Origin of the sequence: Curtobacterium poinsettiae (assembly GCF_025677645.1) — a bacterium.
GTDB classification, from domain to species: Bacteria; Actinomycetota; Actinomycetes; order Actinomycetales; family Microbacteriaceae; genus Curtobacterium; species Curtobacterium poinsettiae_A.
In genome coordinates, this window is sequence record NZ_CP106879.1 from 288,358 (window position 1) to 344,622 (window position 56,265).

The following is a 56,265-nucleotide window of genomic DNA, read 5'->3' on the forward strand; positions in this document are numbered from 1 at the left end:
CGACCTCGGCGACCAGGTGCTCGCAGTTGTCGAGCACGAGCACGGTGGGACCGTCGGCCAGGGCGTGGACGACCCGCGATCCGAGGTCCGCGGCGACGGCGTCCCGGAGCGACCGGGTCGATCGGAACTCCCCGATTCCGAGCAGCGCGGCGAGCGCTGGGACGATGTCCTCCGCCGCGGTGAGCGGCGCGAGCTCGAAGACCACGACCCCGGTCGTCGGCGGCAGGGCGGCTGCGACCGCCTGCGCCAGGCGGGTCTTGCCGAGTCCGCCGGCACCGAGGATCGTGACCAGCCGGCTCTTCGAGAGCTGGTCGCCCACGGCGGCCAGGTCGTCCTGTCGCCCGACCAACGCGTTCGGCGCCGCCCGCAGTCCGATGCGCCGCGCAGTGCCGGCGGCCACGTCGGACCGACGGAGCAGGTCGGCGTTCAGACGGACCAGGTCTGCCGACGGGTCGGCGCCGAGTTCGTCGGCGAGACGGTCCCGGTGCGCCGCGAACACGGTGAGCGCCTCAGTGGTTCGGCCCGCTGCGGCGAGGGAGCGCATCGCCCCGGCTGCTGCGACCTCGTCGAAGGGGTTCGCGAGCGACTCGGCTGCCCACACCTCGGCTGCCTCGTCCGCGTGTCCGTCGTCGGAAAGAGCGGCGCCGAGCGCCCGTCGGAGCCCGCGGCGGACGGCGTTCGCCCGGTCGGCCAGCGCCGTGCCCGGCTCCCCGTCGACGTCCGCCCCGGGGTCACCGCGCCAGAGGCCCAGTGCGGCGGAGACGGCCGCGCGGTCACCGTTGCCGAGTGCCTGTTCGGCTCGGAACAGGTCGATGTCGTCCGGACCGCCACCGAGCGCGTACCCGGTGCTCGTGGACACGACGATGCCGTCCGCGACTCCCCGGCGCAGTCGCGAGACGAGCGCCTGCAGTGCAGCTCGCGCACCGCGCGGCCGTTCGTTCGGCCACAGGTCCTCGATCAGGGACTCGCTCGTCAGCGCGTTGCCGCGTGCGAGCACGAGCGCTGTCAGGAACACCCTGGCGAGCGCCCCCGGCACCGCGGTCGGGGCGCCGTCGGCGTCGTCCACGGTGATCGGACCGAGGACGGCGATGCGGGGGCGGTCGGTCACGAGGGCGAGTCTACGGACGACCGCGCACGTGCCGGTCACTCAGCCGCGCGGACGACCGAACGCCGACGGACCGGTCCGGGTGTCGAGGTCGTCGGTGGCCCGTCGTTCCGACTCGACGATCCCGCGCAGTGCGACGAGCGCAGCCGAGGTGACCGCGACGTGCGAGGGGTTCTCACGTGATGCGTCGAGCGCGCGCTCGAGTCGTGCGATGGCCTCTTCGGCCTGGTCCTCCGGGGAGTCGCCACGGATCGTGTTGGCGATCTGCCGCAGTGCCTCGGCGATGGGGGTGGCGAACGCCGGATCCGGACGACCGACGCCCTCGGACACCGGGCCGGAGCGTGCCACGAGTTCGGTGAGGTCGGTCGTGTACCAGGCGACCCGCTCCAGTGCACGGAAGCGTCCACCGTCCTTCTGCAGCCGCGCTCGGGACCCGCGCAGCGCACCACGGGGGTTGAGCCGACGACTCTCGTGCGCGATCGCCACCCGCGACCGCACGTCCGCGATCGCACGGTCCAGACGGTCCTGCTGGTGGTCCCACGCCTTCTCGTCGCGCTTGCCCTCCTCGAGCACGGTGGCCAGACCGTCGAGGTGGTCCGCCAGCACGCCGTTCACCGTGTCGATGCGGTATTCAGCGTCCCAGAAGTGCAGCGGCGGGAACACCAGGAAGTTGACGAGCAGCCCGACGACGACACCCACGGCCATCTGCACGAGGTACCCGAGCGAGTAGCCCTCGGCGTGCGCGCCGCCGACGAGCAGGACGAAGAGCGCCGCGGTGGACACCCACGAGCTGCCCTCGCCCAGCACGCGGAACCCGCCGACCAGGACACCGACGCCGACCGCGAGCGCGATCGCGAGGAAGCCCGGGTCGCCGATCCACATCGTGAACGCGGCGATGAGGATGCCGAGGGCGATCCCGACCAGCGTCTGCACACCGCTCCGGATGCCCGCGAACACCGTGGTCTGCATCGCGACGACGGCGCCGAGTGGTGCGTAGTACGGGTACTCGGCCGCGACGCCCGGGATGTGCTGCGCCACGAACCAGGCGATCACCGCAGCGGCCGCGGCCTTGCCCGCGTGCAGCAGGCGCGGCTGCGTGCCCGAGGTCCGGCTCCACCGCCAGACCCGGGTCCCCAGACCCGCAACGTGCTGGAACGCCATGACTTCCTTCCCTGTCCTGGTGATCGGCCACCGTACGCGGCACGCCGCAGCTGCCGTCCGCTCTGCGAACACGAGGAAGCCCCCGCGACCTGGGTCGCGGGGGCTTCCTCGTGGTGGTGCAGCGCCCCGGAGGGCACCGGACTACTTGGTGTCGGCGTCGTCCGACTTCTCGGCGGCGTCGGCCTCGACCTCGGCAGCAGCCTCGGTCTCGGACTCGGTCTCGACCGGTGCGGACTCCTCGGTGGTCTCGGTCTCCTCGACCGGGGCCTCCTCGGTGGTCTCGTCAGCGGCGGGCTCGTCGATCGGGGCGGCAGCAGCGGCCGGAGCCGAGTTGCGCTTGACCGGAGCGGGCGTGCTCGAGACGGGCTCGAGGACGAGCTCGATCGACGCCAGCGGGGCGTTGTCGCCCTTGCGGAAGCCGAGCTTCGTGATGCGGGTGTAGCCGCCCTGGCGGTCCTCGACCTGGGGGGCGATCTCGGTGAACAGCGTGTGCACGACGGACTTGTCGCGCAGGATGCTGATCACACGACGACGCGCGTGCAGGTCGCCGCGCTTCGCGAACGTGATGAGACGCTCGGCGACCGGGCGGAGGCGCTTGGCCTTCGTCTCGGTGGTCGTGATGCGACCGTGCGTGAAGAGGGCGTTGGCGAGGTTGCTCAGGAGCAGGCGCTCGTGGGCGGGACCGCCACCGAGGCGGGGGCCCTTGGTGGGCTTCGGCATGTCAGTTCTCCAGTGGTGAAAGTGGTGCGCGCGGTGTCAGCGCGCGTGCGCGTGAGCGCGAGGTCAGTTGTTGGACTCGTCCTCGTCGTACCCGCTGTAGAAGTGGGCGCCGTCGAATCCGGGGACGGTGTCCTTGAGGGACAGGCCGAGCTCGGTGAGCTTGTCCTTGACCTCGTCCACCGACTTCTGACCGAAGTTGCGGATGTTCATGAGCTGCGTCTCCGAGAGGGCGACGAGCTCGGACACCGTGTTGATGCCCTCCCGCTTCAGGCAGTTGTAGCTGCGGACCGACAGGTCGAGGTCCTCGATCGGGGTCTGCAGTTCGTTCGAGAGCACGGCGTCGACCGGCGCGGGGCCGATCTCGATGCCCTCGGCCGCCGTGTTGAGCTCGCGAGCGAGCCCGAACAGCTCGACCAGCGTGCGACCAGCCGACGCGATGGCGTCACGCGGCGTGATGGCCGGCTTCGCTTCGACGTCGACGACCAGGCGGTCGAAGTCCGTGCGCTCACCGGCACGCGTCGCCTCGACGCGGTAGGTGACCTTGAGGACCGGCGAGTAGATCGAGTCGATCGGGATCTGACCGGCTTCGCTGAACTCGGAACGGTTCTGCGTCGCCGAGACGTAGCCACGGCCACGCTCGATCGTGAGCTCGAGCTCGAAGCGTGCGGTGTCGTTCAGGGTCGCGATGACGAGTTCCGGGTTGTGGATCTCGACGCCGGCCGGAGCGGAGATGTCCGCTGCGGTGACCTGACCGGCACCCTGCTTGCGCAGGTACGCCGTGATGGGCTCGTCGTGCTCGCTGGAGACGACCAGGCTCTTGATGTTGAGGATGATCTCGGTGACGTCTTCCTTGACACCGGGAACGGTGCTGAACTCGTGGAGGACGCCGTCGATGCGGATGCTGGTGACAGCCGCGCCGGGGATCGAGGAGAGGAGCGTGCGGCGCAGCGAGTTGCCGAGGGTGTAACCGAAGCCCGGCTCGAGCGGCTCGATGACGAAGCGCGAGCGGTGCTCGGAGATCGGCTCCTCGGTCAGGGTGGGGCGCTGTGCAATGAGCACTGTGGGATTCCTTTCGGCGAAGTGTCCGCTATATGACACTTGGCGGTACGACGGGGCCGCATGGGCCCCGACGGGTCTGTTGAGTTGTGATCACGCGCACACACGTGCGCGATCGAACGACCAGGAATGGCCGCGGGCCCTGCCCGCCCTCGCCGGAACGGATCCGGTCAGGGGACGAGCAGGGCGCGGCCGGTTGCTCCTCGCGTCAGACGCGACGGCGCTTGGGCGGGCGGCACCCGTTGTGCGCCTGCGGCGTGACGTCGTTGATCGAGCCGACCTCGAGGCCAGCGGCCTGGAGGGAGCGGATCGCGGTCTCGCGACCCGAACCCGGGCCCTTCACGAAGACGTCGACCTTCTTGACGCCGTGCTCCTGCGCCTGACGCGCAGCGGACTCGGCGGCGAGCTGCGCCGCGAACGGCGTCGACTTGCGCGAACCCTTGAAGCCCACGGCACCCGAGGACGCCCAGCTGAGGACGGCACCCGACGGGTCGGTGATGCTGACGATCGTGTTGTTGAACGTGCTCTTGATGTGGGCCTGGCCCACGGCGACGTTCTTCTTCTCCTTGCGGCGCGGCTTGCGCGCGGCAGTCTTGGGGGTAGCCATCGGGGTCTCCTATCGAGCCTTCTTCTTGCCTGCCACGGTGCGCTTCGGTCCCTTGCGGGTACGAGCGTTGGTCTTGGTGCGCTGACCGCGCACCGGGAGACCACGACGGTGGCGAAGACCCTCGTAGCTGCCGATCTCGACCTTGCGGCGGATGTCGGCGGCGACCTCACGGCGGAGGTCACCCTCGACCTTGAAGTTGCCCTCGATGAAGTCACGGAGGGCGACGAGCTGGTCGTCGGTCAGGTCCTTGACGCGGATGTCACCGGAGATACCGGTCTCCGTCAGTGCCTGGACGGCGCGGGTACGGCCGACGCCGTAGATGTACGTGAGTGCGATCTCCACGCGCTTCTCGCGCGGGATGTCGACGCCTGCTAGACGTGCCATGTGATGGCTGCTCCTGTTGTCGATGGAGGTGTGGCGCAGTACCGGTGCTCGGGCCTCCGCCCCGAGGTGTCCCCCGGCCGTCGTGCGACCGGGTTCTGGTACTGCGTTGTCGATCTTCAGTTGTGGGTCGTGCTCGAGCAGCCTGGTGTCCGATGGACACCGTCGGCGCCGGTCACGCGCCCGGGACTAGCCCTGGCGCTGCTTGTGACGCGGGTTGCTCTTGCAGATCACCATGACGCGGCCCTTGCGGCGAATCACACGGCAGTGTTCGCAGATGGGCTTGACGCTGGGGTTGACCTTCATGGTTCTTTCCTCGTGCTCGCTGGCTTCGTGCTCGGCAGGATTGCCGTGCCGTTCCTTTCCAGCTCGCGGATCACTTGTAGCGGTAGACGATCCGGCCGCGGGTCAGGTCGTACGGGCTCAGCTCCACGATCACGCGGTCCTCGGGGAGGATGCGGATGTAGTGCTGGCGCATCTTCCCGGAGATGTGCGCGAGGACCTTGTGTCCGTTCGTCAGCTCAACGCGGAACATCGCGTTGGGCAGAGCTTCGAGCACCGAGCCTTCGATCTCGATGACGCCGTCTTTCTTGGCCATAGCCTCACTGTCGCTTGGTTGTGGAACAGGTGTGATCCCCGAACCGGTCTGCGGGTCGGTCGCCACACCCGAGAGGGCATGACACACCAAAGATCGATCTTATGTGGTAAACCCGCAATTGCCAAGTGGGGGCGCGGAACACCCCACGTCTGGGGCTTCCGGAGCCGTGCCTGAGCGTTCCACAGTGGTTTGACGGCGCGCTCCGGGCGCGCACTTGCGCGCGAACCGTAGTTTTGCTCCGCAGCCACGTCCGTCGCACCAGCAGCTCGCGCCGGACCACCGAACGGAGAACACGTGCCCGACGCCACCCGACGCCCCTTCGCCAGCCACGGCAAGCAGGCCCGTCGCCGGGGCTGGGGCACGCTCGTCACCGTCGTCGCCTCCGCCGTGGCCGTCCTGCTCGTCAGCGGCACGAGCGTCGCCGCGATCGCCGGGGCGCAGCTCGCCACCGCGCCGCAGACCGTCGCGCTGAGCACCGACGACCAGAGCACCGCCAAGACCGCGGACATCTCGGCGATCAAGGGCGGGGCGAACATCCTGCTCATCGGCAGCGACACCCGGGTCGGCCAGTTCGACTCCGACGAGGACGTCGAGGGTGCCCGGAACGACGTCACGATGCTCATTCACATCTCGGCGGACCACCAGCAGCTCACCGCGGTCAGCTTCCCCAGGGACCTGATGGTCCCCATCCCGGCCTGCACGAATCCCGCGACCGGCACGACCTACCCCGCGTCCACCTCGGCGATGTTCAACACCGCACTCGGCAACGGCGGCGTCTCCTGCGTCGTGGACACCGTCGAGAACCTGACCGGTCTGAGCATCCCCTACGCCGGGCTCATCACCTTCGACGGCGTGATCGAGATGTCGAACGCCCTCGGCGGCGTGGACGTCTGCGTCGCCGAGCCGATCGACGACACGTTCACCGGCCTGCACCTGACGACGGGCTCGCACTCCCTCGAGGGCTCGGACGCCCTGGCCTTCCTGCGCACTCGCCACGGGGTGGGCGACGGCAGCGACCTCGCCCGCATCAGCTCGCAGCAGGTGTTCCTGTCGGCGCTCCTTCGCAAGGTCACCTCGGACGGCACGCTCTCGAACCCCATCACGCTCTACAAGCTGGCGGGCGCCGCCCTGTCCAACATGACGCTGTCCGACGGCCTGGCCCAGACCGGCACCCTGGTCAAGCTCGCCGCGGCGCTGCGCGGGATGAGCACGGCCAACATGCTCTTCGTGCAGTACCCGGTTGCCGATGATCCGGCGGACAGCGCCCGGGTGATCGTCGACCAGGAGACGGCCCACACCCTGAACGTGGCGCTGCAGAACGACGTCCGGTCCTCGCTGAGCGACTCGAGCACCGGTCGCGCGTCCGAGGAGTCGCCGTCGAGCGGCGGGACGTCGAGCGGCGCCGGGTCGTCCGGCTCCTCGGGATCGTCCGGCTCCTCTGGTGGAACCGGGACCTCGTCGTCCGCCGGCACGCCGTCAGCGACGCCGAGCGCGGCCGCCACGCGGACGCCGACCGCATCGGCGACGCCGCTGCCCTCGTCGATCACCGGGCAGAGCGCCTCCGAGGAGACCTGCTCCGTCGGCAACTGACGCGACGCCACGGCGTGCGCCAGGCACCGGTCCGGTGGATCCGCGCGACGTGGTCGACGCGGCGGACGTCAGCCGGGCCTCCTGGCCGTCGCATCCTGCGAGCCAGCGTGGGCACCGCATGCGGACTGGAGGCCCGTCCTACGGGATCGGGACGGGCGTCACACCCAGCGGGGCCAGTCCCCGAGCGCCGCCGTCGGCGGCCGTGAGCACCCAGACACCGCCCGCGTGCACTGCCACGCTGTGCTCCCAGTGCGCGGCGTCGGAGCCGTCGAGGGTGCGGACGGTCCAGTCGTCGTCGTCCGTCGAGCTGTCGATCGTGCCGGCCGTGACCATGGGCTCGATGGCGACAACCAGCCCCGGCTTGACCGCAGGGCCGGCACCACGGACGCGGTAGTTGAAGACCGGCGGGTCCTCGTGCATCGACCGGCCGATGCCGTGGCCGGTGTAGTCCTCGACGATGCCCCACGCCCCGGTCTCGTCGATCGCGTCCTCCACGGCGGAGCCGACCTCGTGCAGGTTCGTCGCGTGGGCGAGCGCGGCGATGCCGTGCCACAGCGACCGCTCCGTCGTGTCGCAGAGCGTCTGCCGGGCCGCGGTGACCGCTGCGTCGCCACCGGGCACGACGGTCGTGAACGCGCTGTCGCCGTTCCAGCCGTCGACCTCGGCGCCGGCGTCCACCGACACGATGTCACCGGGCGCGAGCACGCGGTCACCGGGGATCCCGTGCACGATCTCGTCGTTCACCGACACGCACAGCGTGTGGCGGTAGCCGGGCACGAGCTGGAAGTTCGGGACCCCGCCGCCGTCACGGATGGTGCGCTCCGCGATCGCGTCGAGTTCGCCGGTGGTGATGCCCGGTCGGATCGCTGCACGGACCGCGTCGAGCGCCTCGGCGGTCAGCAGGCCCGGCCGGACCATCGCCCGGAGCTCGTCCGGAGTCTTGTAGATCGAGGGCTTCTTGAACCGCACCACGCTGGTCAGACGGTCGCGGAGAGCCCGCGGCCCGCCAGCGCGGCCTGGATGCGGTCGCCGACCTCGTCGATGGCGCCGAGGCCGTCGACGTCGACCACGAGGCCACGCTCGCCGTACGCCGCCACGATGGGCGCCGTCTGCTCGACGTACACCTGCTGGCGACGACGGATCGTCTCCTCGTTGTCGTCGCTGCGGCCCTGGTCCTCTGCGCGCTTGAGCAGGCGACCGACGAGCTCGTCCTGGTCGGCGACGAGCTGCACCACGGCGTCGATCCCGGTGCCCTGCTCAGCGAGCAGTGCGTCGAGGTACTCGACCTGGCCGACCGTACGCGGGTAGCCGTCCAGCAGGAAGCCGTGCTCGGCGTCGGGCTCCTGCAGGCGGGACTTCACGAGCTCGTTCGTCAGGGAGTCCGGGACGTAGTCACCGGCGTCCATGATCGCCTTCGCCTGCACACCGAGGGGCGTGCCCTCTGCCACGTTCTTGCGGAAGATGTCCCCGGTCGAGATCGCAGGGATCCCGAGGGAATCGGCGATGCGGCCGGCCTGGGTGCCCTTCCCGGCTCCGGGAGGTCCGACGATGATGAGACGTGCGCTCAACGGAGAAGCCCTTCGTAGTGACGCTGCTGCAGCTGCGAGTCGATCTGCTTCACGGTCTCGAGACCGACACCGACGATGATCAGGATGCTCGCGCCACCGAACGGGAAGTTCTGGTTCGCGCCGAACAGCGCCAGTGCTGCCAGCGGGATGAGCGCGATGAGACCGAGGTAGAGCGAGCCGGGCAGCGTCACCCGGGTGAGGACGTAGTCGAGGTACTCGGCGGTCGGACGACCGGCACGGATGCCGGGGATGAACCCGCCGTACTTCTTCATGTTGTCGGCGACCTCTTCGGGGTTGAAGGTGATCGCCACGTAGAAGTACGTGAACCCGACGATGAGCAGGAAGTACAGGACCATGTAGAACCAGTTGTCACCCGAGGTCAGGTTGTTCTGGATCCAGGTCACCCATGCGGCGGGCTCGGAGCCGTCCGACGGCTGGTTGAACTGCGCGATCAGGGCCGGCAGGTACAGCAGCGACGAGGCGAAGATGACGGGCACGACACCGGCCATGTTCACCTTGATCGGGATGTAGGTGTTGTTGCCGCCGTACGTCCGCCGCCCGACCATGCGCTTGGCGTACTGCACGGGGATCCGCCGCTGTGACTGCTCGACGAACACGACGGCCATCATGATCACGAGTCCGACCAGGATCACGAACAGGAACAGCTCGAACGACTGCGACTGCTCGATCGCCCAGAGCGCCGACGGGAACTGCGCCGCGATCGACGTGAAGATCAGGAGCGACATGCCGTTGCCGATGCCGCGCTCGGTGACGAGCTCGCCCATCCACATGATGAGGCCGGTACCGGCGGTCAGCGTGACGACCATCAGCATGATGGCGTACCAGCTGTCGTTCGAGATGATCGACGTGCAGGACGCGGAGGCGTTGGTGCCGAACAGCGCGCCGGAGCGGGCCACCGTGATCAGGGTCGTGGACTGCAGGACACCGAGCGCGATCGTGAGGTAACGCGTGTACTGCGTGAGCTTCGCCTGGCCGGACTGGCCCTCCTTGTAGAGGGTGTCGAAGTGCGGGATGACCACACGCAGGAGCTGCACGATGATCGACGAGGTGATGTACGGCATGATGCCGAGCGCGAAGACCGAGAGCTTCAGCAGCGCGCCGCCGGAGAAGAGGTTGATCAGGTCGTAGAGGCCGCCGGAGGACGACGCGCTGGCGAGACAGCTCTGCACGGCGGCGTAGTCGACGAACGGTGCCGGGATGTACGACCCGAGACGGAACAGCGCGATGATCGCGAGGGTGAAGCCGATCTTCTTGCGAAGATCAGGGGTGCGCATGATGCGCGCGACCGCTCTGAACACGATGACTCCGAACTTGTGGGACCGGGGCCGTCGATCGCGGCCGGACCGGTTTCGGTCGGCAGGGCCGACCCGGCTGGCGGATGCCGGCCACTGTCAAGGAAACCGTAACGGCGGCCCGTGCGCAAACGCACGGGCCGCCGACGGGGGTTACTGGGAGACGGTGCCGCCAGCAGCCACGATCTTCTCAGCGGCGGACGCCGAGACCTTGTCGACCGTGACCGTGATCTTCACGGTGATGTCACCCTGACCGAGAACCTTGACCTTCTCGTTCTTGCGGACGGCGCCCTTGGCGACCAGGCCCGCAACGGTGACGTCGCCACCGTCGGGGTAGAGCTCCGAGATCTTGTCCAGGTTCACGACCTGGTACTCGACCCGGAACGGGTTCTTGAACCCACGGAGCTTCGGGGTGCGCATGTGCAGCGGCATCTGCCCACCCTCGAAGCCGACCCGGACCTGGTAACGGGCCTTCGTGCCCTTGGTACCACGCCCAGCGGTCTTGCCCTTCGAGCCCTCACCGCGACCCACGCGGGTGCGGTCCTTCTTGGCACCCTCTGCAGGACGGAGGTGGTGCAGCTTCAGCACCTGCACGCGCTCGTTCTTCTCGTCGCTCATGCGTCGACCTCCTCGACCTTCACGAGGTGCGCCACCGTCGCGATGTACCCGCGGTTCTGGGAGTTGTCCTCACGCTCGACCGAACGGCCGATGCGCTTGAGGCCCAGGCTGCGCAGGGTGTCGCGCTGGTACTGCTTCTCGCTGATAACGGACTTGATCTGCGTGATCTTCAGCATCGCCATCACGCACCTGCCTTCTCGGTCGCGGCACGCAGGGCTGCGGCCTCGGCCTGGAGCAGACGGGCCGGGACGACCCGCTCGACGTCGAGGCCACGACGGCTCGCGACGGCGCGGGGCTCCTCGAGCTGCTTCAGGGCCTCGACGGTCGCGTGCACGATGTTGATGGTGTTCGACGAGCCGAGCGACTTGCTCAGGACGTCGTGGATGCCGGCGCACTCGAGCACGGCGCGGACCGGACCACCGGCGATGACACCGGTACCGGGGCCGGCCGGGCGCAGGAGGACGACGCCAGCGGCGGCTTCACCCTGCACCGGGTGCGGGATCGTGTTGCCGACGCGGGGGACGCGGAAGAAGTTCTTCTTCGCCTCTTCGACACCCTTGGAGATCGCCGTGGGGACCTCCTTGGCCTTGCCGTAGCCGACGCCCACGAGGCCGTTGCCGTCACCGACGACGACGAGCGCCGTGAAGCTGAAGCGACGACCACCCTTGACGACCTTCGAGACGCGGTTGATGGTCACCACGCGCTCGAGGAACTGGCTGTCGCCACCGCGGTTGTTGCGGTCGCGGCCCTGCTGACGGTCACGACCGCCACCACGACGGCCACGGTTGTCGGCGGAGTCGCGGTTGTTGGACGCGGAGCCCGCGGCGGTCTCGACCGGACGCTCGGCGACGGCAGGTGCCTCCGCCTCCTTGCCGGTCTTGGCGCCCTCGGCGGTCGCCTCGGTGGCCGTGGCCTCCGTGCTCGCCTCGGTGGTCTCGACGGCCTCGGTTGCCGTGGCCTCGACGGCCTCGGTCTTGGCGTCTTCGTTGGTGTTCGCGTTGTCGCTCACAGGTTCAGCCCTCCTTCACGGGCACCATCGGCGATCGCGGCGACGCGACCGGCGTACTTGCTGCCACCGCGGTCGAAGACCACGGCCTCGACGCCAGCCGACTTCGCGCGCTCGGCGAGGAGCTCACCGACGCGACGGGCCTTGGCGGTCTTGTCGCCGTCGAACGAGCGGAGGTCTGCCTCCATCGTCGAGGCGCTGGCGAGGGTGTGACCCTTCGAGTCGTCGATGACCTGCACGAACACGTGACGCGACGAGCGGGTGACGGCGAGACGGGGACGAGCCTCGGTGCCGGTGATCTTCTTGCGGAGACGGTTGTGACGACGCGCCTTGGCGGCCGCCTTGCTCTTGCCTCGTGTCTTGAGGAGTCCCATGATCACTTACCTGACTTTCCGGCCTTGCGGCGCACGTTCTCGCCGGCGTAACGGACACCCTTGCCCTTGTAGGGCTCGGGCTTCCGGAGCTTCCGGATGTTCGCGGCGACCTCGCCGACAGCCTGCTTGTCGATACCGGCGACGGTGACCTTGTTGTTGCCCTCCACCGCGAAGCTGATGCCCGCCGGCGGCTCGACCGTGATCGAGTGGGAGTACCCGAGCGCGAACTCGAGGTTCGAGCCCTTGGCCGCGACACGGTAACCGGTACCGACGACCTCGAGGCCCTTGGTGTAGCCCTGGGTGACGCCGATGATGTTGTTGGCGATGAGGGTCCGGGTCAGTCCGTGGAGCGAACGCGACTCGCGCTCGTCGTCCGGACGGGTGACGAGGACCTGGTTCTCCTCGACCTTGGCCTGGATGGGCTCGGCGATGACGAGCGCGAGCTCGCCCTTCGGGCCCTTGACCGCCACGTTCTGACCGTCAACGGAGACGGTGACGCCGGCGGGGATGTCGATGGGGAGACGTCCGATTCGTGACATTGTCGATCACCACACGTAGGCGAGGACTTCCCCACCCACGCCCTTCTGCTCGGCTTCGCGGTCGGTCAGGAGGCCGGAGGAGGTCGAGAGGATCGCCACGCCGAGGCCACCGAGGACCTGGGGGATCTCCGTCGACTTCGCGTAGACCCGGAGGCCCGGCTTCGAGACGCGCTTGATGCCGGCGATCGAACGCTCGCGCTCGGGGCCGTACTTCAGGTCGATGGTGAGGGTCTGCCCGACTCGGGCGTCCTCCACCTTCCACTCGCTGATGTAGCCCTCACGCTTGAGGATGTCGGCGATGTTCTTCTTGAGCTTGGAGCTCGGGAGCGCGACTGCGTCGTGGTGCGCGGAGTTCGCGTTCCGCAATCTGGTCAGCATGTCTGCGACCGGATCGGTCATCGTCATGATGTTCGTCCATTTCTCGCCTGGTTTCGACACCCGTTCCACGAATGCCGACCTGAGCGATCGAGTGATCCCGGGGCGGTTCCCCGAGATCGGTGTGTTCGTGCGTGCGGGCCGGAGGACGTGAATCCTCCGGCCCGCACCGCCCGAAGTAGTTTAGACCGTCTGCTCGTTGGAGCGGAACGGGAAGCCGAGCTGGCGGAGCAGCGCGCGTCCCTCGTCGTCCGTCTTCGCGGTGGTCACGACAGTGATGTCGAAGCCGCGGACACGGTCGATGCGGTCCTGGTCGATCTCGTGGAACACGGACTGCTCCGTGAGACCGAACGTGTAGTTGCCGTTGCCGTCGAACTGCTTGTCGCTGAGACCGCGGAAGTCGCGGATGCGGGGCAGTGCGAGCGTGACCAGGCGGTCCAGGAACTCCCACGCGCGGTCACCGCGGAGGGTGACGTGCGCGCCGATGGCCTGACCCTCGCGCAGCTTGAACTGTGCGATGGACTTGCGGGCGATGTTGACCTGGGGCTTCTGACCCGTGATCGCCGTGAGGTCCTTGATGGCCCCCTCGATGATCTTGGAGTCACGAGCGGCCTCGCCGACACCGGTGTTCACGACGACCTTGACCAGGCCGGGGACCTGGTTGACGTTCGCGTAACCGAACTGCTCGGTGAGGGCCGACTTGATCTCGGCCAGGTACTTCTGCTTGAGGCGCGGCTGGATCTTGCCAGCGGGCGCAGCAGTCGTGTCAGTCATCAGAGCTTCTCACCAGACTTCTTCGCGTAGCGGACACGGACGGTCTTCTTGACGCCGTCCTTCTCCACCTCTTCGGTGCGGAAGCCGACACGCGTCGGCTTCTTCGTCTTCGGGTCGACGAGTGCGACGTTCGAGACGTGGATCGAGGCTTCGTGCTGCTCGATGCCACCGGTCTTCGAACCACGCTGCGTCTGACCGACGCGGACGTGCTTCGTGACGAAGTTCACGCCCTCGACGACGACGCGGTTCTTGTCCTTGAGGACCTCGATGACCTTGCCCTGCTTGCCACGGTCGCCGCCACGCTCCTGCGTCGCGCCCGTGATGACCTGGACGAGGTCACCCTTCTTGATGTTCGCCATGGCTTACAGCACCTCCGGCGCGAGCGAGATGATCTTCATGAACTTCTTGTCACGGAGCTCGCGACCGACCGGACCGAAGATGCGCGTGCCGCGCGGGTCGCCGTCGGCCTTGAGGATCACTGCCGCGTTCTCGTCGAACTTGATGTAGGAGCCGTCCTGACGACGGGTCTCCTTCTTGGTGCGAACGATGACCGCCTTGACGACGTCACCCTTCTTCACGTTGCCGCCGGGGATGGCGTCCTTCACCGTGGCGACGATGACGTCACCGAGGCCGGCGTAGCGACGACCCGAGCCACCGAGCACGCGGATGGTCAAGATCTCCTTGGCACCCGTGTTGTCGGCGACCTTCAGGCGGGATTCCTGCTGAATCACTGCTGTCTCCTATTCCGAAGCAGGCCGAGGCCTACTTGGCCTTCTCGAGGATCTCGACCAGGCGCCAGCGCTTGGACGCGCTGAGGGGACGGGTCTCGCTGATCACGACGAGGTCGCCGACACCAGCGGTGCCGAGCTCGTCGTGGGCCTTCACCTTGGACGTGCGACGGATGATCTTGCCGTAGAGCGCGTGCTTCACGCGGTCCTCGACCTCGACCACGATGGTCTTGTCCATCTTGTCGCTCGTCACGTAGCCGCGACGCGTCTTGCGGTAGCCGCGAGTGAGGGCGGCGGAGTTCTTCTCTTCGTTCGCCATTACTTCTCCTCGGCGGTCTCGGCCTCGGTCGACTCGGCCGGCTTGTCAGCCTTCTTCGTCGTCTTCTTGGCCTTGGGGGCGGTCTCGACGGGCGCGGGAGTGGCACGGATGCCGAGCTCGCGCTCGCGGAGGACGGTGTAGATGCGGGCGATGTCGCGCTTGACGGCACGGAGACGACCGTGGCTCTCCAGCTGGCCGGTGGCCGACTGGAAGCGGAGGTTGAAGAGTTCCTCCTTGGCCTTCTTCAGCTCGTCAGCGAGACGCTCGTTCTCGAACGTGTCGAGCTCCGTCGGACGGAGCTCCTTGGAACCGATCGCCATTATGCGTCGCCCTCCTCGCGCTTGATGATGCGTGCCTTGAGGGGCAGCTTGTGGATTGCACGAGTCAACGCCTCACGGGCGATCTCCTCGCTGACGCCGGAGAGCTCGAAGAGCACCCGGCCCGGCTTCACGTTCGCGACCCACCACTCGGGCGAACCCTTACCGGAACCCATGCGGGTCTCGGCGGGCTTCTTGGTCAGCGGACGGTCCGGGTAGATGTTGATCCAGACCTTGCCACCACGCTTGATGTGACGCGTCATGGCGATACGAGCGGACTCGATCTGACGGTTGGTCACGTACGCCGGGGTGAGGGCCTGGATGCCGTAGTCGCCGAAGCTGACCTTGGTACCACCGGTGGCCTGACCCGAACGCTTCGGGTGGTGCTGCTTGCGGTGCTTGACTCGACGGGGAATAAGCATGGTTACGCCTCAACTCCTGCGCCGGCCGGCGCGTCCTGCGGGGCCTGCTGCGGGCGACGGTCACCGCGGTCGCCGCCACGACGGTCGCCGCCACGGTCGCCACGCTCACCGCGCGGGCCGCCACGACGCTCGGGGCGCGACGAACGCTGGTTCGCCTGCTCGCGAGCGAGCTCCTTGTTCGTGATGTCGCCCTTGTAGATCCAGACCTTCACGCCGATGCGGCCGAACGTGGTCCGGGCCTCGTAGAAGCCGTAGTCGATGTTCGCGCGGAGCGTGTGCAGCGGCACACGGCCTTCGCGGTAGAACTCCGAACGCGACATCTCGGCGCCACCGAGACGGCCCGACACCTGGATGCGGACACCCTTGGCGCCGGCGCGCTGTGCACCCTGCAGGCCCTTGCGCATGGCGCGACGGAACGCGACACGAGCAGAGAGCTGCTCGGCGATGCCCTGCGCGACGAGCTGGGCCTCGGTCTCGGGGTTCTTGACCTCGAGGATGTTCAGCTGGATCTGCTTCTTGGTGAGCTTCTCGAGCTCACCGCGAACGCGCTCCGCCTCGGCGCCACGGCGGCCGATGACGATGCCCGGACGAGCCGTGTGGATGTCCACGCGGACACGGTCACGGGTGCGCTCGAGCTCGATGCGTGCGACGCCGGCGCGGTCGAGGGTCTTCTTGAGGTACTCGCGCACCTTGATGTCCTCGGCCACGTAGTCGGCGTAGCGCTGACCGGCCTTCTTGCTGTCGGTGAACCAGTGCGAGACGTGGTCCGTCGTGATCCCGAGACGGAAGCCGTACGGGTTGACCTTCTGGCCCATTACTTGCTCGCCTTCTTGCTCGTCGCGGCAACCTCGGCCTCGTCGGGCGTCGCGAGGACGACCGTGATGTGGCTGGTGCGCTTGTTGATGCGGAAGGCGCGGCCCTGGGCGCGCGGCTGGAACCGCTTCAGGGTCGTGCCCTCGTCGACGAAGACGCGGCTCACGTAGAGGTCGCGCTCGTCGAGGAAGCTGTTCGTCGAGTCCGCCTTGACCCGTGCGTTCGCGATCGCCGAGGCGACCAGCTTGTACACGGGCTCCGAAGCGCCCTGGGGGGCGAACTTCAGGATGGCGAGGGCCTCGTGGGCCTGCTTGCCGCGGATCAGCTCGATGACGCGACGGGCCTTCTGAGGCGTGACGCGGATGTGTCGCACGCGTGCGATCGACTCCACCATTTCGTTCCTCCTCTGCGTCGCCGCCTCAGCGGCGACGGCCCTTCTTGTCGTCCTTCACGTGACCACGGAAGGTGCGGGTCGGCGCGAACTCGCCGAGCTTGTGACCGACCATCGACTCGGTGACGAACACCGGGATGTGCTTGCGGCCGTCGTGGACGGCGATCGTGTGCCCGAGCATGTTCGGGACGATCATCGACCGACGCGACCACGTGCGGATCACGTTCTTGGTGTTGGCCTCGTTCTGCGTGACGACCTTGCGGAGCAGGTGCTCGTCGACGAAGGGGCCCTTCTTCAGACTGCGTGGCATCTTCTGAACTCCTACTTGCGCTTCTTGCCGGCGTTACGGCGACGGACGATGAGCTTGTCGCTCGGCTTGTTCGGCTTGCGCGTACGGCCCTCGGACTGACCCCAGGGGCTGACCGGGTGACGACCACCGGAGGTCTTGCCCTCACCACCACCGTGCGGGTGGTCGACCGGGTTCATGGCGACACCACGGACGGTCGGGCGGACGCCCTTCCAGCGCATGCGGCCGGCCTTGCCCCAGTTGATGTTCGACTGCTCGGCGTTGCCGACCTCGCCGATGGTGGCGCGGCAGCGTGCGTCGACGTTGCGGACCTCGCCCGACGGCAGACGGAGCTGCGCGTAGGGGCCGTCCTTGGCGACGAGACGCACCGAGGCGCCGGCGGAGCGGGCCATCTTGGCGCCGCCACCGGGGCGGAGCTCGATGGCGTGCACGACGGTACCCACGGGGATGTTGCGCAGCGGCAGGTTGTTGCCGGGCTTGATGTCGGCGCCGGGGCCCTGCTCGATGACGTCGCCCTGCTTGAGCTTGTTCGGCGCGATGATGTAGCGCTTCGTGCCGTCCACGTAGTGCAGGAGCGCGATGCGCGCGGTGCGGTTGGGGTCGTACTCGATGTGCGCGACCTTGGCGTCGACGCCGTCCTTGTCGGAGCGACGGAAGTCGATCACGCGGTACTGGCGCTTGTGGCCACCACCGATGTGACGCGTGGTGATACGGCCGGAGCTGTTGCGACCACCGGTCTTCGGCAGCGGACGAAGCAGGGACTTCTCCGGAGTCGAACGAGTGATCTCAGCGAAGTCGGCGACCGACGAGCCGCGACGACCGGGGGTCGTCGGCTTGTAGTTACGAATAGCCATGATTTATCCCTCTGGTCCTCAGCCGACAGCCGTGAAGATGTCGATCGAACCGGACTTGAGCGTCACGATGGCGCGCTTGGTGTCCTTGCGCTTGCCGAGACCGAACTTGGTGCGACGGGTCTTGCCCGGGCGGTTCAGCGTGTTGATGCTCGCGACCTTGACGTCGAAGATCTTCTCGATGGCGAGCTTGATCTCGGTCTTGTTCGAGCGGGGGTCCACGATGAACGTGTACTTGCCCTGGTCGATGAGCGCGTAGCTCTTCTCCGAGACGACCGGCGAGATGATGACGTCGCGCGGGTCCTTGTTGAAGCCGCTCATGCGGTGATCTCCTTCGCGGTCTTCGACGCGATGAAGGCGTCGAGGGCGCTCTTGCTGAAGACGACGGCGTCCGAACGCAGCACGTCGTACGCGTTGAGCTGGCCGTACGAGAGCGCGTGGACGTTCGACAGGTTGCGGATCGACTTGAGCGTCAGCTCGTCGTCCGTCTCGAGCACGACGAGCACGTTCTTGACGGGCGCGACCTTCTCGAGGAGCGTGCGGGCGGTCTTGGTCGACGGCAGTTCAGCCGCGACGAAGCCCTCCACAGCGGAGATGCGGCCACCGCGGGCGCGGTCCGAGAGCGAGCCGAGCAGAGCAGCGGCGATCATCTTCTTCGGGGTGCGCTGCGAGTAGTCGCGCGGGGTCGGTCCGTGGACGACGCCACCGCCGGTGTGCTCCGGAGCACGGACGGAACCCTGACGGGCGCGGCCGGTGCCCTTCTGCTTGAACGGCTTGCGACCGGCACCGCGGACTTCGCCGCGGTTCTTGGTCTTGTGGGTGCCCTGACGCGCCGCTGCGAGCTGCGCGGTGACGACCTGGTGGATCAGCGGGACGTTGGTCTCGACGTCGAAGAGAGCTGCGGGGAGCTCGACGGTGCCGGACTTGGCACCCGATGCGTCGAGGACGTCGATCGTGGTTGCGGTCGTGGTGGCCATGATCACTTACCCTTCACGGCGGTGCGGACGAAGACGGAGCGGCCACGAGCACCGGGGACGGCGCCCTTGACGAGCAGCAGACCTTTCTCGGCGTCGACGGCGTGCACCGTGAGGTTGAGGACGGTCACGCGGTCGCCACCCATACGACCGGCCATGCGCATGCCCTTGAATACACGCGACGGGGTCGAGGAAGCACCGATCGAGCCGGGCTTGCGGTGGTTGCGGTGTGCACCGTGCGAGGCGCCGACGCCGTGGAAGCCGTGGCGCTTCATGACACCGGCGAAGCCCTTGCCCTTGGAGGTACCGACGACGTCGACCTTCTGGCCCGCCGTGAACGTGCCGTCCACGGTGAGCTCCTGGCCGAGCGTGTACTCAGCGGAGTCGTTGGTACGGATCTCGGTGAGGGTGCGACGCGGGGTCACGCCAGCGGCCTCGAAGTGACCGGCGGCCGGCTTGTTGACCTTGCGCGGGTCGATGGCACCGGCGGCGATCTGGATCGCCTCGTAGCCGTCGCGCTCGGCGTTGCGGATCTGGGTGACCACGTTCGGGCCGACCTCGATCACGGTGACGGGGATGAACTTGTTGTTCTCGTCCCACACCTGGGTCATCCCGAGCTTCTTGCCGAGGAGGCCCTTGACGGTCTTGGTTGAGTTCGCCATTGGTCAGCCCCCTTACAGCTTGATCTCGATGTTGACGTCTGCCGGCAGGTCGAGTCGCATGAGCGAGTCCACGGCCTTCGGCGTCGGGTCGACGATGTCGATGACCCGCTTGTGCGTGCGCTTCTCGAAGTGCTCGCGCGAGTCCTTGTACTTGTGAGGGGAACGGATCACTGCGATCACGTTCTTCTCGGTGGGGAGCGGCACCGGGCCGACCACGGTTGCACCGGCACGGGTCACCGTGTCGACGATCTTCCGGGCCGACGTGTCGATGACCTCGTGGTCGTACGACTTGAGCCGGATGCGGATCTTCTGTCCCGCCATGTGTCTCTTGTCCTCTCTGCGCCGCGCACCCTCTGGCCGCCTGACGCCGCTCGGTTCCGCATTCCTGCGGACCGTGCTGTTTTCCTGAACCAACCGGCCGCATCCACTGGGGATGACCGCTGTTCACCTGTCAACCTCGCGGGCGACCGTGGCCGTCCAGCGTGGGCAATCGACTGCCTCGTGCTCCGGGCGCAGCAGTGGTACACCGCGTCCGTCGCCTCCGGGGAGTCGTGTTCTGCTGCCTGCGGCCCAACCCAGCCCTGCTGAACAAGGGGGTTGTGCACTGCCAGAGCAGTGATCCTGTGGGCATGCACCCACGGGGAATTCGGAACCGGACAAGTCTCGCATAGCCCCGGCCCACGTGCAACCCGGGCGTGTCGCGAATCGCCGGGCGTGTCCCGCCGGCCCGCCCACCCGGATCCACGCGGATCGGACGGCCTGGAGGCCCGGCTCGGCCCCGCAACACGACGCACCCTCCGGACGGGGTCCGGAGGGTGCGTCGGCACGGGTCAGGAGACCGTCACTCGGCGGTCACCGGGGGCACGAACCACGGCGGGAACACGGCCACCCGCGGAGCGTGTCCACCGTGGTCGGCGAGCACGGCGCGGACGGTCTGCCGGGCCTTGTCGTTCGGGACGCCGATGACCGCGACCGAGGTGAACGGCACACTCGGACCAGCGAGCAGCTCGAGGCCGTGCATCTCCGGGTCCGTGAAGTCGGTGCGACGGATCAGGTTGGTGGCGGCGTCCGGTCCGACGGCGAACCGGACGTCGTCGGCGTCGGCGTCCTGGTCGGCGACGATCACCGAGGCACCGAACGCCGAGACCGGCACGACGAGCACGACGTAGTCGATCGCCCGGGTACGGCGGGCGGCGTCCGACCAGCGCTCGCCCTCAGCGCCCGTGCGGAGCTCGTCCCAGCGAGTGGCGTCGGGCGACAACGTGAACGGCACGTGGCCGGCGATCGAGGAACCGTCGGGCGCCTCGGCCTCTGCGCGGGCGGCGCGGGTGTCGGCGGAACTCACGTCCACGACCGGCTCGGCCTGGTCGGACGCCAGGATCGCGCCGGCACCGACGATGCCGTCGAGGTTGTCGATGTGGGTGACGTGGTGGGCGCGGAGCGCTGCGAACTCACGTGCCTCGGGCAGGTCGGCGGACGACGAACGGAGCGACGTCGGCGACCGGAGCGACGTCCCGGGCCCGGAGGCCGGCGGGTCGACGCGCAGGTTGGTGGTGATGCGGGTCCGGCGAGGTGCCGGGGTGGCTGGGATCTCCGACGCCTCGCGCTGCCGGGGTGCGCAGATGTCGCAGAGCTCGGTGGGGAATCCGTGGATGCACTCGTCGGTCACGACTGTTGTGGGTCCTTCCGTGCCGTGTGGGGGTGGTCCGGCACGTCGACCAACGCTACGTCATCCGGACGACCCCCGGGTCATTGTCGGTAGAGCAGCGCCCGGACCTCGGCCTCGGCTGACGCCAGGCGGTTCGGATCGATGGTCTCGCCGTGGTCGTACGCGTCGAGCAACCGGGGGTCGATGTAGCTCTGTCGGCACACCGTCGGGGTGTTGCCGAGCTCGTCGCTGGCGGCCTTCACCGCGTGCGAGACGGCCTTCTTCCGCTTGGCCTGGGACGACTGCGGGCCGGTCTTCGCCAGGTCGACGGCTGCAGCAACCGTGCCGTGCAGTGTGCGGAAGTCCTTCGCGGTGAACTCGTCCCCGGCGCGCTCCTTGACGTAGGCGTTGATGTCCTCGGCGGACAGGGGCTCCCACTCGGCGCCACGCCGTTCGCGGAACGACAGCAGTCGGGCGTTCGGTCCGCGCCGCTTCATGCCGGCGATGACGCGAGCCAGGTCGTGGTCGTGGATGGACGAGGACCACTCCTGGCCACTCTTGCCCGGGAAGTCGAGCTCGATGTCGTCACCGGACACGTGGGCGTGGGCGCAGAGCAGCGTGGACAGTCCCCGACTGCCGTGCTCGGTGGCGTACCGCTCGGACCCCACCCGGAGGGACCCCTGGTCGAGCATGCGGAACGCTGCGGCCAGCGCACGGCGGCGGTCCGGCTCGGGGCGACGGAGGTCCTGCGTGACGCCGCGGCGGGCGACCGGCAACGACTCGGCCAGTGCCAGCGCACGGTCGTACTTGATCCGGTCCATCCGCTCACGCCAGGACGGGTGGTACATGTACTGCCGGCGGCCGGCACCGTCCAGACCCGTCGCCAGGATGTGGCCGTTCGCGTACGGGGAGATCCAGACGTCGTCCCACGCCGGCGGGATCACGAACTCCTCGAGTCGACGGCGCTCGTCCGGGTCCGTCACGGTGTTGCCGTCGGGATCGCGGAACGAGAATCCGCGGCCGGAACGGACGCGGTGGTAGCCGCGACCGGAGGTCGCGGATCTGCGGAGACGTGTCACGCGGTCGAGCCAACTCCGTGACGCCTGGGACGCGTCACGGGGCGGACAGCAGGCGCGACGCCGGCCCGGCCCCGGGCCTCCTGTCCGACCCGTCAGTCGCCGGAGACGACGAAGCGGGGCCGGGCCCGAAGGCCCGACCCCGCCGTCGCAAGGAACCGGAGTTACTTGATGATCTTCTCGACCGTACCGGCACCGACCGTACGACCACCCTCACGGATGGCGAAACGGAGGCCCTCTTCCATGGCGATCGGCTGGATCAGCTCGACCGTCATGGCGACGGTGTCACCGGGCATGACCATCTCGGTGCCCTCGGGCAGCGTGATGACGCCGGTGACGTCCGTGGTGCGGAAGTAGAACTGCGGGCGGTAGTTCGCGTAGAACGGGTTGTGACGCCCACCCTCGTCCTTGGTCAGGATGTACGCGTTCGCCTGGAACTCGGTGTGCGGCGTGACCGAACCCGGCTTCACGACGACCTGGCCGCGCTCCACGTCCTCGCGCTTGAGGCCACGGATGAGCAGACCGGTGTTGTCACCGGCGACCGCCTGGTCGAGCAGCTTGCGGAACATCTCGATGCCCGTGACGGTGGTCTTCTGCGTCGCGCGGATGCCGACGATCTCGACCTCCTCGTTCAGGTTGAGCGTGCCACGCTCGACGCGACCGGTGACGACCGTGCCACGACCGGTGATCGTGAAGACGTCCTCGATCGGCATCAGGAACGGCTGGTCGGTGGCGCGCACCGGGTCCGGCACGTGCTCGTCGACCTGGGCCATGAGGTCCTGGACCGACTTGACCCACTTCTCGTCGCCCTCGAGCGCCTTGAGCGCCGAGACCTGCACGACGGGGGCATCCTCGTCGAACTGCTGCGAGCCGAGGAGCTCGCGGACCTCGAGCTCGACGAGCTCCAGGATCTCCTCGTCGTCCACCATGTCGGACTTGTTCAGTGCGACGACGATGTAGGGGACGCCGACCTGGCGGGCGAGCAGGACGTGCTCACGCGTCTGGGGCATCGGGCCGTCGGTGGCGGCGACCACGAGGATCGCGCCGTCCATCTGTGCCGCACCCGTGATCATGTTCTTCACGTAGTCGGCGTGACCGGGGGCGTCGACGTGCGCGTAGTGACGCTTCTCGGTCTGGTACTCGACGTGCGAGATGTTGATCGTGATGCCGCGCTGGCGCTCCTCGGGAGCGTTGTCGATCTGCGCGAAGTCACGGGCCTCGTTGAGGTCCGGGTACTGGTCGTGCAGAACCTTGGTGATCGCCGCCGTGAGCGTGGTCTTGCCGTGGTCGACGTGACCGATGGTTCCGATGTTGACGTGCGGCTTGGTGCGCTCGAACTTGGCCTTGGCCACTGTGGGTCCTCCTCAGGACTCGGAAGCGTCACCCCCGGCCGACCCTGGATGGGCTCGGGACCGTTGGTGCGCGGTGTGTGTCTGTACTTTACTTGGTGGCGAGGGGCCCGTCGCCGGGCGCCCCCGCCTGTGGAGAAGCGCTGAGCGCTACTCCCCCGCGTTCTTCGCGATGATCTCCTCGGCGACCTTGGCCGGGACCTGGCTGTAGGTCTCGAAGGTCATCGAGTAGACCGCACGACCAGAGGTCTTCGACCGCAGGTCGCCGACGTAGCCGAACATCTCGGACAGCGGCACGCTGGCGCGGACCACCTTGACGCCCGAGGCGTCCTCCATCGAGGCGATCTGGCCACGACGGGAGTTCAGGTCACCGATGACGTCGCCCATGTACTCCTCCGGAGTACGGACCTCGACGGCCATGATCGGCTCGAGGATCGCCGGACCGGCCTTGCGGGCCGCTTCCTTGTAGGCGATCGAACCGGCGATCTTGAACGCCATCTCGGACGAGTCGACGTCGTGCGCCGCACCGTCCTTGAGGATGGCCTTCACGCCGACCGTCGGGTAGCCGGCGAGGATGCCGACCTGCATGGCGTCCTGGATACCGGCGTCGACCGACGGGATGTACTCGCGCGGGACACGGCCACCGGAGGTCGCGTTGACGAACTCGTAGACCTTCTCGCTCGTGACCTCCATCGGCTCGAGCGCGATCTGCACCTTCGCGAACTGGCCGGAACCACCGGTCTGCTTCTTGTGGGTGTAGTCGTAGCGCTCGACGACCTTGGTGAGCGTCTCGCGGTAGGCCACCTGCGGCTTGCCGACGCTCGCCTCGACCTTGAACTCACGCTTCATGCGGTCGACGAGGATGTCGAGGTGGAGCTCGCCCATGCCCTTGATCGTCGTCTGACCGGTTTCGGCGTTGAGCTCGACGCGGAACGTCGGGTCCTCTTCGGCGAGCTTCTGGATGGCCGTGGAGAGCTTCTCCTGGTCGGCCTTCGTGTTCGGCTCGATGGCGACCTCGATGACCGGCTCCGGGAACGTCATCGATTCGAGGACGACCTGGTTGGTCGGGTCGCACAGGGTGTCACCGGTGGTGGTGTCCTTGAGGCCGATGACCGCGTAGATGTGGCCAGCGGTCACGTTGTCGACCGGGTTCTCCTTGTTGGAGTGCATCTGGAAGATCTTGCCGATGCGCTCCTTCTTGCCCTTGGTCGAGTTGATGACCTGGGCACCGGACTCGATCGAGCCGGAGTACACGCGGACGTACGTGAGACGACCGAAGAAGGGGTGCACCGCGACCTTGAACGCGAGGGCCGAGAACGGCTCGGTCGCGTCGGGCTTGCGGATGATCTCCTTCTCCTCGTCCTTGACGTCGTGACCGATCATCGGCGGCACGTCGAGCGGGGACGGGAGGTAGTCGATGACGGCGTCGAGCATCGGCTGGACACCGCGGTTCTTGAAGGCCGAGCCGCAGAGCACGGGGTAGACCTCGGAAGCGATCGTCAGCTTGCGGATCGCAGCCTTGATCTCGTCCTTGGTCAGCTCCTCGCCACCGAAGTACTTCTCGAGCAGGGCGTCGTCGGTCTCGGCGACGCGCTCGATCAGCTTGCCGCGGTACTCCTCGGCGCGCTCCTTGAGGTCCGCGGGGATCTCCTGCACCTCGTACTGGGCGCCCATGGTGACGTCACCCTTGGCATCGCCCGGCCACACCTTGGCGTGCATCTCGATCAGGTCGACGATCCCGACGAAGTCGTTCTCGGCGCCGATCGGGAGCTGGAGCACGAGGGGCTCCGCGCCGAGGCGGTTGATGATGGTGTCGACGGTGAAGTAGAAGTCGGCGCCCAGCTTGTCCATCTTGTTGACGAAGCAGATGCGCGGCACGTCGTACTTGTCGGCCTGACGCCAGACGGTCTCGGACTGGGGCTCGACGCCCTCCTTGCCGTCGAAGACGGCGACGGCACCGTCGAGGACGCGGAGCGAGCGCTCCACCTCGACCGTGAAGTCCACGTGACCGGGGGTGTCGATGATGTTGATCTGGTTGTTGTCCCAGAAGCAGGTCGTCGCGGCCGACGTGATCGTGATGCCGCGCTCCTGCTCCTGCGCCATCCAGTCCATCGTGGCAGCGCCGTCGTGGACCTCACCGATCTTGTGCGTGATGCCCGTGTAGAACAGGATGCGCTCGGTCGTCGTGGTCTTGCCGGCATCGATGTGCGCCATGATGCCGATGTTGCGGACCTTGTTCAGGTCGGTGAGCACGTCCTGTGCCACAGGGTTCCTCCGGAAGAGTTGTAGGAGAGGTTGGCGGCCGTCCGGGCGCCGGGGTTCTTGACCACCGGCACCCGGACGGTGCCGGGACTACCAGCGGTAGTGGGCGAAGGCCTTGTTCGACTCGGCCATCTTGTGCGTGTCCTCGCGGCGCTTGACCGCGGCACCGAGACCGTTCGACGCGTCGAGGATCTCGTTCATGAGACGCTCGGTCATCGTCTTCTCGCGACGGGCCTTGGCGTACGAGGTGAGCCAACGGAGCGCGAGGGTGTTCGCGCGGTGCGGCTTGACCTCGACCGGGACCTGGTAGGTCGAGCCACCGACGCGGCGGCTGCGGACCTCGAGGGTCGGACGGACGTTGTCGAGCGCCTTCTTCAGCGTCACGACGGCGTCCTGCTGGTTCTTGGCGGAAACGCCCTCGAGTGCACCGTAGACGATGCGCTCGGCGAGGCCCTTCTTGCCGTCGAGCAGGATCTTGTTGACGAGCTGACTGACGATCGGCGCACCGTAGACCGGGTCGGCGACGACGGGACGCTTGGGGGCGGGACCCTTACGAGGCATCTAACTCAACCCTTCTTCGCGCCGTAGCGGCTACGAGCCTGCTTACGGTTCTTGACTGCCTGGGTGTCCAGGGCGCCACGGATGATCTTGTACCGCACACCCGGGAGGTCCTTCACACGACCGCCGCGGACGAGCACCATCGAGTGCTCCTGGAGGTTGTGGCCCTCACCGGGGATGTAGGCCGTGACCTCGGTGCCGTTCGAGAGCTTGACACGAGCGACCTTGCGCAGTGCCGAGTTCGGCTTCTTGGGGGTGGTGGTGTAGACGCGGGTGCACACACCACGCTGCTGGGGGTTCGCCTTCAGGGCGGGCGCCTTGGTCTTGGTGACCTTCGGCGTACGACCCTTGCGAACCAGCTGCTGAATAGTAGGCAACTGTTCTCCTGGTTCTTCGCTCGTGCTCTCTGGCCGGCGCGTTCCGCCGGCTTCCTCGTCCCACGCTGAGCACCGCCGGACGGCGGGTGTTCGAGTGGGGGACGGAGTGGTCCGGCTGGGCGATCCCGCTCGCCGGACTTTTCGGGCGCGCCCGAGGGCGCACACCCGGTAGAGACTACCCGCGTGACGGGACGAAATCAATCCGGGTCACCCCGGGAACCGACACCGTCATGAGCCGGTGTCGGACGACCCGTTGCCCACCGCCGAGCGGAACGTGGCGTCGTCGCTCGAGAAGCCCGTGACGTACCCGCTCGCGTTCACGCTGAGCGGCCCCGCGGAGGCCGTCCCGGTGCCGGCAGCACCCGAGATGTCGGCCGTGTACTTCGCCCGGCCGGGCGTCGTCGTCGTGATCAACCAGCCGTTCGTCGTCCAGCTGCCGACCCGGACCGTCGGCCGGGTCTCGAGCGTCCACTTCTGGTTCGAGTACGTGTACGCGGGGTTCTGGCCGTACGCGTAGAAGCTGCACCCGGCGGGGGCGGCGTCCGTGGAGGCGATGCAGCCGTCCACCCAGTCGTCCACCGCCCGCTTGGCAGCCTGCTGCCCGGCGGTGGTCAGGGTCGTGGTCATCTGCACCGGTGTCGAGGTCGAGCGACCGAACCCGCTGACGCTCGCCGATCCCCCGCGGGCCGTGGTCCACTCGTCGCCGTCGAAGGCGACGTCGTACGTGCCGGGCAGGGCGCGGAGGCTCACCGTCCCGTCCTTCGCGGTCTGCACGTCCCGGCCGGCGACGGTGACCGCCGCACCGGACGGCCCCCGCACGGCGACGGCGACCGCTCCCAGCTCGGGGGCCTGCAGCTCCCAGATCGGGAACACGCCCCAGTCCGTCCCGGTCTTGTCCAGCGTGAAGGTCGCAGCGACGTCCTGCCCGCCCTGGCGCAGGTACGCACGGACCGTCGCGGTGTCGCCGTCCGTCCGCGTCGCTGCGACGCGGTAGCCGGTGACCTTGTCCGATGCCTTCGCGTAGGCGGCTTCGCCGAGCAGCACGTCGGTCTTCTCGCGTTCGATGCCCGCGTCGTCGAGGGCGTCGGCCACGCGTCCGGCCGTCAGGTCGTCGAGGAACGCCCGCACCGGGCGATCAGCAGCGTGCGAGGAGGAACCGATCGAGTACCCGACGACCCCGGCGACGAGCAACAGGACCACCGCGGTGCCGCCCGAGACGATGGCGATGAGCTGACCGCGGCGGAGCTTCCGGCGAGGACGCTGCGGCACCGGTCCGGCCATCCCGGGGAACCCGGGGGCTCCTGCGACGGATCCCGGGCCGAGTGCCTGCCCCCCTGCCGCGGACGCTCCGTCGGTGCCACGGATCGAGTCCACCGGCGGGACGGCGCCCCAACCGCCCTGCTGGCCCGGATCCTGCGCTTGCTGGTCGCTCATCGTTCCCCCGTTGCGTGTGCGTCGTGCCCTGCGAACACTACCGTCCGGCGGGTTCCTCGCCCGCGTTCGTCCGGTCGTGCCCGGAGCGCTCGTCAGGCCCGTCCAGACGCGTCGCGGCAGCGCCCGAGCCACCGGCGGTCCGCGCCTGGTGTCGGGCCATCGAGATCCCGCCGAGCACCGACAGGAGCGCCACCACGACGGATCCGACCACGAACGGCCCGAGGGCGTACCCCGCGGGGAAGACCAGGAGTTCCGTCGCGTCCGATCGGACGAGCGCGTAGCCCACGGCCCCGACGCCGAGCATGACCAGGTAGACCGTCGCAGCGGCCACGAGGGCCGTCACGCCGGGGTTGCCGTCCCGCGCACCCGCCACGGTCGCGAGGAAGACCACCACCGCGGCGCCGACCACCATCGCGGGCCCGAGGTACGGGGTGGCGTCGGGCTGCGAGATGACCTCGACGTCGGCGAGCAGGGCTTCGAAGCCCGTGACGGCGATCACGAGCGCGATGAAGAGGACCGACGTCATCGTCGCGATCAACCACCGGGACATGCGCCGATCGTATCGCCGACCGACCGGTCAGCGAGCGGGTTCGGCCTGGTCCGTGTCGTCGGCGTGCTCGTGGCGGACCGCCCGGTCGGACTGCTCCTGCGCTGCGGCGACCAGGGCGAGCGCGATGGTCGCCGTGATGATGGGGACGGTCTCCGTCATGGGGGCCGGCGCCTCCGGCACCGCGGCGGGTGCGGCATCCGGCATCGTCGCGTCCGTCTGGTCGTCGGACTGGAGGCCCGTGGCGGCGTCCGCCTCGGCGGTGTCCTCCGGCTCGTGGTCGCGCAGCGCCGGGCCGATGACCGGCAGGACCCCGGTGGTCGCGGCCGGTTCAGCGTGCAGGACCGGCGGCTCGGTGGACACGGATCCGTCGCGCTTCGCCGCGCGACGTGCTCGGCCCATCCTCACCAGGACCACGACGGCGACGATCGCCCAGATCCCGTTGACGATCGTCGAGGGGACGGCGTGGTGTGCGGCGACGTTGATCGCCACCGCGAGGCCGCCGACCAGGTTGAACAGCTGGTAGAGCGGACCGTTCGGGATCTTGCCGGTGGAGAACAAAATGTAACCAGCTAGAACAGTTACGGCACCGAACCAGCCGAGGAATTCCACGATTCCGACCAACACGCGCGACTCCGGGCACGACGAGGAACGGCCGATTGGAGCCGACCGTTCGAGAGGGGATGAGCAGCCGCGATCACGGCGTCTGGTGCATCGTAATCACAACGACGGGTGTCGCGGAAGTGGGGTCGGCGTGGCGCGGCCGACCCCAGTCCGTGGGGGTCCGGTCAGCCCTTCGCAGCGGTGTCCGACTCGGCGAGGACGTAGACCGAGCCGGAGAGCGACCACGCCTGCGCGTCCATCGGGCTCGCTCCCGAGTCGGAGCTCGTCGAGGCGATGCCGGTCACCAGGAACAACCGCTGTCCGGACTGCACCGCCTTCGTGAAGGCGAGCGCCTGGTCGTACGAGCCTTGCACCGCCACGGTAACCGGGATGACGACGAAGTTCGATCCGTTGATCGCAGCGTCGGTCAGCGCGGTCGGCGCCGTCGGGGTCGGCTCGGCGCTCGGCGTGGCACTCGCCGAAGCCGCAGGCTCGTCGGAAGGCTGGCCGGCTACCGGCTCGTAGGCCTTTGCGTCTCCGACGGTGATCGAGGTCACCGTGACACCAGCGGTGGTCGCTGCACCGTTCAGTTCTCGGAGGAGGGCCTCCGTCGACGGCGTCGACGGCACCGAGGCGCGGAGTGCGTCCAGCTTCGTCTTCGTCTCGGCGAGTGCGTCGCTCGCCTTCTGGAGCCGAGCGAGCTCGGCCTGGTTCCGGGCGTTCGTGGCGTCGATGTCCGTCTGCTGCGAGGAGTTGTCCGCCGCCTGGGCGAGCTGCGGCTGCACCCCGAGGAACCACGCCCCGGCGAGCACGGCTCCGATCGCGACGAGCGCGACGACGAACGAGAGGCGATTGCGGTTCACTTCGACTGCTCCTGGGTGTACTTGCCGTCGAACGCCCGTTCCCCGAGGTGGACCTGGACCGTCGCGGTGTACCCGCCGGAGTCCTCCTGCAACGCGACCGACGTGATGGTCGAGTCCGCGTAGCCCTCGAGCTGCGACAGACGAGCTGTCCAGTCAGGTACCGAGGGGATGGTCGGACTCGACACGGTCAGCTGCATCGATGCGACACGGGCCTTCTCGAGCGGGACCGCCGACTGCGCGAACGCCGTGGTGACGTCAGCGGAGTCGATGGTCATCGAGGTGATGGTGACGCCCGCCGGCAGCACGTTCTTGAGCTGCGACAGCGTGCCGTTCCAGTCGATCTCCGTCGACCCCCCGACGGTTCGTGCCGCTTCCAGCAGCTGGCTGTCCTGTTCGACCTGCCGGACGTCGGAGAAACGTTGCTGCTGCTGCAGCAACGACGCCGTCTCGGACTGCGCTGCGGTCAGTGACGATGCGGTGTCCAGCTGGTGGACCGCCGCTGCGCCGACGCCGAGCGCCGCGACGGCCGCCGTGATGAGGACACCGAGCCACGCACGACGCGCGACGCCCCGCTCGCGACGGTCGACGTGGACCTCGGAGGGCAGGAGATCGACGCGGGGTTCACGACCGGCGATCGATACCTGCGCGCCGCGAGCACTCCGCCGGGGACGCTCCGGTCGTGCCGCACCGACCGCGTCGACGGGTCGCACTTCTGTGACGGTCATGCTGCCCTGCTCCCCACTGCCAACCCGAAGGCGACCGTGATCGCATCGACGTGGTCGGCGACATCGCCGGCCGGGATCGATCGTGCGAGTCCGACACCGTCGAAAGCGGCGCCCATCGTGACGGGCAGGCGCGTCTGCTCCGCGAGCGCCTCCCGCATGCCCTGCAGCCGGGTCCCGCCACCGGTCAGCACGACCCGGGTCACGGGTTCCGACGGCCGGGTGTTGACGAAGTAGTTGATCGTGTTCCGCAAGCTCGATGTGAGTTCGTGGACCGAGGCCGTGATCACAGCGACGGCACGGGCGTCGTCCGGAGTCCGTGCAGATCCGCCGAGCCCGAGGTGGCGCTTCACGGCCTCGGCCTCGTCGAAGGTGATGTCGAGGGTCCCGACCAGCGCGCGGGAGATGTCGTTGCCTCCCATCGGGATGATCCGGACGAACTGCGGGATCCCGTCGGTCGCGATGACCACGCTCGTGGTGTCCGCGCCGAGCTGCACCACCGCCGCGGTTCCCAGGACCCCCTGGCGCCCGAGCAGGACACGGGTGAGCGCGAACGGGATCATGTCGACCCCGATCGGGTTGAGCCCGGCGAGCTGCACGGCCTTGACGTTCGCGAGCACGGCGTCCTTGATGGCTGCGATCAGGAGCCCGTGGACGACGGCGCCGTTCTCGCTCTCCCCCTCGGACACCGGGTAGAAGTCGAGGATCGCATCGCCGACCGGCACCGGGAGCATCTCCTGCACCTGGAACGGGAGGCTCTCGCGGATCTGTGCCATCGGAGCGAGGGGCACCGTGAGGTCGCGGGAGAGCACCCGTTGGTTCCCCATCCCGAGGACGACGTTCTTCGAGCGGAACCGCCCCGTCGACCACAGCTCACGGAGGGTGGCCGCGACGGTGTTCGGTTCGAGGACCTCACCTCGGCTCACCGCGTCCTGCGGAGTGGGGACCTCCGCGAAACGCACCACCGTCGGTTGTGCCTTGTCGGCGTCGACGACCTCGACCGCGCGGATCGACGACCCCGCGATGTCGAGGCCCACGATGCTCTTGCCCATGATGCTGCTTTCGTTGGAGGTGGAGTGGTGGTCGCTCAAGCGACCCCGAGGACCTGGAGGTACCCGGTCCAGAGGAAGTCCCCGAAGACGATCCCGAGCCATGCCCCCATCAGCATCGACGGCCCGAACGGCAGCCCGCCGCGCCATCGAGCACGGCCGGAGAGGAGGAGCGCGATCGCGACGGTACCGCCCACCAGGAACGCGCCGAAAGCACCCACTGCGAGGGGTCCCCATCCGAGGTACGCGAGGACGAGGCCGAGGACCACGGCCAGTTTGACGTCACCGAGACCCATGCCGCCGGGAACCGCCAACGCGAGACCGAGGTAGAGGGCGCCGGACCCGAGGGCACCGATCGCCGCACGACCAAGAGCGGACCAGTCGCCGTCGGCAGCACTCGAGACGACGAGGAGCGCTGCGAGGACGATCCCGGACGGGTAGACGATCGCGTTCGGGAGCGTGTGGGTGGCGACGTCGATCAGGGTGAGTGCGACGCTGATCGCCATCAGGTACAGCAACGCGACGAAGACCACGACCTGCGCCACGGTGTCCTGGGGCGTCCCCGCAGGCGAGCGACCCGCGACCACGAAGGCGGTGAACCCGAACAGGACCGCGGTGGTGAGCTCGACGGCAGGGTACCGTGCGGAGATCGGTGCGGAACAGTCACGGCAGCGTCCGCGCAGGACGAGCCAGGAGAGCACCGGGATGTTGTCGCGGCGCCGTATCGTGTGCCCGCACACCGGACATGCGCTCGGTGGTGAGACCACGGACTGGCCCGCCGGCACGCGGTGCACCACGACGTTGAGGAACGAGCCGATGAGCAGTCCGAACACGGCGGAGATTCCGGGGAGGACGGGACCGAGCACCTGGAGACCGGTCATCGGCACGCACCGCCGGTCGTGCTTGCGCACGCGCCGCTGGCGGTGTACGCGGCCTGGACCTCGACCTGCGTCGTGACCCCGTACGAGGTCGACACGGGCTGCAGGAACTTCGGGGGCGCCGTCGTCAGGAGCCGCTGGTCGTAGACGTAGTTCTTCGAGAACCCGGTGTTGCCGGTCGTCGCGACGGCCCCGCGCCAGTTCTGCGCGATCGAACCGATGACCTTGAGGGTGCCGAGCTTCGAGCCGATGTCGTAGTTCTGGTTCCAGAACGTGCCCGCGTTGCTCGCGATCGCCGCCGACACCGTGATCGACTCACCTGGAGACCGGCTCAGCAGGCCCACGCCTGAGCTGTTGCAGCGTGAGGTGTCCGCCACGTACCCGACACCCCACTGGTAGGTGGTCGGGTACGAGGTGCAGCGGGCGGGGTTGGAGATCTCGACGGCGTTCTGGCCGACGAGCCCGAGCACGTCGTTCGTGGCGCTGACGTAGGTGATGTCGTCGGTCACCCACACGGTGCCGGATGCAGCGATCGTCATCGCCCCGCTGAACGCCCCGCTGACGAAGACGTCGCCCGCCGTGCAGCTGTACGTGTCGGACGCCGAACCCGTCTGGTACGAGGAACCCGACGATCCCCCGTTGATCCACTCGCCCGCGGCCGGGAACCCCTGCCCGTTGCTGAACGGCTGGTTGCTCGTGTTGGTCGCCGAACCGTTCGACCGCACGGTGATCGTGGTGGTGCAGTACGTGTTCGTGTACTTCGACGGGAAGGCCGCACCCCACGCGTTCACGTTGTTCGACGCGGAGGGGATGTCCTGCACGTACATCAGGTTCGAGGGGAGGGTCGGGATGGTGGCACCGGCGGAACTCTGCAGATCCGAGACCGCCCCGCACAGCGCTGCGGCCTTTGCCGGGTCGTCCGCGCCGAGGACCGCGCCGCTCGAACTGTTGACCTTGATCTGCGTGGCCCGGGACCACGGCGACCACACGGTCATCTTGCCGTTCCCGAGGAACTTCACACGGGTCGGTCCGGTGTACATGCAGCCTGGTCGCGGAACCGTCGTGGGCAGGTCGGTCCGCGTCTCCTGCGACATGTTCGTGTTCAGTGCAGGCAGACCGAGGTACGGAACCGCGGTCGCCGCACCGCCGTTGAACGTCCCCGCGCAGGTGCCGCTCGACGGTTTCACGGTCGTGTCGTGCTGTTCGACCGACCCGTTGAACACCGTCGAGCACGCCGAGGTGAAGACGTCGTTGGTCCGGATCGGCCCGTTCAGGGTGTCGGTGCCGGCGAACTGCACCGCCGCGCACTTTCCGGCAACCGATTGCCACTGGTATGCGGTCGTGCAGCCGGCGCCGGTGAGCGCGGGGTTCGAGGACTCGTAGTTGGTGAAGTAGAGGTAGTTGATGAACCCGTCGCCCTTGAGGTTGGCCACGAGCGACCGGACGCTTCCCCCGGCCTTGCCGGTGACACGGACCCGCAGGACGCCCTTGCTGGAGTAGTCGGAGTTGTCGACCTCGTAGCGGAACCACTGGTCGCTCGAGCCGACGACCGGTGCCCAGTCTGGGCCGGAGTTGGTGAACGCGATGTTCTTGTCGGCGTTGACGAAGGTCGACCCGCTCGACTTGCTGAACTGGGCGTTCGCGTTGCCGTAGAGCGCGTAGCCGTTGTCGTTCGAGAGCTTCGACTGGTAGTCGGCGAGCCCCGCGTACGCGGCCGCCATCGCATTCTGGAAGTTGCGGTCCGAAGCGGCCTTGACCGCACCCGAGGTGGAGACGGCGATCATCGTCGCGACGAGCAGCATCATGACGGTGCCGAAGATGAGCACGTTGCCGAGGACCATGCCGCGCTCGTCGCGCTGGGCGCGCGCGAGGACCGCGCTGATGCGACGGATCATGATGAACCCGCTCCGATGCTGGTGCCGTAGACGACATTGAAGAGGTACAGGGTGTTCTGCACGTGGGTGTTGCCGCTCGCACCGGCGGTGGTGGAACCGAGTTCCAGGTTCACGCGGACGGCTCGCACGTTGCCCAACTGCGCGGTCGCCAGTGTTCCGTCCGGCTGGGTCGCGAGTGTCTTGCCATCGGCGCCGAGGTACGAGAACAGCGCGACACCGTCGCTCGTCGGCGAGGCGATCGGACCACCCACGACCAGGCTCCGCGCCGGGGTCTGGGTCGTCGCCGGAAAGGAGTAGAAGCCGTTCGTCGCCGTGCCGTCCCACTGGTCCACGACGAGACGCTTCGCGTCGTTCAGCGAGTAGCGGATCTGCACGGGCTTGTCGGTGCTGTTGCCGTCGAGGTTGATGTACGCGAAGAACACCACCTGCGTCGGGGCCGCCCGGGTGACGGCAGCGGCGTAGGTGCCGTCCGACTTCGGTAACAGACTCGCGGCGTGCACGTAGCGGGTGATGGAGTTCATCGCGATGGACGCCGTCCGAGCGTTCTGGTCGGAGGACGTGTTCGTCACCCCCGCGCGCAGGGTGGCAGTGAAGAACCCGCCCACCGCGACGAGGATGATCATCGACACGCTGACCGCGACGAGCAGCTCGGAAAGAGAGATCCCCGCCTGCTCGCGGTGGAGGCGTCGGAGTGCCCGCATCACGACGTCTGCCCGCGGGGGTCGAGGGTCAGGGTGTTGTCGTAGTTGATGAGCACCAGCGCGGTCTTCTGGTTCACCATGCCGTTGGTCACGGGCTTCACGTTCGAGGCCTTCGACGCGATCTCGTTCTTCGTCGTCGACCCGAACGTCGTCCCGGAGTAGAGCGTCCACGTGCCGAAGGGCAGGGCGATGGTCGCGGTGTCGCCGATCGAGACCGGGAACTTCATCGTCATGCCCGCGGCACAGCCGGGGTCACCTGCGGCCGGGTTCGCCGACGAGACGGCAGTGATGTAGCGGTCCTTCACGCCGGTGACGGTCGCGACGCCCATCATCACGGAGGCCGACGACGGCTTCCCGGGAGCAGTGGCGACCGACGGCGGGCTCACACCGATCGCGTTGGCGGCGTTCGGTGTCGACCAGGACGACGGGTTGGGACTGAGGCAGCTCGTCGCACTCCCGGTGCTGTTCGAGTAGGGGCCGGCATAGACGGTGTAGCCCGAGGCGAACGGGAACACCGGCAACGACGGCTGTGAACTCGAGGTGACGGTGAGCGAGGTACTGGCCAGGTCCCACGGCTTGACGACGTCCAGCCCGCCGGCCGTGCTCGACAGCGTCGTGGGCATGTTGGTCGGGATCATCGCTTTGGAGCCGGCCGCGTACTGCAGGGTCAGCTGGCTCGACTGGTCGTACACGAACGGGACGGGCGAGCTCGCGCCGGCGGTCACCGAGATCGGCGACTGCACGGACGGCTGCTGCTGGTTCGTGTCGATGCCGCCGGTGACGCTCGCAGAGACCGCGTAGTCGCCCTGCGACACGTTCACCGCGTACGAGCAACCCTGTTCGTCGGTCGGGAGGACCGTCGCCGTCAGCGCTGCACCGCCACCTCCACTGACGGGGGTGATCGTGATCCCGACACCTTCGTAGGGCGCTCCCGAAGCAGTGGTGACCGAGATGATCACCGTGCCGTACCCGGGGTCGGTGACCGCGTCGCTGGGCGCGATGGCTGACGAGACGGAAGTGGTACTGGAACCGCCGCGCGGGTTCGGCCACGTCACGGTCTCGACGACGCTCTTGTAGGCGAGCTTGCCGTTCGACGTCCCGCACGCGCCGGTCGCGCCGTCGCTCTGCACCCAACTGACCTTCCGGTCGATCGCGTACTCGACGCCCCCGATGGTCTTCGTGTTGTCCTGACCGGACTTGCTGAGGACCCGGAAGATCCCACCGGTGGAGGCAGCCGCGGTCTGGCGGAGGGTGTCGATGTCCTGCGAGGCGAGGGCGACGGCGGTCTCGCGTCCGCGGTTGGTCTGCGTGAGCTGGAGGCTGTTCGCGATGCCGTAGGCGATCCCGATCGACATGACCGCGAACACCATCATGGCGACCATGACCTCGATGATCGAGAAGCCGGCTTCGGCGTCGTGCCGGTACAGCCGGTCGTGCAGTCGCCGGAACATGGTCACCTCCTCCTCGTCATGTGAGCAAACGAAGGGCGACCTGCCAACCGACAGGTCGCCCTCTTGGTGCGGACTACGCGGCGCCGCAGGCCTTCTCGACGACCGAGGTCGACTCGGTGATACGGAAGGTCTTGCCCGTGGCCGACGTCTCCTGGATGCAGAACGTCGTGGCGCCGCTCGCGGGGGTGGTGCCGTACTTCAGGTCCTTGGTGTTGTCGCTGACCGTCAGCCCGTACTTGCCGAGCTCCGTGGTGTCAGCGACCAGCTTCTGTCCGGTGGTGCTGCCGTCCGGGAGCTTGCCGCTTTCCGTCTGGTACGCGATGACCGCGGTCTTCGCGTTCGCTAGGTCGCTCTTCACGGCCGAGTCCTTCGCGTTGTTCTGCACGTTCAGGTACACCGGGATGGCGATGGCGGCGAGGATGCCGATGATGATGACGACGACGAGGAGCTCGATGAGCGTGAAGCCCTTCTCCTTGTCCTCGAGGAGACCCTTGCGGCGAGCGTCGAGCTTGCCCATGAGAGCGAAGTACATGGTGGTTCCGATCTTGGGGAAATGCGATGGGAGAATGTGCCGGGGAGTGCTCCGCCGCCGCTGACAAGGGTATTCAGCGGCGATTCGGGGCGGAATCCCGAGAACGGGGGGTCCGAACCCTCCGAATTGCCCCCAGTAACAGGGGCGTCGACTCGCGTTCCACCCCCACATGAGGGGCGGCCGTTACTTCACCAACGATGTGATCTGGAAGATCGGCAGGTAGAGCGCGATGATCATGCCACCCACGACGACACCGAGGAATGCGATGAGCAGCGGCTCGATCAGGGCAGTCAGTGACTCGGTCGTCGACTCGACTTCAGAGTCGTAGAACACCGCGATCTTCTCGAGCATGATCTCCAGTGAACCGGCATCTTCGCCGACTGCGACCATTTGCGAAACCATTGCCGGAAAAATGCTTTCGCGAGCCAATGGCGCGGCAATCGACTCGCCTTTCCGGACCTCTTCCGCAACCCGCTCGAGTGCTTTCTGGACCACGAAGTTGTTCGACACCTGACCGACGATCGACAATGCCTGCAGAATGGGGACACCGGCGCCGATCATGTTCGAGAAGTTCCGCGCGAACCGCGCGATGACGATCTTGCGGGTCAGTCCACCGAAGACCGGCAGGCGGAGCATGATCGGATCGCGGGAGCTCCGGAACCGATCGGTGTTCTTGTTCGCCCGGAACCACAGCCAGCCGACGATCACGGCGACCGCGAGGACCGGTGCGAGCCAGCGCATCGCGTGGGACAGGGTCACCAGGACCTGCGTCGGCAGCGGCAGCTGCCCGCCGAGCGACGAGAACATGTCCTGGAAGATCGGGACGATGAAGATGAGCATGATCACGACGGCGGCAAGTGACATGCACAGCACGACCACCGGGTAGGTCATCGCCGACTTGATCGTCGAGCGGAGCTTGTGCTCCTTCTCGAAGTTCGTCGCGATGGAGTCCATGGCCTGGTCGAGGAAGCCGCCGGTCTCCCCCGCGCGGATCATGTTGATCATGATCGGCGGGAAGTCGACCGGGTACTTCGCGACGGCGTCGGAGAACGAGACGCCGCGCTCGACGTCGTCGCGGACCTTGCCGAGGATGTCCTTGAGCTTCTTGTTCTCGGTCTGGTCGGACAGGATCGTGAGGGTCCGCAGGAGCGAGAGCCCCGAGGTGAGCATCGTCGAGGCCTGCCGCGACATGATCGCGAGGTCCTTGAGGCCGACGCCCTTCTCGAACCCGGGGATCTTGATCTCGGTCTGGAGCCCGGTGCCGGCCTTCGCCTCGGTGATGGCGATCGGCGAGACGCCCATGCCCCGGAGGCGCTGGACGACGGCCCCCTCGGACGCGGCGTCGAGGCGGCCCTTCACGAGCTTGCCGGCGCCGTCGCGCCCGCGGTAGTCGAACGCGAGTGACATCAGTAGCCTCCGGAGAACTTGTCGCCGAAGTCGATGCCGCTGGCGGCGATCGCGGCGGCCGAGGAGTCGGACGGGGACTCGACGCGCTGGACGAGCCGGTCGAAGCCCTCTTCGTCGTGCACCTTCTCCATCGCGGCCTTGCGCGAGATGGTGCCGACGTTGACCAGTTCGGCGAGGTCCTGGTCCATGGTGTGCATGCCGAGGTCACGTCCGGCCTGCATGGCGGACGTGATCTGGTAGGTCTTGCCCTCGCGGATGAGGTTGCCGATGGCCGGGGTGATCGTCATGATCTCGGTGGCGACGACCCGACCGACGCCGTTGGCCTTCGGGACGAGGGTCTGACAGACGACGCCCTGCAGGGTGGCCGCGAGCTGGGTGCGGATCTGCCCCTGCTGGTGCGGCGGGAAGACGTCGATGACGCGGTCGATCGTGCCGGGCGCGCTCTGCGTGTGCAGGGTGGCGAACACGAGGTGGCCGGTCTCGGCGGCGGTGAGTGCGACGGAGATGGTCTCGAGGTCGCGGAGCTCACCGATCAGGATGACGTCGGGGTCCTGCCGCAGCACGTGCTTGAGCGCGGAGGCGAAGGAGTGGGTGTCGGCGCCGACCTCGCGCTGGTTGATGATCGACCGCTTGTGGTCGTGCATGAACTCGATCGGGTCCTCGACCGTGACGATGTGGTCGGCGCGGCTCTCGTTGACCAGGTCGATGAGCGCGGCGAGGGTGGTCGACTTGCCCGAACCGGTCGGACCGGTGACGAGGACCAGGCCACGGGGCAGGCCGGCGAAGTCGCCGACGTGCGCGGGGATCCCGAGCTGCTTGAGCGTCTTGATCCTGGTGGGGATGATGCGGAACGCAGCTCCCCAGTTGCCGCGCTGCTGGTAGTAGTTCACGCGGAAGCGGTACTCCGGCGACAACGAGTACGCGAAGTCGAGCTCCTGGTCGTGGTCGAACTGCCCGGCCTGTTCGACGGACAGCAGCGTCTTGAGTGCGGCGATGACCTTGCCGCGCGACCACGCGCCTCCGGGCACGGCCGGCCGGAGCGAGCCGTCCACGCGGACGGTGGGCGGGGCGTCGGCCGTGACGTGCAGGTCGGAGGCCCCCTGGTAGACGACCTGCGCCAGTGCGGTGATGAGGTCGGGGTCGGCGACCTCGCGCGCGTGCCGGGCGAAGTCGATGTCACCGGCCGATCCCGCGGCGGGGGCCGGAGCGGGTGCCGGCGGTGCGGCGTGGTGTGCGCCGCTGTACGCGATGGCCGGCAGCTGCTGGGTCGCCGGCTCGGCGTACCCGTAGGTGGCGGTCGACGACGGCACCGCGGCGGGCGGCGTCGCCGGAGCGGTGGCGGACTGCGCCACGGGCGCAGCGACCGGACCACCCACGGGCCCGGCAACCGGGCTCGCCACGGCCGTGCCGGTGGGCGCGGGCCACACCGCCGAGTCGTCCGTCAGGTCGTAGACCTGCTCGGGCGGGGCAGCAGCGGCCGCGGCCAGACGCGCGGCACGGCGGGAGCCGACCTCGGCGCCGGGGGTGCCGGGGTGCCACCCGGCGACGGGCTCGTCGCCGGGCATGGTGATGTCGTACACGGAGTCGGTCATCTGCTCGTCCTGTCCCCCGGTCACGCGACGACGCGCAGGATCTCGTCAACGCTCGTCATGCCGAGCTTGACCTTCTCGAAGCCGTCCTGGCGGAGCGTGAGCATGCCCTGTTGCTGGGCGACGCGGCTGATCTCCGCGCTCGAGGCACGACCGACGGCGAGCCGCTCGATCTCTTCGGTGACGGTCATGACCTCGTGCAGGGCGATGCGGCCGCGGTACCCGGTGTTCAAGCACACCGCGCAGCCGACCGGGGCGAAGAACGCAGGCATCTCGTCGCCGGGGCGCAGGAACCCGAGCGCCTGGAGCTGCTCGATCTCGTACACGGCGGGCGCCTTGCACCGGTCGCACAGCCGGCGAGCGAGTCGCTGGGCGACGACGGAGTCGAGGGCGGACCCGACCAGGAACGGCTCGATGTCCATCTCGGTCAGGCGGGTCACGGCCGACGGGGCGTCGTTGGTGTGCAGGGTGGAGAGCACGAGGTGCCCGGTGAGCGACGCCTCGATCGCGATCTGGGCGGTCTCGTGGTCGCGGATCTCACCCAGCAGCACGACGTCGGGGTCGGAGCGGAGGATCGAGCGGAGCGCGGACGCGAACGTCAGGCCGGCCTTCGGGTTGACCTGCACCTGGTTGATCCCGGCCATCCGGTACTCGACCGGGTCCTCCACCGTGATGACGTTGATCTCGGGCTTCGCCACGGCGTTGAGGGTCGTGTACAGCGTCGTCGACTTGCCCGAACCGGTGGGACCGGTGACCAGGATCATGCCGTACGGCTTCGAGTAGGACCGCTGGTAGGCCTGGAAGTTCTGCTCGAGGAGGTTGAGGTCCTTGAGGGTCAGCGAGGTGTTCGTGTTGTCGAGGATCCGCATGACGACCTTCTCGCCCCACACGGTGGGCAGCGTCGCGACGCGGAGGTCGATCTGCCGGCCGCCGTGCCGCACGGACATGCGGCCGTCCTGCGGCTTGCGACGCTCGGCGATGTCGATGTCGCTCATGATCTTCAGGCGGCTGATCACGCCGTTCTGGATGTTCTTCGGCGCCGGCGCCATCTCGTGCAGCACACCGTCGATGCGGTACCGGATCCGGACCTCGTGCTCGCCGGGCTCGATGTGGATGTCGGACGCGTGGTCCTGGATGGCCTGGGACACGAGCAGGTTCACGAAGCGGACGATCGGGACGTCGTCGAGGGCACCGTCGGCGATGTCGACCTGCGCGTTCGAGGTCGTCGACGCTTCTTCTTCGAGCGACGACGTCAGGTCGTTCAGCTCGTCGTCGGCGCGCAGGTACCGGTCGAGGGCAGCGACGAGGTCACGCTCCTCGACCTGCAGCGGCTTGATCGCCCGGCCGGACGCCGTCCGGGCGTCGTCGATGGCGAGCACGTTCGTGGGGTTCACCATCGCGAGGATGAGCAGGTCGCCCTCGAACCCGACGCCGAGTACACCGTGGCGCCGGCACAGCGCCGCCGGCAGGATCGACACCGCGGTGCCGTCGACGGGGTAGTCGCTCAGCGGAACGGTGCGTGAGTTGTTCGACGCGGCCCGGGCGGTGATGAACTGGGCCTCGCTCACGACGCCCTGGTCGACCAGGCCGCGGATGGCGCGCTCGTCGAGGTCCTCGTCACCCGTCATCGCATCGAGGTGCTCGATGGGCAGGGCGCCGTTCAGGATGAGGATCTCGGACAGGGTCGCCATGAGTCCCGTGCCTCCTTGGACTCGCGCACGGCGAGACGTCGTCGGGTGATGCGCCACCAGGGATGTGGCGCCCGACCACGCTACTTCTGGGGCCCTCGCCGACCGCAGTCCCAGAAAGAGGGGGCGGAGGGGGTCCTGCTGCACCCAGAACTGGGGTCCACGACCCGTTCGGCCCCGGTCAGAGGGACACCGAGGCCGTGACGTGGACCTCGCTCCGGACGAACCCGAGCCGCTCGTAGATCCGGACCGCACCGCTCGGGTTCTCGGTGTCGACGTCCAGCACCGCCGCCGACAGCCCGTCCGCTCGCATCGCCGCGAGTGCAGCGCCGAGCACGAGCGGCGCCAACCCGCGGCCACGCGCAGAACGGGTGACGCCCACCCAGTGCACGTACCCGAACGGCCGTCCGCGTGCGGCGAACCCGTCCGGATCGACCTCGACGACGGCGAAGGCGAGCACGTTGCCCAGGGGATCGACCACGACTCGGGACAGGTCGAGCCGACTCTTCGGTGCGGTGAGGAAGCCCCGCCAGTCGGACGCGACCATCGGCTGCGAGCCCCAGTGGTCGCGGAATGCGTCGTTCTTGGCAGCCCGCATCGGCTCGATGTCGTCCGCGGCCGCTGGACGCAGGACCAGACCGTCGGGGAACGCGGACGTCGGGGGGGCCGTCGACGGCATGGTCGGCGAAGACGAGCTCCATCTCGACCCAGTGCCGGACCGGCCGGAACCCGAGCCGCTCGGCGAGGGCGAGGACGGGAGCACCGGAGCGACCACCGACGTCGAGGGTCGCGGGGAGGTCGATGTCAAGCGCGGCGAGCCGTTGCTGCGCTCGGCCGACCTGCCACGCGAGGACCCGGCGCCCGACACCACGGCTCCGGTACCGGGGGTGGACCGCACCGCCGAGCACCGCCCGCGCCGCGGTGACCCGGGAAGGGACGTCGATGACGATGCCGTAGGCCTGCACATGTCCATCAGGATCGACGCCCACGACCGTGTCCCGATCGACGACGAGCCCTTCGGTGGACAACGAGCGGTCGAGGTCCGCTGTGGAGGGACGGGCACGAGGATCGTCGAGGGCGGCGGCAGCGACCGCGACCGCGTGCATGCCCACCAGGTCGTCACGCGATCCCGGACGGAAGACGATGCCGCCCACGGGTGACGGCAGCTCGAGCCGGGGCGGGGCGGGGATCCGTTCGCGCAGCGTCGCCATCACACCACCCTGCCACGCGGGCCGGACAGCGCGGCACCGCGGAATCCCTCTCGACGCGCGCCCCCACCCGGGCACATGATGAGACATGGACATCACGAGCGTGACCGTGGGGTTGCCCGTCAGCGACATCGAGGCGTCCTGCCTCTGGTACGGCGCGGTCTTCGAGCGCACCGAGCCGGACCTCGAGCCCGAGGACGGCGTCGCCGAGTACGAGGTCGGCGGCATCTGGATCCAGCTCTACGTCGACGAACAGGCCGAGGAGAACCCGGTCAGCGTCCGCTTCGGCGTCGACGACGTCGCCGCTCAGCACGCACGCATCGGCGCGCTCGGCATCGACATCGGCCCCGTCGAGTGCGTCGACGGTGCGGTCGACTGGTTCGACGTCCGCGACCCGGACGGCAACGTGCTGAGCCTGTTCTCGCTGGTCGACGAGACCGGTCGCGGTTCCGGCCGCGACAACGGCGCGGGCCGCGCGCTCTAGCCGCGACCCCACGGCGGACGGGAGGCCCGTGGCGGCCCCGCACCGCGCCTCCAGGCCGTCACGTGGTGACGACACGACGAAGGCCCCGTCTCCTTGCGGAGACGGGGCCTTCGCGGGATCACATCAGGCTCAGTTGTACGTGCCCGGCGTGAAGTCGTCCGACGAGAAGCTGTCGAAGTCGACGAAGCTCAGGTCGGCGTCCGAGAACGACGAGTCGTCAGCGAAGATGCGGTTGGGGTACCGCTCCGCCTTCGCCTCTTCGGTCGCGTTCACGTCCACGTCGCGGTACCGGCTGAGGCCCGTCCCGGCGGGGATGAGCTTACCGATGATGACGTTCTCCTTGAGGCCGACGAGGTGGTCCTGCTTGCCCTCCATGGCCGCCTGCGTGAGCACGCGGGTGGTCTCCTGGAAGGAAGCGGCGGACAGCCACGACTCGGTCGCGAGGGACGCCTTCGTGATGCCCATGACCTCCTGGCGAGCCGAGGCGGTCTTGCGACCCTCCTGCAGCGCCGCACGGTTCAGCGCGTTGTAGCGCGACCGGTCGACGAGCTCACCCGGCAGCAGGTCGGTGTCGCCGTGGTCGACGACGGTGACCTTGCGGAGCATCTGGCGGACGATGACCTCGATGTGCTTGTCGTGGATCGGCACACCCTGCGAGCCGTAGACGTCCTGCACACCGTTGACCAGGTGCTTCTGGACCTCTCGGACACCCTTGACCCGGAGGACTTCCTTCGGGTCGACGGTGCCGGCGATGAACTGCTCGCCGAGCTCGACGTGCTGGTTGTCCTCGATGAGGAGCGTCGCACGCTTGAGCACCGGGTAGATGAACGGCTCGTCGCCGTTGTCCGGCGTGAGGATGATCCGACGACCCTTGTCCGTGTCCTCGACCACGACGCGGCCGGGGGCCTCGGCGATCGGGGACGCGCCCTTGGGGGTACGCGCCTCGAAGAGCTCCGTGACACGCGGGAGACCCTGGGTGATGTCGTCGGCCGAGGCCGAACCACCCGTGTGGAAGGTACGCATCGTCAGCTGGGTACCGGGCTCACCGATGGACTGGGCGGCGATGATGCCGACCGCCTCGCCGATGTCGACGAGGTTACCCGTGGCGAGCGAACGGCCGTAGCACTTCGCGCAGACACCGACGGCGGACTCGCAGGTCAGGACCGAGCGCACCTTGATGCTCTCGACGCCGGCCGCGAGCAGCTTGTCGATGAGCACGTCACCGACGTCCTCACCGGCCTCTGCCACGACCGTGCCCTGTGCGTCCACAGCCTCGGTGGCCAGGGTGCGGGAGTACACGGTGTTCTCGACGCGCGGGTCGCGGACGAGCTTGCCGTCGGCGTCCACGGTCGCGATCGGCAGCTCGAGGCCACGCGTCGTGCCGCAGTCGTCCTCGCGGATGATGACGTCCTGCGAGACGTCCACGAGACGACGGGTGAGGTACCCGGAGTCCGCGGTACGGAGCGCGGTGTCGGCAAGACCCTTCCGAGCACCGTGGGTGGCGATGAAGTACTCCGCCACGGTCAGGCCCTCGCGGTACGAGTTGATGATCGGGCGGGCGATGATCTCGCCCTTCGGGTTGTTCACCAGACCACGCATACCGGCGATGTTGCGGACCTGGAGCCAGTTACCACGAGCACCCGACGACACCATGCGGTTGATGGTGTTGTCGACCGGGAAGTTGTCGCGCATCTCCTGCGCGATCTCGTTCGTGGCCTCGGTCCAGATCTTGATCAGGTCGGCGCGACGCTCGGAGTCGGTGATCAGACCCTTGTCGAACTCGCCCTGCACCTTGGCGGCCTGGACCTCGTAGCCCGCGATGATCTCCTTCTTGCGAGGAGGCGTCACGACGTCCGACAGGGCGACGGTCACACCGGAGCGGGTGCCCCAGTAGAAGCCGGCGTCCTTGATCCGGTCGAGCGCAGCGGCCGTCTCGGTCTTGGAGTAGCGCTCGGCGAGGTCGTTGACGATCGCGGAGAGCACGCCCTTGTCCGTGACCTTCTGGACGAACGGGTAGTTCGCCGGAAGGGTCTCGTTGAAGAGCGCACGGCCCAGGGTGGTCTCGAGCAGCACGGTGTCGCCCTGCTCGTAGCCCTCGGGTGCTTCACCCTCGGCGAAGTGGACACCCGTCATGCGGATCTTCACCATCGCGTTGAGGTGCAGCGTGTGCTGGTCGTTCGCCAGGATCGCCTCGGCCACCGACGAGAACGCACGGCCCTCGCCCACGGCGCCCTCGCGGACGGTCGTGAGGTGGTGCAGACCGATGATCATGTCCTGTGCGGGCAGGGTCACCGGGCGGCCGTCGGACGGCTTCAGGATGTTGTTGGAGGCGAGCATCAGGATGCGGGCCTCGGCCTGGGCCTCGACCGACAGCGGCAGGTGCACGGCCATCTGGTCACCGTCGAAGTCCGCGTTGAACGCAGCACACACGAGCGGGTGGAGCTGGATGGCCTTGCCCTCGACGAGCTGCGGCTCGAACGCCTGGATGCCCAGACGGTGCAGCGTCGGCGCACGGTTCAGCAGGACGGGGCGCTCGCGGATGATCTCCTCGAGCACGTCCCACACCTGCGGACGCGAACGCTCGACCATGCGCTTGGCCGACTTGATGTTCTGCGCGTGCGACAGGTCGATGAGGCGCTTGATCACGAACGGCTTGAAGAGCTCGAGCGCCATCTGCTTGGGCAGACCGCACTGGTGCAGCTTCAGCTGCGGGCCGACGATGATGACCGAACGGCCCGAGTAGTCGACGCGCTTGCCGAGCAGGTTCTGGCGGAAACGACCCTGCTTGCCCTTGAGCATGTCGCTCAGGGACTTCAGGGCGCGGTTGCCGGTACCCGTGACCGGACGACCACGACGACCGTTGTCGAACAGCGCGTCAACGGCTTCCTGCAGCATGCGCTTCTCGTTGTTCACGATGATCTCGGGGGCACCGAGGTCGAGCAGGCGGCGGAGACGGTTGTTGCGGTTGATCACACGACGGTAGAGGTCGTTGAGGTCCGACGTGGCGAAACGGCCACCGTCGAGCTGCACCATCGGGCGCAGCTCCGGCGGGATGACCGGCACGACGCCGAGCACCATCGCGGCCGGCGAGTTGCCGGTGGCGAGGAAGGAGCTGACGACGCGCAGACGCTTGATCGCGCGGATCTTCTTCTGGCCCTTGCCCTCGGCGATCTGCAGACGCAGTGCCTCGGCCTCGGCGGCCAGGTCGAACGCCTCGAGCCGGAGCTTGATCGCCTCGGCGCCCATGTAGGCGTCGAAGTAGATCCCGAACCGGTCCTGGAGCTCGTGGAAGACGGCGTCCTCGGGCTTGAGGTCGCCCACCTTGAGGTTGCGGAAGTCCTCCCACACACGCTCGAGACGGGTGATGTCCTCGTCGAACGACTTCCGGACCTGGGACATCTCCTTCTCGGCGGTGTCCTTGGTGCGGCGCTTGACGTCGGCCTTCGCACCCTCTTCCTCAAGGGCTGCGAGGTCGTCCTCGAGCTTCTTGAGGCGGTCGGCGATGATCGAGTCGCGCTGGCCCTCGAGGGTCTTGATCTCGAGACGCATCTCGTTCTCGAGACCCGGCATGTCCGCGTGACGGCCCTCCTCATCGATGTCGATGATCATGTACGCCGCGAAGTAGATGACCTTCTCGAGGTCCTTCGGCGCCATGTCGAGGAGGTACCCGAGGCGCGACGGGACGCCCTTGAAGTACCAGATGTGCGTGACGGGGGCAGCGAGCTCGATGTGGCCCATGCGCTCACGACGGACCGAGGACTTGGTGACCTCGACGCCGCAGCGCTCGCAGACGATGCCCTTGAACCGGACACGCTTGTACTTGCCGCAGGCGCACTCCCAGTCGCGGGAAGGACCGAAGATCTGCTCGCCGAACAGACCGTCCTTCTCGGGCTTCAGGGTGCGGTAGTTGATGGTCTCCGGCTTCTTGACCTCGCCGTACGACCACTGACGGATGTCCTCGGCGGTCGCGAGGCCGATCCGAATGGCGTCAAAGGAAGTTGCTTCGAGCAATGTTCTTCTCTCTTGCTGATTCAGGCTTCGATGTACGGGCGGGATCAGATGTCGTCGACGGAGGACGACTCGAACCGCGAGGAGATGTTGATGCCCAGCTCCTCCGCAGCGCGGAAGACCTCGTCATCGTTGTCGCGCAGGCTGACCGCCTGGCCGTCGGCCGAGAGGACCTCGACGTTCAGGCAGAGCGACTGCATCTCCTTCATGAGGACCTTGAAGGACTCGGGGATGCCGGGTTCCTGGATGTTCTCGCCCTTGACGATCGCCTCGTAGACCTTCACGCGGCCGAGGATGTCGTCGGACTTGATCGTCAGGAGCTCCTGGAGGGCGTAGGCGGCGCCGTACGCTTCGAGCGCCCACACCTCCATCTCACCGAATCGCTGTCCACCGAACTGCGCCTTACCACCCAGCGGCTGCTGCGTGATCATCGAGTACGGACCGGTCGAACGCGCGTGGATCTTGTCGTCGACCAGGTGGTGCAGCTTGAGGATGTACATGTAGCCGACCGAGACGGGCTCCGGGAACGGCTCGCCGGAGCGGCCGTCGAAGAGCTGCGCCTTGCCGGACGAGCCGATCAGGCGCTCGCCGTCGCGGTTCGGGAGGGTCGAGTCGAGGAGGCCCTCGATCTCGCGCTCGTACGCACCGTCGAACACCGGGGTGGCGACCTTGGTGCCGGGCTCGGCGCTGCGGGCCGCCTCGGGGAGGGCGGAAGCCCACTCCTGGATGCCCTCGACGTTCCAGCCCTGCTTGGCGAGCCACCCGAGGTGGATCTCGAGCACCTGGCCGAAGTTCATGCGGCCGGGGACGCCGAGCGGGTTGAGGACGATGTCGACGGGGGTGCCGTCGGCGAGGAACGGCATGTCCTCGACCGGGAGGATGGTCGAGATGACGCCCTTGTTGCCGTGACGACCGGCGAGCTTGTCACCCGCGGTGATCTTGCGCTTCTGGGCGATGTAGACGACCACGCGCTGGTTGACACCAGAGCCGAGTTCGTCGTCACCGTCCTGCGAGTCGAACACCTTGACGCCGATGATCGTGCCCTCTTCACCGTGGGGCACCTTGAGCGAGGTGTCGCGGACTTCGCGCGACTTCTCGTTGAAGATGGCACGGAGCAGACGCTCCTCGGCGCTCAGCTCGGTCTCGCCCTTCGGCGTGACCTTGCCGACGAGGATGTCGCCGGGGCGGACCTCGGCACCGATGCGGATGATGCCGCGCTCGTCGAGGTCGGCCAGCAGGTCCGGGCTGACGTTGGGGAGGTCACGGGTGATCTCCTCCTTGCCGAGCTTGGTGTCGCGGGCGTCGACCTCGTACTCCTCGATGTGGATCGAGGAGAGCGTGTCGTCCTTGATGAGGTTCTGCGACAGGATCATCGCGTCCTCGTAGTTGTAGCCCTCCCACGGCATGAACGCGACGAGGAGGTTCTTGCCGAGCGCGAGCTCGCCGTTCTCCGTCGCGGGACCGTCGGCGATGACCTCGCCCTGCTCCACGCGCTCGCCTGCGGAGACGATGACGCGGTGGTTGTAGCTCGTGCCCTGGTTGGAGCGGTCGAACTTGCGCAGGTAGTAGGTCTGCGTGCCGCCCTCGTCGAGCTGCAGGGTGACGGCGTCGGCCGAGACCTCGGAGACGACACCGGCCTTGTCGGCGGTGACGACGTCGCCGGCGTCGATGGCCGTGTAGCCCTCCATGCCGGTGCCGACGAGCGGCGACTCGGAACGGAGCAGCGGGACGGCCTGACGCTGCATGTTCGCACCCATGAGGGCGCGGTTCGCGTCGTCGTGCTCGAGGAACGGGATGAGCGACGTCGCGACCGACACCATCTGGCGCGGGGAGACGTCCATGTAGTCGACCTCGTCCTTGGCGACGAGTTCGACCTCGCCACCCTTCTTGCGGACGAGCACCTTGTCGTCGGCGAAGTGGAAGTCGTTCGTCAGCGGGGCGTTGGCCTGCGCGACGACGAAGTCGTCCTCTTCCGAAGCGGTGAGGTAGTCGATGGTCTTCGTGACCTCGCCGTTGACGACGCGACGGTACGGGGTCTCGATGAAGCCGAAGGAGTTGATTCGACCGAACGACGCGAGCGAACCGATCAGGCCGATGTTCGGGCCTTCCGGGGTCTCGATCGGGCACATGCGGCCGTAGTGCGACGGGTGGACGTCACGGACCTCGACGCCGGCACGCTCACGGGACAGACCACCCGGGCCGAGGGCCGAGAGACGACGCTTGTGCGTCAGACCCGCGAGCGGGTTGTTCTGGTCCATGAACTGCGACAGCTGGGACGTTCCGAAGAACTCCTTGATCGCGGCGACGACCGGGCGCACGTTGATGAGCGTCTGGGGCGTGATCGCCTCGATGTCCTGAGTGGTCATGCGCTCGCGGACGACGCGCTCCATCCGGGACAGACCCGTGCGGACCTGGTTCTGGATGAGCTCGCCGACGGCGCGGATGCGACGGTTGCCGAAGTGGTCGATGTCGTCGACGTCGAGGCGCAGCTGCACCGGCTCGCCGTCACGGACGCCGTCGATCGTGGTGCGCTCAGCGTGCAGCGACACCAGGTACTTGATCGTCGCGACGATGTCCTTGACGGTGAGCACCGAGTCGGACAGCGGGGCGTCCATGCCGAGCTTGCGGTTGACCTTGTAGCGGCCGACCTTCGCCAGGTCGTAGCGCTTCGGGTTGAAGTAGAAGTTGTCGAGGAGCGCACGCGCGGCCTCGGCAGCGACCTGCTCGCCCGGACGGAGCTTGCGGTAGATGTCCTTGAGCGCCTCTTCCTTCGTGAGGACGGCGTCCTTCTCGAGGGTCGACTCGATCGACGCGAAGCCCTGGAACTCGTCCATGATCTCTTCGCTCGTCAGGCCGAGGGCCTTGAGGAAGACGGTCACGGACTGCTTGCGCTTGCGGTCGATGCGCACGCCCACCTGGTCGCGCTTGTCGATCTCGAACTCGAGCCAGGCACCACGCGACGGGATGATCCGCGCCGAGTAGATGTCCTTGTCGGAGGTCTTCTCCTGCTGGCGCTCGAAGTACACGCCGGGCGAACGGACGAGCTGCGACACGACGACGCGCTCGGTGCCGTTGATGATGAACGTGCCGCGTTCGGTCATGAGCGGGAAGTCGCCCATGAAGACCGTCTGCGTCTTGATCTCACCCGTCATGTGGTTCATGAACTCGGCGTTGACGTACAGCGGAGCGGCGTAGGTCTTGCCGCGCTCCTTGCAGTCGTCGATCGAGTACTTCGGGTCTTCGAGCTCCGGCGCGGTGAACGAGAGCTGCATGGTCTCGCCGAGGTCCTCGATCGGGGAGATCTCCTCGAAGATCTCCTCGAGCCCCGAGTGCAGCGCGAGGTCGGTACGACCCTGCTCCTGCCCTTCGGCGAGGCGGGCCTTCCAGACGTCGTTGCCGACGAGCCAGTCGAAGCTCTCCGTCTGGAGTGCGAGCAGATCAGGAACCGTGAGGGTGTCCGTGATCTTGGCGAACGAGAGTCGCGAGTGGTTGCGACCGTTCTTGGGGTTGGTGGATGCGTTGGGCGCAGCAGCCAAGGGTGTGACCTCCGGTAGGCCCCGTCGGGCCGACACTGACGAGCAGTGTGTAGGTGAGTGGATTGATCGCTCGGCGAACCCTGAGATGCAAGCCCTGCGACCACGCCGACGCGTGCCTGACGCGGAACGTCGGTGCACGTGTGGGATGATCTCCGTGAGCGGTACCCGCCGCCATATACGGGTCCGGCTGCACCAGGGCGAGATGAGTTTCTGTCTCAGAACTCTGCGTCGACCGCAATATGACGACACGGATGCCAGGGAGCGCGAACTGTCATCATAGTTCGCTCCGTGGCGCGCTGTCCAGTCCCGGCTTGACCGGATTCGGCAGTGGCGTGTATAAGCCGCCACACGCCGCTTCCATTCCCGCGGTCAGCAGGGTTCCGGATCAGCGGAGCCCCCGATCAGCCGAGGCGCTCGCGCTCGCCGTGATCCGCGCCTCCCGGCCCGCCCGGCAGTCCCGCCAGCGCACGGAACGCGTCCTCCGGGCGACGTGTGCGGACGAACGTGACCCGGCCCCGGTCGTCGGTGAGCTCGATCCCGAGCCCGGGCGTGAGGATGAGCGCACGCTCGCCGCGACGGATCCGCAGGCCGACGCCACCGTAGGTGGCCGCGTCCGCCTCGACCAGACGGACGTCGGTGATCCGCCGGCGCGGGATGCGCCGCGGCGGGAGCGGACGGAAGTGCAGGGTCACGTGCCGCTCGGTGACGGTGAACCCGGCACGGGCGAGCAGGAGCAGCGACCCGAGGGCGACGGCGAGCAGGGCCGGCACCAGCAGGGCGACCTCCGGCGCGTCCCCGGGCCAGCCGAGCACGGCGGCGGACAGGCCGGCGCCACCGAGGAGCAGCGTCGTGCCGACGACCCGCATCCAGGTGGGCGCCGTATCGCGGTCGGCGTGGAACGGCAGGGCGGCGCGGGACGGATGGGCGGCGCGGGACGGCCGGGAGGCCCGGGCCGACCGGGTGGGTCGGGTTCCGGCCCGGCGGGTGTCCGGGTCGGCGAGGCGTGCGGTGGGCACGCTCATGGTGTCGGCGGTCATGACGGAGGTCTCCTGCGGCGGATCAGCAGTGGTGCACTCGTCATCGGGTGCGGTGCGTTCGACGGCCAGCGCGCGCGGGTGACCGGAGGGGTGGCGCGCAGCAGCACGCCGACGACGCGCACGCTCGAGCGGTGGGGTCGCTCACGGGCACGTCGTGGTCACGGTGTCCGGGCGGACGCGTGGTGTGTGGGGCACACACGCATCGACGCTCTGGCGTCGTGACGACAGGCGTCAACGATACGCAACGAGTCTTGGCGTCCGCTGGTCGTCCATGTGTACGCATTCACGTGTCCGCAGTGCGCCGCCTGGGGACGAGGGGTGCTGCCGACGGTCAGCGCAGGACGCGGGCGACGGCCTCCGCGCGGGTCCGGACCCCGAGCTTCGCGAACACCTGGTTCACGTACGACTTCACGGTGGGCACCGTCAGGAACAGCTCGGCGGCGATCTGCGGGTTCGTCCGGCCGTCCGCGATCCGCTCGAGGACGTCCACCTCGCGCGGGGTGAGGTCCGGGAACCGCGCACCGAGCGGCGGACCGGGATCGGGTGACGCAGGCGGAGCGGAACCGGCACCGGCAGCGGCAGCGGCACCACCGGCGAGGCGCGCCACCAGCCGCGCCCCCACGGTCGCGTCGAAGGTCGACTGCCCGGCGGCCACCGCACGCACCGCGGTCGCGATCTCCGCCCGCCCGGCGTCCTTCGTCAGGTAGCCGCGGGCACCCGCCCGCAGCGCGGTGACGACAGAGTCGTCGTCGGCGTAGGTCGTCAGCACCAGGACCGCCACCCCGGGGTGCTCGGCGACGATCCGCGCGGTGGCGGTCGGTCCGTCGACACCCGGCATCCGCAGGTCCATCAGGACGACGTCGGGCGAGTGCAGGTCGACGGCGGCGATCGCCTCGGCACCGTCCGCCGACTGCCCGACGACCTGCAGGTCGGGCACGAGCGACAGCACCGTCACCAGGCCGTCGCGGACGATGGCCTGGTCGTCGACCACGAGCACCCGGATGGTCACGAGCGGTCGTCCTCGACGGCGACCGCAGCGTCCGCGGTGCCCGGATCGACCGGGTCGTCGACGGGCAGGTGCATGGCGACGACGAACTCGTCGTCGGAACGCTCGGCCTCCACCGTGGCCTCGCTGCCGAGTTCCGCGAACCGCTCGCGCATCCCGAGCACCCCCTGTCCACCGCTCGGCAGCGGGTTGGCCACGACGACGTCCACGGCGTCGCCGTCCCGGATCACGGACAGGGACACGGGGCGGCCGGGAGCGTGCCTGCGGGCGTTGCTGAGGGCCTCCCGGACGACCTGGACCACGGCGGCCCGGTGGGCCTCGTCGAGGACCGCGAGGGTCACGTCGCCCTGCACGACGACCTCGCCGCCGAACGAGCGGTGCGCGTCGAGCAGGGCCGTCAGGGCCGACGCGTGGTCGGCGGACGGACTGGAGGCACGGGTCGGCTCCGGCTGGCCGGGCTGCGGCTCGTCGCGGAGCGCGTGCACCGCACGCCGCGCCTCGGCCAGACCGTCCGCGGCCAGCGCGCGCGCTTCGCCGGCCCGGCGGGTGGCCTCGTCGACGCGGCCGGCCTCGAGCAGGGCCTGGACCGCGTCGAGCTGCAGGACCAGGCCGCCGAGCGAGTGGGCGAGGACGTCGTGGATGTCCCGGGACGCCCGTGACCGGTCGGCGAGGAGCCGTGCGCGCTGCTGCTGCCGCTCGGTCTCGCGGGCCTGCGCCGTCGTGATCCGGACCTGCCGACGGCTGAAGCCGGCGAGCACGCCGAGCAGGAGCCCGCCGCTCACGCCGAGGACGAACTGCACCGACGTCTGCTCGAGCGTCGCGGTGCCGGCCACCACCACGACGGCGGCGAGCGCGGCGACCGCCGCCGTCCACACCGGCAGGCGGAGGTCGGCGCCGAGGACGACGAGTCCGACGATCACCGGGACGACCAGGAGCGAGTCGGTCGGCACCACGGTGAGCGATCCGGCGGCGACCATCACACCGGCGGCGACGACCAGCACACGGGGTGTGCGTGCCCCTTCGCGGACGGCCCAGGCGCCGAGCGCCACGGCCCCGACGACCCAGACCCACGCCGGGTGGTGGAGCAGGAGGCCGTTCCGGACGAACCAGAAGGCGACCACGGCGATCCCGACGGCGTTGAGCCCCCAGGAGAGCACCGAGCGGGACCGGACCCCGGCTGGGTCGGTCCGGTCCGGGTCGGTCGGCAGGCTCACCGCACCATCATGCCGCGGCGAGTGGCCTCCGACCGGTCGCCGCCGCGGGGGATGCGCTGGTCGACGACCAGGGCACGGGCGGCACGGTTCAGGGCGAGCACGAGCAGGATCGTGCCGGTCGAGGTGAGCAGGTGTGCGCCGAGGTGGCCGCCGAGGACGTCGAGCCCGACGCGGGCGGCGATCAGGACGATCCAGAGCGCGGCGCCGAGCCAGCCCGTGCGGGACTGCAGGGTGCGGTCCCTGTCGTCCGGGGTCGTGACGGTGCGGAACCGGGTCATCGCCCCCATCGCGAGGCCGACGGCGACGGTGAGCAGGGCCTCGAGGCCGAGGAACACGACGTCGGTGGTGGTGACGGTCGTCGTGGTCTGTGCGAGGACGACCACGCCGACGATCGCCATGACGAGCGGTCCCCGCCAGATGCGCGCCGGGTCGAGGGACCGCCAGGTCGCCTGCCGGTACGCCAGGAAGCCGACGAGGGCGAGGCCGATGAGCACGTTCGCGAGGAGCTGGACCGACATGGTGTGCCTTTCGAGGTGGTCCGGCGGACTGTCCCGACCGGTGCGACCAGCCTCGTTCCGGGCGTCCCGCGGGCACACCAACCAGGGGTGGGGACGCGGGTGGTGATCGCGGTGGTGTTCCATTGACCGCATGGGTGATGCGTTCGACGGGTTCCGGATCGGTGCGGGGTACTCGGTGGTGGAGCCGGACCGGCACCGCCCGGGGTCCTTCACCCTGGTGGTGGACGGCACCCCGCAGTCGCACGTGGACCTCGAGGACCCGACCCACCTGGCGTTCGAGTACATCCGGCGGATCGGCCACGCGATCGACCTGCTGCCGGACGGCCCGATCACGGCGCTGCACCTGGGCGCCGGCGCCCTCACCCTGCCCCGCTACGTCGCGGTGACCCGCCCGGGCTCGCGGCAGCAGGTGATCGAGCTCGAGCGCGACCTGGTCGAGCACGTGCGGGAGGCCCTGCCGTTCCCCCGCGGCGCGTCGATCCGGGTGCGGTACGGCGACGCCCGGGAGGTCCTCGGCAAGCTGCCCGCCGGGCTCCGCGGCACCGTGGACCTGGCGGTGGTGGACGTCTTCGGCGGTTCGCAGATCCCCGCCCACGTGACGAGCGTCGAGTTCTACCGCGAGGTCGCCGCGTTCCTGTCGCCGACCGGCATCGTCGCGGTGAACGTGGCCGACGGCGCCGGCTTGGCGTTCGCCCGGGGGCAGGCCTCGACGCTGCAGTCGGTGCTGCCGTCGGTCGCCGCGGTCGCGGACACCGGCATGCTCAAGGGCCGCCGGTTCGGGAACATCGTGCTGCTCGGGTCGCCGACCGACCTGCCGGTGGCGGACATGCCCAGGCGGTACTCGTCCGACCCGATGCCGGCGAAGGTCGTGCACGGTGCGGAGCTCAGGGCGTTCATCGCCGGGGCGCCGATCGTCACCGACCAGACGGCGGTCGCGTCGCCCGAGCCGAACCGGAGCGTGTTCGGGGGCTGACGCCCGCCCGGGGCGTCACCGGGGACGGACTTCGGGCGCTCGGCAGGTCCGGCTGTCAGGATGGTCTGAACGACCGCGCAGCT

62 protein-coding genes (1 of these 62 only partly in view) are annotated in these 56,265 nt (G+C 68.4%); 4 read left to right on the forward strand and 58 right to left on the reverse strand.

What is annotated here, in order from left to right:
* From OE229_RS01375 to infA, 8 genes are all read right to left on the reverse strand, one after another.
* Positions 1-1,108, reverse strand: the start of a protein-coding gene (locus OE229_RS01375; protein ID WP_262139406.1) for a BTAD domain-containing putative transcriptional regulator. Its footprint begins 2,099 nt before the window's first position; 1,108 of the gene's 3,207 nt are visible here — the first part of the coding sequence; its start codon is at positions 1,106-1,108; its stop codon lies beyond the left edge, outside the window.
* A 39-nt stretch (positions 1,109-1,147) separates the two neighbouring features.
* Entirely contained in the window at positions 1,148-2,266 is a 1,119-nt protein-coding gene (locus OE229_RS01380; RefSeq protein WP_262139408.1) for an FUSC family protein, read from the reverse strand.
* A gap of 141 nt (positions 2,267-2,407) precedes the next feature.
* Positions 2,408-2,986, reverse strand: coding sequence for a 50S ribosomal protein L17 (rplQ, locus tag OE229_RS01385; RefSeq protein WP_262139410.1), 579 nt, complete (start codon positions 2,984-2,986; stop codon positions 2,408-2,410).
* 63 nt (positions 2,987-3,049) lie between these two features.
* Complete coding sequence (locus tag OE229_RS01390; RefSeq protein WP_017885506.1) at positions 3,050-4,045, reverse strand: DNA-directed RNA polymerase subunit alpha; 996 nt, start codon at positions 4,043-4,045, stop codon at positions 3,050-3,052.
* 205 nt (positions 4,046-4,250) lie between these two features.
* The gene (rpsK, locus tag OE229_RS01395) at positions 4,251-4,649 is read right to left on the reverse strand and encodes a 30S ribosomal protein S11 (RefSeq protein ID WP_017885507.1); all 399 of its coding nucleotides are present in this window, start codon (positions 4,647-4,649) and stop codon (positions 4,251-4,253) included.
* 9 nt (positions 4,650-4,658) lie between these two features.
* Positions 4,659-5,033: a 30S ribosomal protein S13 gene (gene rpsM, locus OE229_RS01400; protein ID WP_017885508.1), complete on the reverse strand. Its 375-nt coding sequence runs from the start codon at positions 5,031-5,033 to the stop codon at positions 4,659-4,661.
* Positions 5,034-5,219: 186 nt separating this feature from the next.
* The gene (rpmJ, locus tag OE229_RS01405; RefSeq protein WP_022903266.1) at positions 5,220-5,336 is read right to left on the reverse strand and encodes a 50S ribosomal protein L36; all 117 of its coding nucleotides are present in this window, start codon (positions 5,334-5,336) and stop codon (positions 5,220-5,222) included.
* Between the two features lie 70 nt (positions 5,337-5,406).
* Complete coding sequence (gene infA / locus OE229_RS01410; RefSeq protein ID WP_017885509.1) at positions 5,407-5,628, reverse strand: translation initiation factor IF-1; 222 nt, start codon at positions 5,626-5,628, stop codon at positions 5,407-5,409.
* A gap of 294 nt (positions 5,629-5,922) precedes the next feature.
* On the opposite strand from infA, the gene OE229_RS01415 reads away from it, so the two are divergent.
* Positions 5,923-7,218, forward strand: a complete 1,296-nt coding sequence (locus tag OE229_RS01415; protein WP_209134958.1) for an LCP family protein — start codon at positions 5,923-5,925, stop codon at positions 7,216-7,218.
* Between the two features lie 138 nt (positions 7,219-7,356).
* On the opposite strand, the gene map is transcribed toward OE229_RS01415, so the two are convergent.
* From map to OE229_RS01635, 44 genes are all read right to left on the reverse strand, one after another.
* Positions 7,357-8,190, reverse strand: a complete 834-nt coding sequence (gene map, locus OE229_RS01420; protein ID WP_371830597.1) for a type I methionyl aminopeptidase — start codon at positions 8,188-8,190, stop codon at positions 7,357-7,359.
* A 5-nt stretch (positions 8,191-8,195) separates the two neighbouring features.
* A complete protein-coding gene (locus tag OE229_RS01425) occupies positions 8,196-8,786 on the reverse strand; it encodes an adenylate kinase (protein WP_209134957.1) in 591 nt (196 codons plus the stop codon).
* Positions 8,783-10,105 (reverse strand): preprotein translocase subunit SecY, encoded by a 1,323-nt coding sequence (gene secY / locus OE229_RS01430; protein ID WP_027466722.1) that lies wholly within the window; start codon positions 10,103-10,105, stop codon positions 8,783-8,785. Before secY ends, OE229_RS01425 begins: the two co-directional genes overlap by 4 nt.
* Before the next feature lie 147 nt (positions 10,106-10,252).
* Entirely contained in the window at positions 10,253-10,717 is a 465-nt protein-coding gene (rplO, locus tag OE229_RS01435; RefSeq protein WP_027466723.1) for a 50S ribosomal protein L15, read from the reverse strand.
* Positions 10,714-10,899: a 50S ribosomal protein L30 gene (rpmD, locus tag OE229_RS01440; RefSeq protein ID WP_017885515.1), complete on the reverse strand. Its 186-nt coding sequence runs from the start codon at positions 10,897-10,899 to the stop codon at positions 10,714-10,716. Before rpmD ends, rplO begins: the two co-directional genes overlap by 4 nt.
* Entirely contained in the window at positions 10,899-11,726 is an 828-nt protein-coding gene (rpsE, locus tag OE229_RS01445) for a 30S ribosomal protein S5 (protein WP_182064357.1), read from the reverse strand. The genes rpmD and rpsE overlap by 1 nt, the downstream gene beginning before the upstream one ends.
* Positions 11,723-12,097, reverse strand: a complete 375-nt coding sequence (rplR, locus tag OE229_RS01450) for a 50S ribosomal protein L18 (RefSeq protein ID WP_027466725.1) — start codon at positions 12,095-12,097, stop codon at positions 11,723-11,725. Before rplR ends, rpsE begins: the two co-directional genes overlap by 4 nt.
* A 2-nt stretch (positions 12,098-12,099) precedes the next feature.
* On the reverse strand, positions 12,100-12,636 hold the full coding sequence (rplF, locus tag OE229_RS01455) for a 50S ribosomal protein L6 (protein ID WP_017885518.1): 537 nt from the start codon (positions 12,634-12,636) through the stop codon (positions 12,100-12,102).
* A gap of 6 nt (positions 12,637-12,642) precedes the next feature.
* Positions 12,643-13,041 carry a 30S ribosomal protein S8 gene (gene rpsH / locus OE229_RS01460; protein WP_017885519.1) on the reverse strand — a complete coding sequence of 133 codons (399 nt, stop codon included), beginning with the start codon at positions 13,039-13,041 and terminating at the stop codon, positions 12,643-12,645.
* Positions 13,042-13,194: 153 nt separating this feature from the next.
* Positions 13,195-13,785, reverse strand: coding sequence for a 50S ribosomal protein L5 (gene rplE / locus OE229_RS01465; protein WP_110859500.1), 591 nt, complete (start codon positions 13,783-13,785; stop codon positions 13,195-13,197).
* Positions 13,785-14,144, reverse strand: a complete 360-nt coding sequence (gene rplX / locus OE229_RS01470; protein WP_017885522.1) for a 50S ribosomal protein L24 — start codon at positions 14,142-14,144, stop codon at positions 13,785-13,787. The genes rplE and rplX overlap by 1 nt, the downstream gene beginning before the upstream one ends.
* A gap of 3 nt (positions 14,145-14,147) precedes the next feature.
* Positions 14,148-14,516: a 50S ribosomal protein L14 gene (gene rplN / locus OE229_RS01475; RefSeq protein ID WP_017885523.1), complete on the reverse strand. Its 369-nt coding sequence runs from the start codon at positions 14,514-14,516 to the stop codon at positions 14,148-14,150.
* A gap of 31 nt (positions 14,517-14,547) precedes the next feature.
* A complete protein-coding gene (gene rpsQ, locus OE229_RS01480; RefSeq protein ID WP_017885524.1) occupies positions 14,548-14,832 on the reverse strand; it encodes a 30S ribosomal protein S17 in 285 nt (94 codons plus the stop codon).
* Positions 14,832-15,152, reverse strand: coding sequence for a 50S ribosomal protein L29 (gene rpmC, locus OE229_RS01485; protein WP_017885525.1), 321 nt, complete (start codon positions 15,150-15,152; stop codon positions 14,832-14,834). Before rpmC ends, rpsQ begins: the two co-directional genes overlap by 1 nt.
* The gene (rplP, locus tag OE229_RS01490; RefSeq protein WP_017885526.1) at positions 15,152-15,571 is read right to left on the reverse strand and encodes a 50S ribosomal protein L16; all 420 of its coding nucleotides are present in this window, start codon (positions 15,569-15,571) and stop codon (positions 15,152-15,154) included. The genes rpmC and rplP overlap by 1 nt, the downstream gene beginning before the upstream one ends.
* Positions 15,572-15,573: 2 nt before the next feature.
* Complete coding sequence (gene rpsC, locus OE229_RS01495; RefSeq protein WP_017885527.1) at positions 15,574-16,386, reverse strand: 30S ribosomal protein S3; 813 nt, start codon at positions 16,384-16,386, stop codon at positions 15,574-15,576.
* Positions 16,386-16,778, reverse strand: coding sequence for a 50S ribosomal protein L22 (gene rplV / locus OE229_RS01500; protein ID WP_035809257.1), 393 nt, complete (start codon positions 16,776-16,778; stop codon positions 16,386-16,388). Before rplV ends, rpsC begins: the two co-directional genes overlap by 1 nt.
* Positions 16,779-16,803: 25 nt before the next feature.
* Positions 16,804-17,085 (reverse strand): 30S ribosomal protein S19, encoded by a 282-nt coding sequence (gene rpsS, locus OE229_RS01505; RefSeq protein WP_017885529.1) that lies wholly within the window; start codon positions 17,083-17,085, stop codon positions 16,804-16,806.
* 11 nt (positions 17,086-17,096) lie between these two features.
* Positions 17,097-17,936: a 50S ribosomal protein L2 gene (rplB, locus tag OE229_RS01510; RefSeq protein ID WP_027466728.1), complete on the reverse strand. Its 840-nt coding sequence runs from the start codon at positions 17,934-17,936 to the stop codon at positions 17,097-17,099.
* Positions 17,937-17,954: 18 nt separating this feature from the next.
* Positions 17,955-18,254: a 50S ribosomal protein L23 gene (gene rplW, locus OE229_RS01515; RefSeq protein WP_027466729.1), complete on the reverse strand. Its 300-nt coding sequence runs from the start codon at positions 18,252-18,254 to the stop codon at positions 17,955-17,957.
* Entirely contained in the window at positions 18,251-18,910 is a 660-nt protein-coding gene (gene rplD, locus OE229_RS01520; RefSeq protein ID WP_027466730.1) for a 50S ribosomal protein L4, read from the reverse strand. Before rplD ends, rplW begins: the two co-directional genes overlap by 4 nt.
* A gap of 2 nt (positions 18,911-18,912) precedes the next feature.
* Complete coding sequence (rplC, locus tag OE229_RS01525; RefSeq protein ID WP_027466731.1) at positions 18,913-19,569, reverse strand: 50S ribosomal protein L3; 657 nt, start codon at positions 19,567-19,569, stop codon at positions 18,913-18,915.
* 12 nt (positions 19,570-19,581) lie between these two features.
* A complete protein-coding gene (gene rpsJ, locus OE229_RS01530) occupies positions 19,582-19,890 on the reverse strand; it encodes a 30S ribosomal protein S10 (RefSeq protein ID WP_017885534.1) in 309 nt (102 codons plus the stop codon).
* A gap of 520 nt (positions 19,891-20,410) precedes the next feature.
* Entirely contained in the window at positions 20,411-21,238 is an 828-nt protein-coding gene (locus OE229_RS01535) for a DarT ssDNA thymidine ADP-ribosyltransferase family protein (protein ID WP_182064359.1), read from the reverse strand.
* 80 nt (positions 21,239-21,318) lie between these two features.
* Complete coding sequence (locus tag OE229_RS01540; protein WP_182064360.1) at positions 21,319-22,296, reverse strand: DNA topoisomerase IB; 978 nt, start codon at positions 22,294-22,296, stop codon at positions 21,319-21,321.
* Positions 22,297-22,457: 161 nt separating this feature from the next.
* Positions 22,458-23,645, reverse strand: coding sequence for an elongation factor Tu (tuf, locus tag OE229_RS01545; RefSeq protein WP_110859497.1), 1,188 nt, complete (start codon positions 23,643-23,645; stop codon positions 22,458-22,460).
* Between the two features lie 147 nt (positions 23,646-23,792).
* Positions 23,793-25,907, reverse strand: coding sequence for an elongation factor G (gene fusA, locus OE229_RS01550; protein WP_182064361.1), 2,115 nt, complete (start codon positions 25,905-25,907; stop codon positions 23,793-23,795).
* An 87-nt stretch (positions 25,908-25,994) separates the two neighbouring features.
* Positions 25,995-26,465, reverse strand: coding sequence for a 30S ribosomal protein S7 (rpsG, locus tag OE229_RS01555; protein WP_017885539.1), 471 nt, complete (start codon positions 26,463-26,465; stop codon positions 25,995-25,997).
* Positions 26,466-26,470: 5 nt separating this feature from the next.
* Entirely contained in the window at positions 26,471-26,839 is a 369-nt protein-coding gene (rpsL, locus tag OE229_RS01560) for a 30S ribosomal protein S12 (protein WP_017885540.1), read from the reverse strand.
* Positions 26,840-27,067: 228 nt separating this feature from the next.
* Positions 27,068-28,273 (reverse strand): hypothetical protein, encoded by a 1,206-nt coding sequence (locus OE229_RS01565; protein WP_262139414.1) that lies wholly within the window; start codon positions 28,271-28,273, stop codon positions 27,068-27,070.
* Between the two features lie 37 nt (positions 28,274-28,310).
* The gene (locus tag OE229_RS01570) at positions 28,311-28,823 is read right to left on the reverse strand and encodes a DUF6121 family protein (RefSeq protein ID WP_209134955.1); all 513 of its coding nucleotides are present in this window, start codon (positions 28,821-28,823) and stop codon (positions 28,311-28,313) included.
* A 27-nt stretch (positions 28,824-28,850) separates the two neighbouring features.
* Entirely contained in the window at positions 28,851-29,432 is a 582-nt protein-coding gene (locus tag OE229_RS01575) for a CBU_0592 family membrane protein (protein ID WP_262139415.1), read from the reverse strand.
* 176 nt (positions 29,433-29,608) lie between these two features.
* Positions 29,609-30,286: a type IV pilus inner membrane component PilO gene (locus tag OE229_RS01580; protein ID WP_262139416.1), complete on the reverse strand. Its 678-nt coding sequence runs from the start codon at positions 30,284-30,286 to the stop codon at positions 29,609-29,611.
* Complete coding sequence (locus OE229_RS01585) at positions 30,283-31,011, reverse strand: hypothetical protein (protein WP_262139417.1); 729 nt, start codon at positions 31,009-31,011, stop codon at positions 30,283-30,285. The genes OE229_RS01580 and OE229_RS01585 overlap by 4 nt, the downstream gene beginning before the upstream one ends.
* Positions 31,008-32,060 carry a type IV pilus assembly protein PilM gene (pilM, locus tag OE229_RS01590; protein WP_262139419.1) on the reverse strand — a complete coding sequence of 351 codons (1,053 nt, stop codon included), beginning with the start codon at positions 32,058-32,060 and terminating at the stop codon, positions 31,008-31,010. Before pilM ends, OE229_RS01585 begins: the two co-directional genes overlap by 4 nt.
* A gap of 35 nt (positions 32,061-32,095) precedes the next feature.
* A complete protein-coding gene (locus OE229_RS01595; protein WP_262139420.1) occupies positions 32,096-32,938 on the reverse strand; it encodes a prepilin peptidase in 843 nt (280 codons plus the stop codon).
* Positions 32,935-34,830, reverse strand: coding sequence for a hypothetical protein (locus OE229_RS01600; protein WP_262139422.1), 1,896 nt, complete (start codon positions 34,828-34,830; stop codon positions 32,935-32,937). Before OE229_RS01600 ends, OE229_RS01595 begins: the two co-directional genes overlap by 4 nt.
* The gene (locus OE229_RS01605; protein WP_263344937.1) at positions 34,827-35,534 is read right to left on the reverse strand and encodes a PilW family protein; all 708 of its coding nucleotides are present in this window, start codon (positions 35,532-35,534) and stop codon (positions 34,827-34,829) included. The genes OE229_RS01600 and OE229_RS01605 overlap by 4 nt, the downstream gene beginning before the upstream one ends.
* Positions 35,531-36,982: a prepilin-type N-terminal cleavage/methylation domain-containing protein gene (locus OE229_RS01610; RefSeq protein ID WP_369076261.1), complete on the reverse strand. Its 1,452-nt coding sequence runs from the start codon at positions 36,980-36,982 to the stop codon at positions 35,531-35,533. Before OE229_RS01610 ends, OE229_RS01605 begins: the two co-directional genes overlap by 4 nt.
* Positions 36,983-37,055: 73 nt before the next feature.
* On the reverse strand, positions 37,056-37,514 hold the full coding sequence (locus OE229_RS18045) for a type II secretion system protein (RefSeq protein ID WP_307810259.1): 459 nt from the start codon (positions 37,512-37,514) through the stop codon (positions 37,056-37,058).
* Between the two features lie 183 nt (positions 37,515-37,697).
* Positions 37,698-38,921: a type II secretion system F family protein gene (locus OE229_RS01620; protein ID WP_262139425.1), complete on the reverse strand. Its 1,224-nt coding sequence runs from the start codon at positions 38,919-38,921 to the stop codon at positions 37,698-37,700.
* Positions 38,921-40,513 (reverse strand): type IV pilus twitching motility protein PilT, encoded by a 1,593-nt coding sequence (locus OE229_RS01625; RefSeq protein WP_315973844.1) that lies wholly within the window; start codon positions 40,511-40,513, stop codon positions 38,921-38,923. The genes OE229_RS01620 and OE229_RS01625 overlap by 1 nt, the downstream gene beginning before the upstream one ends.
* A gap of 20 nt (positions 40,514-40,533) precedes the next feature.
* Positions 40,534-42,201: a GspE/PulE family protein gene (locus OE229_RS01630; RefSeq protein ID WP_262139426.1), complete on the reverse strand. Its 1,668-nt coding sequence runs from the start codon at positions 42,199-42,201 to the stop codon at positions 40,534-40,536.
* Positions 42,202-42,379: 178 nt separating this feature from the next.
* Positions 42,380-42,877, reverse strand: coding sequence for a GNAT family N-acetyltransferase (locus OE229_RS01635; protein WP_262139428.1), 498 nt, complete (start codon positions 42,875-42,877; stop codon positions 42,380-42,382).
* Here OE229_RS01635 and OE229_RS01640 point away from each other — a divergent pair.
* A complete protein-coding gene (locus tag OE229_RS01640) occupies positions 42,876-43,358 on the forward strand; it encodes a hypothetical protein (RefSeq protein WP_262139430.1) in 483 nt (160 codons plus the stop codon). The two genes, OE229_RS01635 and OE229_RS01640, sit on opposite strands and share 2 nt — an antisense overlap.
* Before the next feature lie 136 nt (positions 43,359-43,494).
* The gene (locus OE229_RS01645) at positions 43,495-43,890 is read left to right on the forward strand and encodes a VOC family protein (RefSeq protein ID WP_071245506.1); all 396 of its coding nucleotides are present in this window, start codon (positions 43,495-43,497) and stop codon (positions 43,888-43,890) included.
* A 129-nt stretch (positions 43,891-44,019) separates the two neighbouring features.
* Here OE229_RS01645 and rpoC read toward each other — a convergent pair whose 3' ends face one another.
* From rpoC to OE229_RS01675, 6 genes are all read right to left on the reverse strand, one after another.
* Complete coding sequence (gene rpoC / locus OE229_RS01650) at positions 44,020-47,901, reverse strand: DNA-directed RNA polymerase subunit beta' (protein ID WP_111191875.1); 3,882 nt, start codon at positions 47,899-47,901, stop codon at positions 44,020-44,022.
* A 44-nt stretch (positions 47,902-47,945) separates the two neighbouring features.
* Positions 47,946-51,434 (reverse strand): DNA-directed RNA polymerase subunit beta, encoded by a 3,489-nt coding sequence (gene rpoB, locus OE229_RS01655; protein ID WP_182064374.1) that lies wholly within the window; start codon positions 51,432-51,434, stop codon positions 47,946-47,948.
* A gap of 401 nt (positions 51,435-51,835) precedes the next feature.
* Positions 51,836-52,471, reverse strand: a complete 636-nt coding sequence (locus tag OE229_RS01660; RefSeq protein WP_262139433.1) for a hypothetical protein — start codon at positions 52,469-52,471, stop codon at positions 51,836-51,838.
* A gap of 331 nt (positions 52,472-52,802) precedes the next feature.
* Positions 52,803-53,480: a response regulator transcription factor gene (locus OE229_RS01665; RefSeq protein ID WP_262139435.1), complete on the reverse strand. Its 678-nt coding sequence runs from the start codon at positions 53,478-53,480 to the stop codon at positions 52,803-52,805.
* On the reverse strand, positions 53,477-54,691 hold the full coding sequence (locus OE229_RS01670; protein ID WP_262139436.1) for a sensor histidine kinase: 1,215 nt from the start codon (positions 54,689-54,691) through the stop codon (positions 53,477-53,479). Before OE229_RS01670 ends, OE229_RS01665 begins: the two co-directional genes overlap by 4 nt.
* Complete coding sequence (locus OE229_RS01675) at positions 54,688-55,209, reverse strand: hypothetical protein (RefSeq protein WP_262139437.1); 522 nt, start codon at positions 55,207-55,209, stop codon at positions 54,688-54,690. Before OE229_RS01675 ends, OE229_RS01670 begins: the two co-directional genes overlap by 4 nt.
* Positions 55,210-55,339: 130 nt before the next feature.
* Here OE229_RS01675 and OE229_RS01680 point away from each other — a divergent pair, with 130 nt between their 5' ends.
* The gene (locus tag OE229_RS01680; protein WP_262139439.1) at positions 55,340-56,182 is read left to right on the forward strand and encodes a spermidine synthase; all 843 of its coding nucleotides are present in this window, start codon (positions 55,340-55,342) and stop codon (positions 56,180-56,182) included.
* Positions 56,183-56,265 lie beyond the last annotated feature (83 nt).

Bases quoted from the DNA above. Each gene is read 5' to 3' on its own strand.
- OE229_RS01380 (WP_262139408.1), bottom strand. From the start codon at position 2,266: ATGGCGTTCCAGCACGTTGCGGGTCTGGGGACCCGGGTCTGGCGGTGG.
- rplQ (WP_262139410.1), bottom strand. From the start codon at position 2,986: ATGCCGAAGCCCACCAAGGGCCCCCGCCTCGGTGGCGGTCCCGCCCAC.
- rpsK (WP_017885507.1), bottom strand. From the start codon at position 4,649: ATGGCTACCCCCAAGACTGCCGCGCGCAAGCCGCGCCGCAAGGAGAAG.
- rpsM (WP_017885508.1), bottom strand. From the start codon at position 5,033: ATGGCACGTCTAGCAGGCGTCGACATCCCGCGCGAGAAGCGCGTGGAG.
- rpmJ (WP_022903266.1), bottom strand. From the start codon at position 5,336: ATGAAGGTCAACCCCAGCGTCAAGCCCATCTGCGAACACTGCCGTGTG.
- infA (WP_017885509.1), bottom strand. From the start codon at position 5,628: ATGGCCAAGAAAGACGGCGTCATCGAGATCGAAGGCTCGGTGCTCGAA.
- rplO (WP_027466723.1), bottom strand. From the start codon at position 10,717: ATGAGCGACGAGAAGAACGAGCGCGTGCAGGTGCTGAAGCTGCACCAC.
- rpmD (WP_017885515.1), bottom strand. From the start codon at position 10,899: ATGGCGATGCTGAAGATCACGCAGATCAAGTCCGTTATCAGCGAGAAG.
- rplR (WP_027466725.1), bottom strand. From the start codon at position 12,097: ATGGGACTCCTCAAGACACGAGGCAAGAGCAAGGCGGCCGCCAAGGCG.
- rplF (WP_017885518.1), bottom strand. From the start codon at position 12,636: ATGTCACGAATCGGACGTCTCCCCATCGACATCCCCGCCGGCGTCACC.
- rpsH (WP_017885519.1), bottom strand. From the start codon at position 13,041: ATGACGATGACCGATCCGGTCGCAGACATGCTGACCAGATTGCGGAAC.
- rplE (WP_110859500.1), bottom strand. From the start codon at position 13,785: ATGACTGACACGACTGCTGCGCCCGCTGGCAAGATCCAGCCGCGCCTC.
- rplX (WP_017885522.1), bottom strand. From the start codon at position 14,144: ATGGCGAACATCAAGAAGGGTGACCTCGTCCAGGTCATCACGGGCGCG.
- rpsQ (WP_017885524.1), bottom strand. From the start codon at position 14,832: ATGGCGAACGAAGAGAAGAACTCCGCCGCCCTCACTCGCGGCTACCGC.
- rpmC (WP_017885525.1), bottom strand. From the start codon at position 15,152: ATGGCGATCGGTTCCAAGGAGCTCCGTCCGACGGAGCTCGACACGTTC.
- rplP (WP_017885526.1), bottom strand. From the start codon at position 15,571: ATGCTTATTCCCCGTCGAGTCAAGCACCGCAAGCAGCACCACCCGAAG.
- rpsC (WP_017885527.1), bottom strand. From the start codon at position 16,386: ATGGGCCAGAAGGTCAACCCGTACGGCTTCCGTCTCGGGATCACGACG.
- rplV (WP_035809257.1), bottom strand. From the start codon at position 16,778: ATGGTGGAGTCGATCGCACGCGTGCGACACATCCGCGTCACGCCTCAG.
- rpsS (WP_017885529.1), bottom strand. From the start codon at position 17,085: ATGCCACGCAGTCTGAAGAAGGGCCCCTTCGTCGACGAGCACCTGCTC.
- rplB (WP_027466728.1), bottom strand. From the start codon at position 17,936: ATGGCTATTCGTAACTACAAGCCGACGACCCCCGGTCGTCGCGGCTCG.
- rplW (WP_027466729.1), bottom strand. From the start codon at position 18,254: ATGAGCGGCTTCAACAAGGACCCGCGCGACGTCATCATCTCGCCGGTC.
- rplD (WP_027466730.1), bottom strand. From the start codon at position 18,910: ATGGCCACCACGACCGCAACCACGATCGACGTCCTCGACGCATCGGGT.
- rplC (WP_027466731.1), bottom strand. From the start codon at position 19,569: ATGGCGAACTCAACCAAGACCGTCAAGGGCCTCCTCGGCAAGAAGCTC.
- rpsJ (WP_017885534.1), bottom strand. From the start codon at position 19,890: ATGGCGGGACAGAAGATCCGCATCCGGCTCAAGTCGTACGACCACGAG.
- rpsG (WP_017885539.1), bottom strand. From the start codon at position 26,465: ATGCCTCGTAAGGGTCCCGCCCCCAAGCGTCCCGTCGTCGCCGACCCG.
- OE229_RS01565 (WP_262139414.1), bottom strand. From the start codon at position 28,273: ATGAGCGACCAGCAAGCGCAGGATCCGGGCCAGCAGGGCGGTTGGGGC.
- OE229_RS01570 (WP_209134955.1), bottom strand. From the start codon at position 28,823: ATGTCCCGGTGGTTGATCGCGACGATGACGTCGGTCCTCTTCATCGCG.
- OE229_RS01585 (WP_262139417.1), bottom strand. From the start codon at position 31,011: ATGACCGTCACAGAAGTGCGACCCGTCGACGCGGTCGGTGCGGCACGA.
- pilM (WP_262139419.1), bottom strand. From the start codon at position 32,060: ATGGGCAAGAGCATCGTGGGCCTCGACATCGCGGGGTCGTCGATCCGC.
- OE229_RS01595 (WP_262139420.1), bottom strand. From the start codon at position 32,938: ATGACCGGTCTCCAGGTGCTCGGTCCCGTCCTCCCCGGAATCTCCGCC.
- OE229_RS01600 (WP_262139422.1), bottom strand. From the start codon at position 34,830: ATGATCCGTCGCATCAGCGCGGTCCTCGCGCGCGCCCAGCGCGACGAG.
- OE229_RS01610 (WP_369076261.1), bottom strand. From the start codon at position 36,982: ATGTTCCGGCGACTGCACGACCGGCTGTACCGGCACGACGCCGAAGCC.
- OE229_RS18045 (WP_307810259.1), bottom strand. From the start codon at position 37,514: ATGTACTTCGCTCTCATGGGCAAGCTCGACGCTCGCCGCAAGGGTCTC.
- OE229_RS01620 (WP_262139425.1), bottom strand. From the start codon at position 38,921: ATGTCACTCGCGTTCGACTACCGCGGGCGCGACGGCGCCGGCAAGCTC.
- OE229_RS01625 (WP_315973844.1), bottom strand. From the start codon at position 40,513: ATGACCGACTCCGTGTACGACATCACCATGCCCGGCGACGAGCCCGTC.
- OE229_RS01630 (WP_262139426.1), bottom strand. From the start codon at position 42,201: ATGGCGACCCTGTCCGAGATCCTCATCCTGAACGGCGCCCTGCCCATC.
- OE229_RS01640 (WP_262139430.1), top strand. From the start codon at position 42,876: ATGGTCGGCGAAGACGAGCTCCATCTCGACCCAGTGCCGGACCGGCCG.
- OE229_RS01635 (WP_262139428.1), bottom strand. From the start codon at position 42,877: ATGCCGTCGACGGCCCCCCCGACGTCCGCGTTCCCCGACGGTCTGGTC.
- OE229_RS01645 (WP_071245506.1), top strand. From the start codon at position 43,495: ATGGACATCACGAGCGTGACCGTGGGGTTGCCCGTCAGCGACATCGAG.
- OE229_RS01660 (WP_262139433.1), bottom strand. From the start codon at position 52,471: ATGACCGCCGACACCATGAGCGTGCCCACCGCACGCCTCGCCGACCCG.
- OE229_RS01675 (WP_262139437.1), bottom strand. From the start codon at position 55,209: ATGTCGGTCCAGCTCCTCGCGAACGTGCTCATCGGCCTCGCCCTCGTC.
- OE229_RS01680 (WP_262139439.1), top strand. From the start codon at position 55,340: ATGGGTGATGCGTTCGACGGGTTCCGGATCGGTGCGGGGTACTCGGTG.